62 protein-coding genes and 2 pseudogenes (1 of these 64 only partly in view) are annotated in these 56,103 nt (G+C 43.6%); 47 read left to right on the top strand and 17 right to left on the bottom strand.

The features are described 5' to 3' along the window. Together ACQCVH_RS15370 and ACQCVH_RS15365 are read left to right on the top strand one after the other, a co-directional pair. Positions 1–97: the final stretch of an STAS domain-containing protein gene (locus ACQCVH_RS15370; RefSeq protein WP_426836534.1), read on the top strand. Its footprint begins 737 nt before the window's first position; the window shows 97 of its 834 coding nt (coding positions 738–834); its start codon lies off the left edge, out of view; the stop codon is at positions 95–97. A gap of 227 nt (positions 98–324) precedes the next feature. Then, positions 325–1,173, top strand: coding sequence for an STAS domain-containing protein (locus ACQCVH_RS15365; protein WP_426836533.1), 849 nt, complete (start codon positions 325–327; stop codon positions 1,171–1,173). Between the two features lie 58 nt (positions 1,174–1,231). On the opposite strand, the gene ACQCVH_RS15360 is transcribed toward ACQCVH_RS15365, so the two are convergent. Beyond that, positions 1,232–2,029, bottom strand: a complete 798-nt coding sequence (locus tag ACQCVH_RS15360) for a cytochrome c oxidase assembly protein (RefSeq protein ID WP_426836532.1) — start codon at positions 2,027–2,029, stop codon at positions 1,232–1,234. After that, on the bottom strand, positions 2,016–2,519 hold the full coding sequence (locus ACQCVH_RS15355; protein WP_426836531.1) for a DUF2243 domain-containing protein: 504 nt from the start codon (positions 2,517–2,519) through the stop codon (positions 2,016–2,018). Before ACQCVH_RS15355 ends, ACQCVH_RS15360 begins: the two co-directional genes overlap by 14 nt. Before the next feature lie 150 nt (positions 2,520–2,669). On the opposite strand from ACQCVH_RS15355, the gene ACQCVH_RS15350 reads away from it, so the two are divergent. Continuing rightward, positions 2,670–3,239, top strand: a complete 570-nt coding sequence (locus ACQCVH_RS15350) for a DUF6434 domain-containing protein (protein ID WP_426836530.1) — start codon at positions 2,670–2,672, stop codon at positions 3,237–3,239. A 35-nt stretch (positions 3,240–3,274) separates the two neighbouring features. Here the strand turns inward: ACQCVH_RS15350 and ACQCVH_RS15345 are convergent, their stop codons facing one another. After that, positions 3,275–3,448 carry a DUF4083 domain-containing protein gene (locus ACQCVH_RS15345; RefSeq protein WP_426836529.1) on the bottom strand — a complete coding sequence of 58 codons (174 nt, stop codon included), beginning with the start codon at positions 3,446–3,448 and terminating at the stop codon, positions 3,275–3,277. A gap of 278 nt (positions 3,449–3,726) precedes the next feature. Between ACQCVH_RS15345 and ACQCVH_RS15340 the strand changes: the two genes are divergently transcribed. Then, positions 3,727–4,248 (top strand): mycothiol transferase, encoded by a 522-nt coding sequence (locus tag ACQCVH_RS15340; RefSeq protein WP_426836528.1) that lies wholly within the window; start codon positions 3,727–3,729, stop codon positions 4,246–4,248. A gap of 30 nt (positions 4,249–4,278) precedes the next feature. Here ACQCVH_RS15340 and ACQCVH_RS15335 read toward each other — a convergent pair whose 3' ends face one another. Continuing rightward, positions 4,279–5,265 carry a TIGR03943 family putative permease subunit gene (locus tag ACQCVH_RS15335; protein WP_426836527.1) on the bottom strand — a complete coding sequence of 329 codons (987 nt, stop codon included), beginning with the start codon at positions 5,263–5,265 and terminating at the stop codon, positions 4,279–4,281. Between the two features lie 14 nt (positions 5,266–5,279). Continuing rightward, entirely contained in the window at positions 5,280–6,275 is a 996-nt protein-coding gene (locus tag ACQCVH_RS15330) for a permease (RefSeq protein WP_426836526.1), read from the bottom strand. 472 nt (positions 6,276–6,747) lie between these two features. On the opposite strand from ACQCVH_RS15330, the gene ACQCVH_RS15325 reads away from it, so the two are divergent. The 10 genes from ACQCVH_RS15325 to ACQCVH_RS15280 all read left to right on the top strand — a co-directional run bounded on the left by ACQCVH_RS15325 (position 6,748) and on the right by ACQCVH_RS15280 (position 15,546). Next, positions 6,748–7,719 carry a SidA/IucD/PvdA family monooxygenase gene (locus tag ACQCVH_RS15325; protein ID WP_426836525.1) on the top strand — a complete coding sequence of 324 codons (972 nt, stop codon included), beginning with the start codon at positions 6,748–6,750 and terminating at the stop codon, positions 7,717–7,719. A 242-nt stretch (positions 7,720–7,961) separates the two neighbouring features. After that, positions 7,962–9,140 carry a GTP-binding protein gene (locus ACQCVH_RS15320; protein ID WP_426836524.1) on the top strand — a complete coding sequence of 393 codons (1,179 nt, stop codon included), beginning with the start codon at positions 7,962–7,964 and terminating at the stop codon, positions 9,138–9,140. A 137-nt stretch (positions 9,141–9,277) separates the two neighbouring features. Then, the gene (locus ACQCVH_RS15315) at positions 9,278–9,577 is read left to right on the top strand and encodes a DUF5316 domain-containing protein (RefSeq protein WP_426836523.1); all 300 of its coding nucleotides are present in this window, start codon (positions 9,278–9,280) and stop codon (positions 9,575–9,577) included. A 4-nt stretch (positions 9,578–9,581) separates the two neighbouring features. Continuing rightward, positions 9,582–10,064: a tetratricopeptide repeat protein gene (locus ACQCVH_RS15310; RefSeq protein ID WP_426836522.1), complete on the top strand. Its 483-nt coding sequence runs from the start codon at positions 9,582–9,584 to the stop codon at positions 10,062–10,064. A gap of 468 nt (positions 10,065–10,532) precedes the next feature. Then, positions 10,533–10,823, top strand: coding sequence for a hypothetical protein (locus tag ACQCVH_RS15305; RefSeq protein ID WP_426836521.1), 291 nt, complete (start codon positions 10,533–10,535; stop codon positions 10,821–10,823). A gap of 19 nt (positions 10,824–10,842) precedes the next feature. Continuing rightward, entirely contained in the window at positions 10,843–11,289 is a 447-nt protein-coding gene (locus ACQCVH_RS15300; protein ID WP_426836520.1) for an SRPBCC family protein, read from the top strand. Positions 11,290–11,343: 54 nt separating this feature from the next. Next, positions 11,344–12,555, top strand: a complete 1,212-nt coding sequence (locus tag ACQCVH_RS15295; protein WP_426836519.1) for a TolB-like translocation protein — start codon at positions 11,344–11,346, stop codon at positions 12,553–12,555. Between the two features lie 828 nt (positions 12,556–13,383). Continuing rightward, the gene (locus tag ACQCVH_RS15290; protein ID WP_101548104.1) at positions 13,384–13,587 is read left to right on the top strand and encodes a helix-turn-helix transcriptional regulator; all 204 of its coding nucleotides are present in this window, start codon (positions 13,384–13,386) and stop codon (positions 13,585–13,587) included. Continuing rightward, positions 13,584–14,015 (top strand): hypothetical protein, encoded by a 432-nt coding sequence (locus ACQCVH_RS15285; RefSeq protein WP_426836518.1) that lies wholly within the window; start codon positions 13,584–13,586, stop codon positions 14,013–14,015. Before ACQCVH_RS15290 ends, ACQCVH_RS15285 begins: the two co-directional genes overlap by 4 nt. Positions 14,016–14,028: 13 nt before the next feature. Further along, positions 14,029–15,546: a CPBP family intramembrane glutamic endopeptidase gene (locus tag ACQCVH_RS15280; RefSeq protein WP_426836517.1), complete on the top strand. Its 1,518-nt coding sequence runs from the start codon at positions 14,029–14,031 to the stop codon at positions 15,544–15,546. Between the two features lie 30 nt (positions 15,547–15,576). On the opposite strand, the gene ACQCVH_RS15275 is transcribed toward ACQCVH_RS15280, so the two are convergent. Both ACQCVH_RS15275 and ACQCVH_RS15270 read right to left on the bottom strand, forming a co-directional pair. After that, a complete protein-coding gene (locus ACQCVH_RS15275) occupies positions 15,577–16,167 on the bottom strand; it encodes a protein kinase (RefSeq protein ID WP_426836516.1) in 591 nt (196 codons plus the stop codon). A 31-nt stretch (positions 16,168–16,198) separates the two neighbouring features. Beyond that, complete coding sequence (locus tag ACQCVH_RS15270) at positions 16,199–16,636, bottom strand: hypothetical protein (protein WP_426836515.1); 438 nt, start codon at positions 16,634–16,636, stop codon at positions 16,199–16,201. Between the two features lie 408 nt (positions 16,637–17,044). On the opposite strand from ACQCVH_RS15270, the gene ltaS reads away from it, so the two are divergent. Next, positions 17,045–19,063, top strand: a complete 2,019-nt coding sequence (gene ltaS / locus ACQCVH_RS15265; RefSeq protein WP_426836767.1) for a lipoteichoic acid synthase — start codon at positions 17,045–17,047, stop codon at positions 19,061–19,063. Positions 19,064–19,882: 819 nt separating this feature from the next. Here ltaS and ACQCVH_RS15260 read toward each other — a convergent pair. Continuing rightward, complete coding sequence (locus ACQCVH_RS15260) at positions 19,883–20,347, bottom strand: BsuPI-related putative proteinase inhibitor (RefSeq protein ID WP_426836514.1); 465 nt, start codon at positions 20,345–20,347, stop codon at positions 19,883–19,885. Positions 20,348–20,499: 152 nt separating this feature from the next. Between ACQCVH_RS15260 and ACQCVH_RS15255 the strand changes: the two genes are divergently transcribed. The 7 genes from ACQCVH_RS15255 to ACQCVH_RS15225 all read left to right on the top strand — a co-directional run bounded on the left by ACQCVH_RS15255 (position 20,500) and on the right by ACQCVH_RS15225 (position 25,791). Continuing rightward, positions 20,500–20,688 carry a hypothetical protein gene (locus ACQCVH_RS15255; protein WP_426836513.1) on the top strand — a complete coding sequence of 63 codons (189 nt, stop codon included), beginning with the start codon at positions 20,500–20,502 and terminating at the stop codon, positions 20,686–20,688. A 58-nt stretch (positions 20,689–20,746) separates the two neighbouring features. After that, a complete protein-coding gene (pepF, locus tag ACQCVH_RS15250; protein ID WP_426836512.1) occupies positions 20,747–22,537 on the top strand; it encodes an oligoendopeptidase F in 1,791 nt (596 codons plus the stop codon). 101 nt (positions 22,538–22,638) lie between these two features. After that, positions 22,639–23,637, top strand: coding sequence for a DUF3231 family protein (locus ACQCVH_RS15245; RefSeq protein ID WP_426836511.1), 999 nt, complete (start codon positions 22,639–22,641; stop codon positions 23,635–23,637). Between the two features lie 94 nt (positions 23,638–23,731). Further along, positions 23,732–24,106 carry a hypothetical protein gene (locus ACQCVH_RS15240; protein WP_426836510.1) on the top strand — a complete coding sequence of 125 codons (375 nt, stop codon included), beginning with the start codon at positions 23,732–23,734 and terminating at the stop codon, positions 24,104–24,106. 3 nt (positions 24,107–24,109) lie between these two features. Next, on the top strand, positions 24,110–24,610 hold the full coding sequence (locus ACQCVH_RS15235) for a DUF2268 domain-containing putative Zn-dependent protease (RefSeq protein ID WP_426836766.1): 501 nt from the start codon (positions 24,110–24,112) through the stop codon (positions 24,608–24,610). A gap of 23 nt (positions 24,611–24,633) precedes the next feature. After that, entirely contained in the window at positions 24,634–24,807 is a 174-nt protein-coding gene (locus ACQCVH_RS15230; protein ID WP_426836509.1) for a hypothetical protein, read from the top strand. A gap of 114 nt (positions 24,808–24,921) precedes the next feature. Then, positions 24,922–25,791, top strand: a complete 870-nt coding sequence (locus tag ACQCVH_RS15225) for a GNAT family N-acetyltransferase (RefSeq protein ID WP_426836508.1) — start codon at positions 24,922–24,924, stop codon at positions 25,789–25,791. Between the two features lie 191 nt (positions 25,792–25,982). Here the strand turns inward: ACQCVH_RS15225 and ACQCVH_RS15220 are convergent, their stop codons facing one another. Continuing rightward, complete coding sequence (locus ACQCVH_RS15220; RefSeq protein WP_426836507.1) at positions 25,983–26,180, bottom strand: hypothetical protein; 198 nt, start codon at positions 26,178–26,180, stop codon at positions 25,983–25,985. 176 nt (positions 26,181–26,356) lie between these two features. Between ACQCVH_RS15220 and ACQCVH_RS15215 the strand changes: the two genes are divergently transcribed. Beyond that, a complete protein-coding gene (locus tag ACQCVH_RS15215; protein ID WP_426836505.1) occupies positions 26,357–26,911 on the top strand; it encodes a GNAT family N-acetyltransferase in 555 nt (184 codons plus the stop codon). A gap of 149 nt (positions 26,912–27,060) precedes the next feature. Further along, on the top strand, positions 27,061–27,447 hold the full coding sequence (locus tag ACQCVH_RS15210) for a hypothetical protein (RefSeq protein WP_426836504.1): 387 nt from the start codon (positions 27,061–27,063) through the stop codon (positions 27,445–27,447). A gap of 179 nt (positions 27,448–27,626) precedes the next feature. Here ACQCVH_RS15210 and ACQCVH_RS15205 read toward each other — a convergent pair whose 3' ends face one another. After that, the gene (locus ACQCVH_RS15205) at positions 27,627–28,139 is read right to left on the bottom strand and encodes a CBO0543 family protein (protein ID WP_426836503.1); all 513 of its coding nucleotides are present in this window, start codon (positions 28,137–28,139) and stop codon (positions 27,627–27,629) included. 330 nt (positions 28,140–28,469) lie between these two features. Here ACQCVH_RS15205 and ACQCVH_RS15200 point away from each other — a divergent pair, with 330 nt between their 5' ends. From ACQCVH_RS15200 to ACQCVH_RS15175, 6 genes and pseudogenes are all read left to right on the top strand, one after another. Then, a complete protein-coding gene (locus tag ACQCVH_RS15200) occupies positions 28,470–29,123 on the top strand; it encodes a hypothetical protein (RefSeq protein ID WP_426836502.1) in 654 nt (217 codons plus the stop codon). Between the two features lie 540 nt (positions 29,124–29,663). Next, positions 29,664–30,107 carry a hypothetical protein gene (locus ACQCVH_RS15195; RefSeq protein WP_426836501.1) on the top strand — a complete coding sequence of 148 codons (444 nt, stop codon included), beginning with the start codon at positions 29,664–29,666 and terminating at the stop codon, positions 30,105–30,107. Between the two features lie 218 nt (positions 30,108–30,325). Continuing rightward, positions 30,326–30,508, top strand: coding sequence for a hypothetical protein (locus ACQCVH_RS15190; RefSeq protein WP_022543964.1), 183 nt, complete (start codon positions 30,326–30,328; stop codon positions 30,506–30,508). 26 nt (positions 30,509–30,534) lie between these two features. Beyond that, positions 30,535–32,202: a ribonuclease J gene (locus tag ACQCVH_RS15185; protein ID WP_426836500.1), complete on the top strand. Its 1,668-nt coding sequence runs from the start codon at positions 30,535–30,537 to the stop codon at positions 32,200–32,202. 69 nt (positions 32,203–32,271) lie between these two features. Continuing rightward, positions 32,272–32,430, top strand: coding sequence for a hypothetical protein (locus ACQCVH_RS15180; RefSeq protein ID WP_009793403.1), 159 nt, complete (start codon positions 32,272–32,274; stop codon positions 32,428–32,430). Between the two features lie 54 nt (positions 32,431–32,484). Then, positions 32,485–32,839 (top strand): annotated as a pseudogene (locus tag ACQCVH_RS15175) (hypothetical protein). A gap of 98 nt (positions 32,840–32,937) precedes the next feature. Here the strand turns inward: ACQCVH_RS15175 and ACQCVH_RS15170 are convergent. Continuing rightward, positions 32,938–33,789: a pentapeptide repeat-containing protein gene (locus tag ACQCVH_RS15170; protein WP_426836499.1), complete on the bottom strand. Its 852-nt coding sequence runs from the start codon at positions 33,787–33,789 to the stop codon at positions 32,938–32,940. A gap of 233 nt (positions 33,790–34,022) precedes the next feature. Here ACQCVH_RS15170 and ACQCVH_RS15165 point away from each other — a divergent pair, with 233 nt between their 5' ends. The 9 genes and pseudogenes from ACQCVH_RS15165 to mgrA all read left to right on the top strand — a co-directional run bounded on the left by ACQCVH_RS15165 (position 34,023) and on the right by mgrA (position 43,646). Then, a complete protein-coding gene (locus ACQCVH_RS15165) occupies positions 34,023–34,631 on the top strand; it encodes an alpha/beta hydrolase (RefSeq protein ID WP_426836498.1) in 609 nt (202 codons plus the stop codon). A gap of 114 nt (positions 34,632–34,745) precedes the next feature. Beyond that, positions 34,746–35,330 carry a GNAT family N-acetyltransferase gene (locus ACQCVH_RS15160; protein ID WP_426836497.1) on the top strand — a complete coding sequence of 195 codons (585 nt, stop codon included), beginning with the start codon at positions 34,746–34,748 and terminating at the stop codon, positions 35,328–35,330. A gap of 128 nt (positions 35,331–35,458) precedes the next feature. Next, a complete protein-coding gene (locus tag ACQCVH_RS15155; protein WP_426836496.1) occupies positions 35,459–36,898 on the top strand; it encodes a glycoside hydrolase family 1 protein in 1,440 nt (479 codons plus the stop codon). A 330-nt stretch (positions 36,899–37,228) separates the two neighbouring features. Continuing rightward, complete coding sequence (locus tag ACQCVH_RS15150) at positions 37,229–38,575, top strand: ABC transporter substrate-binding protein (RefSeq protein ID WP_426836495.1); 1,347 nt, start codon at positions 37,229–37,231, stop codon at positions 38,573–38,575. 67 nt (positions 38,576–38,642) lie between these two features. Next, positions 38,643–39,608 carry a carbohydrate ABC transporter permease gene (locus ACQCVH_RS15145; protein WP_426836494.1) on the top strand — a complete coding sequence of 322 codons (966 nt, stop codon included), beginning with the start codon at positions 38,643–38,645 and terminating at the stop codon, positions 39,606–39,608. After that, positions 39,605–40,447, top strand: coding sequence for a carbohydrate ABC transporter permease (locus tag ACQCVH_RS15140; protein ID WP_426836493.1), 843 nt, complete (start codon positions 39,605–39,607; stop codon positions 40,445–40,447). Before ACQCVH_RS15145 ends, ACQCVH_RS15140 begins: the two co-directional genes overlap by 4 nt. A gap of 90 nt (positions 40,448–40,537) precedes the next feature. Next, the gene (locus tag ACQCVH_RS15135; protein ID WP_426836492.1) at positions 40,538–41,554 is read left to right on the top strand and encodes a LacI family DNA-binding transcriptional regulator; all 1,017 of its coding nucleotides are present in this window, start codon (positions 40,538–40,540) and stop codon (positions 41,552–41,554) included. Positions 41,555–41,602: 48 nt separating this feature from the next. Further along, entirely contained in the window at positions 41,603–42,526 is a 924-nt protein-coding gene (locus ACQCVH_RS15130; protein WP_426836491.1) for an ROK family protein, read from the top strand. A gap of 127 nt (positions 42,527–42,653) precedes the next feature. Further along, a pseudogene (mgrA, locus tag ACQCVH_RS15125) lies at positions 42,654–43,646 on the top strand (L-glyceraldehyde 3-phosphate reductase). Positions 43,647–43,678: 32 nt separating this feature from the next. On the opposite strand, the gene ACQCVH_RS15120 reads toward mgrA, so the two are convergent. The 3 genes from ACQCVH_RS15120 to ACQCVH_RS15110 form a co-directional block, all read right to left on the bottom strand. Then, positions 43,679–44,239, bottom strand: a complete 561-nt coding sequence (locus ACQCVH_RS15120; RefSeq protein WP_426836490.1) for a DUF2238 domain-containing protein — start codon at positions 44,237–44,239, stop codon at positions 43,679–43,681. Continuing rightward, complete coding sequence (locus ACQCVH_RS15115) at positions 44,240–44,857, bottom strand: DUF421 domain-containing protein (protein WP_426836489.1); 618 nt, start codon at positions 44,855–44,857, stop codon at positions 44,240–44,242. A gap of 310 nt (positions 44,858–45,167) precedes the next feature. Then, positions 45,168–46,391, bottom strand: coding sequence for a Bcr/CflA family efflux MFS transporter (locus ACQCVH_RS15110; protein ID WP_426836488.1), 1,224 nt, complete (start codon positions 46,389–46,391; stop codon positions 45,168–45,170). A gap of 341 nt (positions 46,392–46,732) precedes the next feature. Here ACQCVH_RS15110 and ACQCVH_RS15105 point away from each other — a divergent pair, with 341 nt between their 5' ends. After that, the gene (locus tag ACQCVH_RS15105; RefSeq protein WP_426836487.1) at positions 46,733–46,882 is read left to right on the top strand and encodes a hypothetical protein; all 150 of its coding nucleotides are present in this window, start codon (positions 46,733–46,735) and stop codon (positions 46,880–46,882) included. Positions 46,883–47,017: 135 nt separating this feature from the next. Here the strand turns inward: ACQCVH_RS15105 and ACQCVH_RS15100 are convergent, their stop codons facing one another. Then, a complete protein-coding gene (locus ACQCVH_RS15100) occupies positions 47,018–47,497 on the bottom strand; it encodes a DinB family protein (RefSeq protein WP_426836486.1) in 480 nt (159 codons plus the stop codon). A 141-nt stretch (positions 47,498–47,638) separates the two neighbouring features. Here ACQCVH_RS15100 and ACQCVH_RS15095 point away from each other — a divergent pair, with 141 nt between their 5' ends. From ACQCVH_RS15095 to ACQCVH_RS15070, 6 genes are all read left to right on the top strand, one after another. Then, positions 47,639–48,109: a GNAT family N-acetyltransferase gene (locus ACQCVH_RS15095; protein ID WP_426836485.1), complete on the top strand. Its 471-nt coding sequence runs from the start codon at positions 47,639–47,641 to the stop codon at positions 48,107–48,109. 42 nt (positions 48,110–48,151) lie between these two features. Next, on the top strand, positions 48,152–48,724 hold the full coding sequence (locus tag ACQCVH_RS15090; protein WP_426836484.1) for a GNAT family N-acetyltransferase: 573 nt from the start codon (positions 48,152–48,154) through the stop codon (positions 48,722–48,724). Further along, positions 48,717–49,292 carry a histidine phosphatase family protein gene (locus ACQCVH_RS15085; protein WP_426836483.1) on the top strand — a complete coding sequence of 192 codons (576 nt, stop codon included), beginning with the start codon at positions 48,717–48,719 and terminating at the stop codon, positions 49,290–49,292. The genes ACQCVH_RS15090 and ACQCVH_RS15085 overlap by 8 nt, the downstream gene beginning before the upstream one ends. A 57-nt stretch (positions 49,293–49,349) precedes the next feature. Continuing rightward, complete coding sequence (locus ACQCVH_RS15080) at positions 49,350–49,550, top strand: hypothetical protein (protein WP_101548043.1); 201 nt, start codon at positions 49,350–49,352, stop codon at positions 49,548–49,550. A 237-nt stretch (positions 49,551–49,787) separates the two neighbouring features. After that, on the top strand, positions 49,788–51,401 hold the full coding sequence (locus ACQCVH_RS15075) for an aminotransferase class V-fold PLP-dependent enzyme (RefSeq protein WP_426836482.1): 1,614 nt from the start codon (positions 49,788–49,790) through the stop codon (positions 51,399–51,401). A 4-nt stretch (positions 51,402–51,405) separates the two neighbouring features. Further along, positions 51,406–53,220, top strand: a complete 1,815-nt coding sequence (locus tag ACQCVH_RS15070) for an LTA synthase family protein (protein ID WP_426836481.1) — start codon at positions 51,406–51,408, stop codon at positions 53,218–53,220. Between the two features lie 17 nt (positions 53,221–53,237). On the opposite strand, the gene ACQCVH_RS15065 is transcribed toward ACQCVH_RS15070, so the two are convergent. Then, positions 53,238–54,095, bottom strand: a complete 858-nt coding sequence (locus ACQCVH_RS15065; RefSeq protein ID WP_426836480.1) for a hypothetical protein — start codon at positions 54,093–54,095, stop codon at positions 53,238–53,240. A 180-nt stretch (positions 54,096–54,275) separates the two neighbouring features. Here ACQCVH_RS15065 and ACQCVH_RS15060 point away from each other — a divergent pair, with 180 nt between their 5' ends. Next, complete coding sequence (locus ACQCVH_RS15060) at positions 54,276–54,470, top strand: NUDIX domain-containing protein (protein ID WP_426836479.1); 195 nt, start codon at positions 54,276–54,278, stop codon at positions 54,468–54,470. A gap of 504 nt (positions 54,471–54,974) precedes the next feature. Here the strand turns inward: ACQCVH_RS15060 and ACQCVH_RS15055 are convergent. Next, a complete protein-coding gene (locus ACQCVH_RS15055; protein WP_366163689.1) occupies positions 54,975–55,295 on the bottom strand; it encodes a hypothetical protein in 321 nt (106 codons plus the stop codon). Between the last annotated feature and the right edge of the window lie 808 nt (positions 55,296–56,103).

Raw genomic sequence — 56,103 nt, 5'->3', positions numbered from 1 at the left:
CCCTGAAATTGCCCAGACGGCAGTGCAGCTGGGAATCTCTTTCGATAGGATTAGTGTTACCTCCACCCTGGAGAGGGCCATCAATTCTCTTAAATAAATTTATCCTTTGGAAGCTGCCAGTATGCAGCTTCCTTTTCTGTATTTGCATAGGATTTCGGCAGGATATATATTTTTCAAAAGGCGTTTAACCAGCCGGAAAAACGGTTAAATGTATATTGGAAAAAAGCATAATTAGTTATCAAGAAGCTAGGAAATTTAAAATGGTGCCGGTATAATAGAAAATAAACTAAAAAGATTCTTTGTATATTTATTTTGGGGGAGCATATGACAAGAGAACTTGCAGATATAGGGGAAATAATTAACCAGGAAAAAATGCAGATTGCCAAACAGGTTCATACAGAGCGATTTGCCGAACTAACAGCTATAGAAAGAGAAGAAATCAGCAAATATGAAACAGAGATATTGAATTTAAGAGCTTCTTTTATCAGCATGTTTGGAGACAGTCTCATCAAGTCTTCCGAAGGGGAGGAAGTAACAGACGTTTTTGAAAACTGGGGAGCTGAAACGGGAAAGAATCTGTGTGTTCAAGGAGTGTCGCTGGATGAGGCGCTTATGGATACGGCTTTATACAGGAAATACATATGGAAAGTCATTAAAAGAGAAGTTCTTAAAAGCGAATTGTCAGCAGACACTGTTTTTGAAATAATAGAGACAATTGATCCATTGCTGGATTCGGCCGTCCATGCTTTCAGCCTTGCATATGTAAAATCATATACAGAAACACTGAATAATTCCAAAAAAGCGTTTCTCGAACTCTCTGTCCCGGTTGTCCCGATTACAGACTCTGTGGCAATCCTGCCGCTGATTGGAGATATTGATACCGACAGGGCGCAGCTTTTAATGGAAGAAACACTTGAGAAATCAAGGGAATTGGGCATTTCACACTTGATTCTTGATATATCAGGTGTGATGATCGTGGACACAATGGTAGCCAATGAGCTATTCAAAGTAACTGATGCACTCAAGCTTCTTGGCATCAAGGTGATCTTTACCGGCATCCGCCCTGAAATAGCACAGACGATGGTTAATCTGGGACTTGAGGTTGACGGGCTTGTCTTCCTGGGCAGCCTGAAAAAGGCACTGACACATCTGAATAAACAGAATGTTCTATAGGATGTAAAGAGCACTGCCCCAGCTGGCAGTGCTCTTCTTATTCAGCGGCTTCCCGATGCTATAATGGTGAGGTGCCAATCCCGGCTTCCCTCGGGCGCCTCGCTTTATACCATTCAAGGCAGAAAAAAATGATGATGAACAGATCTATTATATCTCCGCCATAATACATGAGGACAGCGCCGCTCTGAGCCTGTTCCAATGATACGCCTGAAGGGGGATGAACGTAGAGGTATTTTGACAATATCCCATGACCTGCCAGGGCTGTGATCAGAATGGCTGCCCTCGGCACAAAGCTCTTTTTATGCGAAGAAGGGTCAATTGAGATGAACGATGCCGTAAATAGATATCCTGCTAGAAAGACATGCAAATGGACCAGCAGGTAAAGCACAGGCTGTTCATGCATCCGTGTAAACAAATCGGTTGTGTATAGAAGCCAAAGCCCTCCTATATTTAAGGTTGCTGCTGTTGCGGGATGGGAAATAAACCGAAAAAAACGGGACTTTAGCAACATGGACCCCTTTCTTGCATATGCAGCAGGAAGCATCCTCAAAACCAATGTGACAGGCGCGGAAAGGACCATCAGCAGGGGACCGAGCATACCGAGGAGCAGATGGCCCATCATGTGCATCGAAAAATGATGGTGGGACCAGGAAGCTATTGGACCTGCGGCCGCTATACAGCAAAGGATTCCAGCAACCCAAAAAACTGTCCTGTATAATGGCCAATCACGCTTCCCGAAAAATTGGACTGCAAGGTACATGAGAAGCAGCCAAACAAAAAACACAACAAGAGTACTTTGTGCAGCGAATAAATCAGTACCAGCGGCTTCTTGGTGCTGATGGTTATTGCCGTGCATCTGCTGCAGCACCTGCCTTTCGCAGCTGTTTGTTCGTCCTCAGGAAAAGAGTTGTTCCCGAGAGAATGATAAAGAGCGCAATAGCATTCCAGACCAGATCATAAGGCAATATATTCACTTCATAGCGAATTTGATGGATTCTCATCACCTTATGCTGGATAGTCCCGTCATAAAAATTAAAGCCTCCTGAACCAAGCATTACCCCGCTCATCCATCTCTTGCCCCACCAGGCCGCCCTCCACCGAAGGTCTGCAAGCATAAATAAAGCTGCCACCGTGGCAAACCAGCTGAAGGCATGAAAAAATCCGTCAGAAACCAGTCCTGCAGCCGTGGTGGAAAGGTCGTAAAAATGATGCCAGTGCAAAAGCTGGTGAAATACAGTTTCATCCAAAAAAGCTGCCAGGCCCACTCCAAACAAAACACCAGAACCCAGGTTCCTGCCGGCAAACCTGGCCTGATTTTGGGAAAGGCTTCTGTCCAGTCTTGACATCAGCCAACCTCCTATCCTTAAAAAGTCTTTTTCTCACCAATTTACCCATAATTACGCATATTTAAGCAGAGGAATTATTTTCCTTTGTTATTGAACCGAGGGAACGAATGTTCTATAATTTAATTGATAATAAAGTTGATGGAGGAATATATGAGGCCGAAACTTACCAGCAAAATAAGCTTTTTAGAATTCAGTGATTATTATTGGCTAAAAACAGAGCTTCAGGCTTTCTGCAGGGAAGAAGGGATGAGTACATCAGGCGGAAAGGCGGAGCTTTCGGAAAGGATTAAGATCTATCTGACGACAGGGGAGAAAAAAGGTCCGATGAGAAAAAGAAGGTTAAAGCCCTGCGCAGCCAAAGCCCCATTAAGCCTTGATACGGTTATTTCCGAGAATCACACTTGTTCACAGGAAGTCCGTGCTTTTTTCAAGAGTGTCATAGGTTCACATTTTCATTTTTCTACTTATATACAGAATTATTTTAAGAACAATTCTGGAAAGACTTATGGGGATGCTGTATCAGCGTGGTACGAGGAAGAAAATCGGAAAAAGGATCCTTCCTATCAACGAGAGATTGGCCAGCAGTTCGAATACAACCGGTTTATCCGTGATTATTATGCAGACCCGAAAAACCAGGGAAAAAAGAGAGCGGAGGCAATCGCAGCTTGGAAGCATATTAAAAGCATGCCTGGGAGCAATGAATATAAATCCCAGGAATAGATTCTCCGTATTTACGGACCAGCCGGCAGAGGAGGCTAGTTTTTTTTGTCCTCCTCAAGCAGCTCGATGATTCTGTCCAGTTTTTGTTCCATTTTGGATTCAGGTTTTCCTATAACCAGCCAACGGACAAGAAAATAGACTGCAAAGACCATTCCAGCCATAATGGCAAACATGAGAATCTGGAATATAACATCTCCACTGTTAAACATATGTACCACAACCTTTCTTTTTTTTCAGTATAACATTTTATTTGTATTTTTATGGAAGGTAATTTAGTGAAATTTACGGATATTTTACTTATACCTAGATCAGCAGCGATTTTGCGGTTATAAGAGGAAACCTGAGGTATACGATTTTATGAAGCCGTGGGTTTTAGTTGAGCGTACGGTCAATACAAGTATATCATGCAAATTATTCAATATTCAGTCTATATTTTTTCTCCTTATCTGATAGGATGAGAATAGCCGATTTTGAAGGGGGAGTTTTCTTGATTGATTACCGGATAATGCCTGCCGCAGGATACAGCAGAAGAGTTGCTGATGTGGTAAGTATGCTAGAACATTCAAGATCAGTAACAATTAGTGAAATACAGGGGCTGGTTCAATCCCGGCTCGATTTTTTGCTCGACGATGCTTCTAATTCAATTGGTGCCTTGCTGATACATCTGGCTGCAATCGAATTTGTACACACCATCATAACTTTTGAGAAAAGGGACTTAAATGAGGATGAAAGAGCAAAATGGGGAACTGCGCTGGAACTTGGGAGCCTGGCCAGGGAACAGTACAGAGGCAAGGACCTGGATTTTTATGTGGCCGAACTTGATCCAGTCCGGAGAAACACATTGGATAAACTGAAGGAGGCTGATGAAGACCGGCTCCTAAAGGATCATCACTGGGAAAATGGGCTGGCATACAATCACTATTGGATGTGGTTTCACGTTATAGAGGATGAAATCAGCCATAGAGGACAGATTAAGCTGTTAAAAAGACTTGTGGACAGACAAATATGAAAAAGGGCGGATCTAAGTGTCCGTCCCTCTTTATAAGACCTTGATTGTTATTGGATAAATATATGGCTGATCAGGCTCACTGATCGATTCCCATTCTGTCACTTTAAGGAGCGGCAGCATTGTACCATTATATTCAGCCATCTCGATTGTTCCCTTTGCTTTTATCCAGCTGTCAGCTTCCAGCCCTGAGGCTTCTTGAAATTGTGATAAAAAGCCGACAATGCTTGCATCTGCCACACAATGGGAAACAAGGAAACGGGAGATGACAAGCTGGTCTTCATTAAAGCCTTCTTCTTTATAGACAAACCCCTTCAGCTCGATCTCTTTTCCCACAAAGCTGTCCAGATTTTCATGCATGCTTTCATAATAGGCGGCATACACATCGTCGTTTAAAAGGATGCTATTGCTTTTTGCCAGTCTTTTTTTGTATGCGGTGTATTCATCATTTGTCATGACAGGCTGATTTTCCAGATTTGGATCCGGTTCGTTTTCGTCTATTGAGTCTTCCTGTTTATCCTCAAGCTGCTCTTCAGTTGCTGCTTTATCCTTGTCTGTCTGCTGCTCATCTGTTTCTTCATTATCCTGTTCAGCTTTCTGCTTTCCGTGTGATAATATGGCCATTCCCCCTTTTTTATCCGCAATCGATGCGTCCAGCACCTTGGGCGGTAGAAGGAAGCCGGTAATCAAAGGAAAGATGATGATGCTGTAGGATAGCAGCTTATTTGCTGTAAACGGGGAGGTCCCGTGATCATGATGGTGCCCGCAGTCATGGCCTCCATCATCATGTTGGCAGCATTCCATTTCACCATGATGATGCTTTTTTTCCTTTTGTCCCCATATGCGTGTGATTTGGATAAAAAACAGGACAAGAAAAATAACCGATGCAATTTGGCTAAGGCTCTCATATTTAGGGTTGATATATTTACTGATCTCTCCTGTATAATGCAGTTTGAAAATTAAAGCTGAAAAGATAAGCAGTATTAATGCTCTCAATCCCTGCTGATAGTATATGACCAATTATTCTCCCTCCCTTACCATAAGCCTTGTACAATGAGCAAAGTTACAAAAACGGCTGCTGCGACAATCAGCAGCAAGGATAAGACAAATCTTTTCCGGAAGACACTCAGCATCATCAGAGTGTTTTTCAAATCAATCATAGGACCGAAAATCAGAAAGCCTAAAACAGAGGCAGGAGGGAAGATGCTGCCGAAGGACGCTCCAATGAATGCATCGGCCTCCGAGCATAAAGAGAGAATGAAAGCAAGGCCCATCATCACCAGCATAGAAGCGACAGGGCCGCTCCCTGCCTCGAGCAGTGTTCTTGCAGGCAAATATACCTGGACGAATGAGGCCAGAAAAGCCCCCAGTATTAAATATTTTGCCATATCAAAGAACTCATCAATAGAATGTGTCAGCATCGACCAGAGCCTGTCCATAAAGGGAGCCTTGCTCATCGATTGCACGGATTCTATATGAAGACCTTTTTTAAATTGATTGCCTTTAAAGAAAAGACTGACTGCAAAAGCGGATGCCAGTGCAATGACAAAACCGAGCCCCATTCTAAGACCGGCCATCTTCGCGTCATTGCCAAATGCCATATATGTAGAAGCAATAACGATCGGGTTGATAAGGGGTCCAGTGAGCATAAAGCCAATTCCCGCATAAATCGGCACCCCTTTACCTACGAGCCTTCGAATAATCGGAACAATGCCGCACTCACATGCTGGAAAAAGGGCTCCTGCCGTACAGCTCATCAGAATCGCCAGATACTTATTCTTCGGTATCCATTTTTTAATATGGTCCTCAGTTACAAAAATCTGTATAAACCCGGCTATAAGAACGCCGATCAATACAAATGGAAGCGCCTCAATTAAAATACTGATAAAGATTGTATTCAAATTGAGCAATGATGAGGGAAGATCCACTGCTTCTTGAAAACTGACAATTAAAAAGATAAACAGGCCTGCTTTAACAGCGATAACCAGAGAAGTCAAATCGCCCATATTGCTTTTTATTATTCGATTCATATAAACCTCCTTTACAACACCACCCGAGGGTATTGAAATTAAATTTAATTTAAACGTAATAATTACGCTTTACATTCTAAGCTAACTATATGTGTTTGTCCATGGGAATATACCTGTCCAATTTGTAGCAGTTTAGGAGGCTGGAATACCTGTTTGTTCAGGGGAAAAGATACTTCAGTCGTCCCGGGAGGATCCTGCTGTGGATAGGATCAGAACAGATGCAGGCATAAAGAATGTTTGGTAACTTTACCAGAAGTGGTATTGCATAAGTTTAAAGATTGTGGTTTAATCAATAAATCGTAATTATTACGTTTTAATTCCGGCTTTAGTTGGCGATGAAGTTGCTAATATTACTAAAAGGTTGCTAAAAAATTGAAAAAAAAGATAAAACTCGCTAATAAAAACAAAAAGCTGAGGCCGGACTTTACATAAACGTACATCAGCTAAGCACTTTCTTAGGAGGATTCTATAGATGAAAGAATGGGTCATTGTCGGCGGGGGAATACAGGGTGTTACGCTTGCTGCATTCTTGCTGAGAAAGAAAAAAGTATCCTTAGAAGGGCTGTCCATTATTGATCCGCATTATGAGCCGCTATCCAATTGGAAGCATTGTACCGCTGCCATTTCAATGCCTTACTTAAGATCGCCTTCTGTGCATCATATCGACGAAGGGCCTTTCAGTCTGCAGAAATTTGCAGGAGAGACCAAAAAAAGGGGGGCATTTTACGGCAGATATAAGAGACCTTCATTGAAATTATTTAATGAGCATTGCCAGCATGTTATCCAGGATACGAAAATGAAGGATTCATGGGTGCAGGGCAGGGGGAAAGAAGCAATGGAGACAGATGGTGGCTGGCGTTTGGCCCTTCAGGATGGACGAACAATTGAGACAAAAAATCTAGCCATTAGCATTGGGATTGGAGAACAGCCCTTCATTCCTGAATGGGCCCTCAGTCTTAAAGAAGAGGGCTGTCCATCCATTTATCATATCTTCGAAAAAGGCATGCCAGCCCTTGAACAGCTTCAAGGTCCCATAACGATCCTTGGCGGAGGGATATCAGCGGCACATTTGGCCATAAGCTTAAGCCCACAGTATCCTGGCCAAGTAACATTGCTGAAGCGCCATCCTTTTAGAGTGCATGATTTTGACAGTGATCCAGGGTGGCTCGGCCCAAAAAACCAATTTGGCTTTCGCAAGTTTAAATGCTTGAAGGAAAAGCGGAGGAAGATTATAACAGCAAGGAATAAGGGATCCCTTCCAGTTGAACTTCTGGCAAAGATCAAGCATTTAGTTAAAGTGGATCTGCTTCACCATATTGATGGCCATGTTGAGCGGGCTGAATGGAGTGGAGAGAGCATCTCTATGTTCAATAAAGAAGGGGAGCACATCCATCAGACTGGGACTGTTGTTTTGGCCACCGGCTTTCAGGCGGGCCTTCCATGAAAAGATTGGCTTGCCCCTTTTATTGAAAAGCATAGCCTGCCTTGTGCAAAGTGCGGTTATCCGATCGTTGGCCATTCACTTCAATGGTCTCGCGGACTTTATGTTACAGGAGCAATGGCCGAGCTGGAGATAGGGCCGATCGCCCGCAATATCTCTGGGGCACGACAGGCAGCAGAAAGAATTACAAGCAGCTTAATATAAGTTTTAAATCGTAATGAATACGTTTAGAAGGAGAGATTTTAATGAGTATAAAGAAAATACCTGTTACTGTCTTGAGCGGCTATCTTGGCTCAGGAAAAACAACTTTGCTCAATCACATCCTGGCAAATCGTAATGGCTTGAAAGTAGCTGTAATTATCAATGATATGAGTGAAGTGAATATTGATGCCGCAATGGTGAAGCAGGGCGGCTTCTCAAGGACAGAGGAAAAGCTGGTTGAATTGCAGAATGGCTGCATCTGCTGCACGCTGCGCGAGGATTTAATGATAGAGGTTGAGAAGCTTGCGTTCAAAGGCGACATTGATTATATAGTGATTGAATCAACAGGGATCAGTGAGCCGGTCCCAGTTGCACAGACCTTTTCATATGCTGACGAAGACTTAGGAATTAATCTATCCTCCATCTGCAGGCTGGATACAATGGTGACAGTTGTGGATGCTTACCGGTTTTGGCAGGACTTTTCTTCTGGAGAAAGCCTTCTGGACAGGCAGGAGGGGGCAGGGGAGTCAGATGACCGCGAAGTGGTGGACCTGCTGATTGATCAGATTGAATTTGCCAATGTGATCATACTGAACAAAATCGACTTGACCGAAAGGAAGGCTGCTGAAGAGCTTAAAGCTGTCCTAATCAAGCTCAACCCCGGAGCAGATATCATTGAAACAATACAGGGGGAGGTGCCGCTGGACCGCGTGCTGAATACAAACCTGTTTGACTTGGAACAAGCCGGACAAAATGCAGGATGGATTAAAGAGCTTAATCAAGAGCATATACCGGAAACCGAGGAATATGGAATCTCTTCTTTCGTCTATAGAAGAAGAAGGCCGTTTCATCCTGACCGGTTTATGCAATGGCTTGAACAATGGCCTGTGGAGATTATCAGATCAAAAGGCTTTTTCTGGGTTGCAGGCAGGGAAGAAACTGCCGGCCTTCTTTCTCAGGCTGGACCGTCGCTTATACTGCAAGGTGCGGGTGCATGGATCGCTTCGCTACCGGAAGCCGAACGGGTACAAATTCTGTCAGAAGATCCCGAGCTTAAGGAAAGCTGGGATGAAACAACAGGAGACCGGCAGACAGAGCTGGTCATGATCGGTATAGAAATGGACCGCCGGGCTATTGAGGAATCGCTTGATGTTTGTCTGATTAATGAAAAAGAAGCTGAAGCGGACTGGAAGACTTTTGAGGACCTTTTGCCTGCCTTCTAAAATCGTAAGATGCCGCACTATAAAGTTGCGGTGTTTTTTTATGCAAAAAGGAAGGATAAAGTTCGTTAAAAAAAGAAGAATACAAGATTAACCGCTCTTTCCCTTCATAAATATAATGAAGAAAAGGGGATGTTTTGATGAAACAAGCATTGTTGGCAGGTATAATCCTGGCAGGCCTTGCGGCGGCGGGTTCTTTTGCGGCGGATGACTGGAATCTCTTATTGATGCTGAGCGGAACTGTATCTATAGCCTCCATTTTAATTAGCGGGTTATTGTTTGGTGTTTTTACCAGCGGGGAACAGAACAGGGCTAATTTTCACACAGAGAGCAAGTATGATAGAAAGAAGCGGCAAAAAGTAGGGAGCAGTGTTATGCTGTTCGGCCTCCCGAATATGATAGCAGTATTAGTTTATTATCTTTTGTCCGGTGGAGGATAAATCTATGGAAGAACTTGAATTTGCAATCAAACTTAGAGGAATGGGAGAGCCGAAGAAGTCAAATCTCATTCTCAAGAAGCTTGCAGACCGAAAGCCCGATGACGCTCTAATCAGCTATCAAACTGCCTGGAGCTTTGATTTGCTGGGGAAAGAAGCCGAGGCAGCTCCCTATTATGAAAGAGCCATCAGCCTTGGACTGCCTGATAAGGAGCTGGAGGGGGCTCTTCTCGGATTGGGGAGCACTTACCGAACTTTAGGAGAATATCAGAAGGCAAGATTTACGCTGGAGAAGGGGATGAACCAATTCCCTGATAACCGTGCAATGAAGGTTTTTTATTCCATGGTTTTATACAATCTGGAAAAGCACAATGAAGCAATGGGCATCCTGCTGGAAAGCCTTGCGGATACATCTTCAGATGATAGCATCATGCTGTACAGTAAAGCGATTGCCTTTTATGCCGATAAGCTTGATACAGTTTGGAAGTAAGTACCCATTCACGGGTCCTTTTTTCTATATTTATGAAGCCCGGAGCAGAAACACACATCATGTAACTTACTGCTTCTACTTTCGTCTAAACTATTATAGCGGTGAGTAAGAATAGATTTTATGAAAAAAACGCTGAAGGCTGCTTGCGTGATAGGGCCATTGAGATCGCACAATGATGGAAGATTAAAGGGAATATATATAATGAAAATAGAGGGCCTATAAAAAAGGCTTCATCTGAGTCATTCATGCAACAAGGGATGGCGGGCTGTACATCCAGCTGCAATGCAGTCTTATAAGCGGAAAGCCCGCAAAAGAATTTGAAATGGAGATTCCGGCAAGACGCATGCAATACATACGGTCTATCTACAGGGGAAAAGAGAAGGGGACTGCAGTATTATTTGGTTAATACAGTGCAAATCCTATTCGACAGCAGCATGGGCAGTCAGAATTGAGAGGAAAGGTTTAATTATGAGAAGAAAACTAGGAGCACTCGCAGGTTTTTTTATCCTGGGGTCACAGCTGTATATACTATTTTTATGGATGGCAGACTGGGAAAGGCTGACGACTGTGCCCGGGTTAGTGCAATGGGGGGCAGCTATCGTTCTGGGCCTACTGGTATCACTCATTTACCACCAGCTCAGGGAGCCTGAAAAATATATTATGATAAGTAAAAACATTTTATTCAGCAGTACGATCATGACCATACTGCTGGCTGTATTGGCATTTGTCATTGAGATCATATCAAGCTCTATGCCTTAATAGATTGGGGGAATACGAGGTGCCGGAGATTGATCATAGAATATTGATCAGGAAAGATAGACATGATATTTATCGGGTTTTGACTACTGCGGAAGGCTGGAACAGCTGGTTTACCGATGAGACTATCCTTAATATGAAATCTGATGGCACAGGTGACATCAGATTGAAATGGAAAAGTTATGGTCCAGAAAAACTTGTGCTTGAGGATGGAGGGACGATTCTTCATTCCGAGCCGGGCCGGAGATTCACTTTTCAATGGACTCCCGGAGATAGTACGACTACGGTGTCGTTTACACTGGAGCCTGCTGATGAAGGTACGCTTGTCAGTGTTCACGAGACGGGATATACTTCTTCCCGCAAAGACCTCCAGGCCTGCATAAATTGTGCGGCCGGCTGGGGAGAAGCACTCGTCCTCCTCAAGTTTTATGTAGAGCATGCTCTTGTCTGCAAGCAGGATTTAGGCTGAATATTGGAATCATCATCCTTAATCGGGACACCCTAACGGCAGGAGGGATTTTCCATGAGATTAAGGATTTTTTTATGCTTTTTAGTTATTTTTGCAAGCATGCCTATTTCCAGCCAGGCTGAAGGGGGAATAAAGGCAGCTTTTATAAGAGACGGAAATTTGTGGATTGCAGAGGGAAAAAAAGAAAACCGTATAACCGAAGCGGGACAGGCATCGAAACCGAAATGGTCATATGATGGAAGGTTCATTGCTTATCTAGCTGCAGAAGGTGATCAGCGTTATCTGTATGTGTATGATTTACAGACGAACCGGAGCTATCAGCCTTATAAAACAATTGAGACCTATCACTTCGAGTGGTCCCCGGATGCCAATACGATCGCTTACACTTCCAGTGGAATTCTTAATATCACAAAAACAAAAAACGGAATACCTATGGGCTTTGAAAATGTCTCTCTTGGTGTAAGTGATTTTACATGGATGCCGGATGGCAAGGGATTTATTGCTTCGTCACAAGCGGAACTGCTGCCCACTGGATGGGGGCCGGTTAGGCTGTTCAAAATAAAGAAAGATGCCGGACTGAACCCTGAAAAAATAAAGCCATTTTATACAATAAAAACGGACCCGGACAAACTGTTTGCGATTGATGCAAATCATTTCAAGTGGAGCACAGACCGGAAGTGGATAAGCTTTCTGGGAGTCCCGACCGCATCATGGTCGGCCGACAGCAACACTCTCATGGTATTGTCTGCAGGAGGTACGCGGTTCCAAATAATTGGAAAGATGCTGAGTCAGCCGGAATGGTTTAAATGGTCCCCGAAGGAAAATAAAATCGCGTATATTTCTGGTGAAGGAAGATTCTTTGTACAGGATAAACGGACAACGGTAGCAGATATTCCAATTTCAGCCGGCCAAGAGGAATATACGCCTGAAGGCTATGTAGATATTGACCTTGCCTGGCTGACCGGAGACGAGGTGATTTCAGCCCGGGCAAAGGAAAATAAAGAATGGAAGGAAGGGCCGCTCCCTGAGCTGTATTCAAAGCTATACAGCATCAATATCAAATCAGGCTTCCAGAAGCAAATCACATTCCCTAAACCAGGCAGCATGGATATTAAGCCTCAAGTAACAGGTAGCTATGTAACATGGATGCGAAAAAAAAGCGGCGCAACGCAGGGAGATATCTGGATCAAAGAGGGAGCAGGCGGCAAAGCAAAGATATGGCTTGAAAGAGTGGACGATGCGCCGGTAATTTACAACAGCAAGTAGAGGAAAGCCCATTCGCTGAGGATGGGCTTATTTTTATATATTTTTTAAATTATTTGAATGAATTTAATCAAAGCTAGGGTTGAAAAGAAGCAATGATATTTATGAATAGCGGCTAATCCATACATGAGGTGATAAAAAAGCAGTCCGCCATGCATTGGATAGAGGCTAATCAATACATGAGATGATAAAAAGCAGTCCCTCATGCCTAGAATAGAGGCTGATCAATACATGAGGTGATAAAAAAGCAGTCCGCCATGCATTGAATAGAGGCAAATCAATACATGAGGTGATAAAAAAGCAGTCCGCCATGCATTGAATAGAGGCAAATCAATACATGAGGTGATAAAAAAGCAGTCCGCCATGCATTGAATAGAGGCAAATCAATACATGAGATGATAAAAAAGCAGTCCGCCATGCATTGAATAGAGGCAAATCAATACATGAGGTGATAAAAAAGCAGTCCGCCATGCATTAAATAGAGGCAAATCAATACATGAGGTGGTAAAAAAGCAGTCCGCCATGCATCGAATAGAGACTAATGAATACATGAGTTTATAAAAAAGCAGTCGCTTATTCATCAAATCATACATGCGTTGTAATGAAGCAGCGGTCACGCCCAGACTGAGTTCCCCACTTTGTTTATGAAAAGTCACCCTCGATAACATTCTAGTTACTCGCTTGTTGTTGCTATCCGCCCTATCTTTTTCCTTCCAAAAACCACAATTAATTATTCTAATTGTTACAAAATTATGGATAAATGACAACTATCGTTTACATTATGACAATAATCCTTTACTCTTAAGATGACATAGGGAGGGGAAATTTACCATGTTAAAAAATTCCGTTCGTGAAATGAGGGCGAGATTCCGTTTCACACAGCAGGATCTGGCAGATAAGATCGGTGTTTCACGGCAGACGATCGGGCTGATTGAAAAGGGCGATTACGCTCCGTCCATCACACTCGCACTGAAGATATCCTCTGTGTTTGGAGTCCCGGTCGAACAGATATTTCATTTAGAAGGGGAAGAATGACCATGCTAAAAGCTATTTTTCAATCTCCACTTTTTAATTGCCTGCTGATCCTGGGCCTTGGGATTGTAATGATTGGCAATTATTATACTGACAATGTTCCTGGGTGGATGAATATTGATCCGCTGTTTCTAGGCATTCCGATTCTCATCCTTGTTGCTTCCATACCTGTCTATAACAAGCTGAACCCTGGCAGCAAGGTGAAACCGCAGATTATCCCAATGGAGTTAAGAGAAGATGATGAAGGACAGCAGTGGATCACCTATAAGGCAACCAGGAAGGTATATATATTTTTTGCTTCTTTTATACCGGTTGCGATTGCCATGACCGCATTGTTGAACCATATTCCTTACTTCCCAGTCATGCTTCTTGCCGCGATGGGCATTGTACAATACTTGATTTTTTGGCTGGAGCTGAGAAGACACCGATAAAGGGGGATCTTACATGGATAAACAGATGCTGATTTCACTTTCCATACTGGCTGTATTGCTCGAGGCTTTTCTGATTTTTGTTTTTATCAAATATAAACAGGGAAGGATTGATCACAATCCATTTGGAGCGATGGTGTTGAAAGAAGGAAGGATCCTGTATTATAGTGTTTTCCAATGGGGAAAGAGGAAGCCTGTAAATCAGGCAGCTGTTTTCCCATTATTGAAAGGCTCCAATTATTTTTGGCTGTTTCTCGCTCTTTTGCATGAACAGATTCTTGAAATGATAGTATTTCATATCTATCTGAGAAACGAGGAGCCTGCCTTGGCCTACACCTTCACAGCGATTCATATTTACAGCATCATTTATATGATCGGCGATTATAACTGGCTCCGCAATACACCCATTACAGTCAAAAATAACAGGGTTGATATGAAAATCGGGGCGAGGAGGGAATTGTCCTTCCATATCAGCGAGATTGACAGCATTCAGAAAGCATCCCTTCAATATAACAAAAGCGGTGGGATCATTTACGAAAAGGGCGTCTTTCATGTAACCGCTTTCCCGAGAGTGCTGACCAGGATATTCGGAATGGGTGACGAGCTGAGGCATGAAATAATCTTTAAGCAGCCTGTTACGGCAAGAGGTTATTTTGGATTAAAGAAAGAAGTGAAGAAAGCCTTCATTTATATTGAACAATCAGACGAACTGGCTGAGCTGCTGAAGCTAAGTATGGAGGAATGTTCAGATGAAGAAGCGGAGCTCCAGGTTGAATCAGAAAAAGAGCCGCTTGTTAACTGGAGGATGTATTTCCTGCTTCTTGCCATCAATCTGGCAGGGGCATTGGCATTAGCTCCTTATGCAATTGCCAGGGAAGGGTTCCATAAGGAAATGGGGGTGTCAGAAGGAGCTTTTACGCTGATATTTGCTGGCCAGACCGTAATAGAGGCTGGCATTCTAATCCTGCTGGCTCTGCTGATGGCGAGAACGGCAGCTGTTAAATTTCCCATGCTGGAATCTCTTATTAGGCGTTCAGGTAATTGGAGGAAACATGCAAAGGATGCAGGAACGGCAGTCTTTTATGGAGTTATGACAGGTATTGTGATTTGTATCACAAGCTATTTTTTATCGAAGCCGCTTGGTATTGATAACTCCAGCATAAACGAACCGGATTGGAAGCTGGGCCTTCTTGGATCTTTCGGAGCGGGTACAACAGAAGAAACCATGTTCCGATTGTTCTTTGTCACGCTGCTTCTCTGGTTAACGGCGAAGGTCAAGAAGAAGAAGCCTGGCAGGACTGCCATATGGATCAGCATCTTCAGCGCAGCACTCTTATTTGGAGCCCTGCATTATGGAGTCGCTGCTTCAGCTTTCGACATGACTCTTGGCCTTATTTTTGGAATGCTCCTTATAAATGGAATAGGGGGTGTAGTGTTCGGAGCCATATTCGTGTATGCAGGGCTGGAATATGCAATGATCGCCCATATCTTTGCTGATATTGTAATACATGTTGGTGCCCCGCAATTTATTTGAGAGGTTAATAGTCTCTGGTGCCTCATTGCTTCATTCTTTCCCGCATTGCAGGCACCTTTTGTCTTCATCCTGTTCTCCATACATACGGAGCTCTTTTTCTGTCCCGCATGAGACGCACTGTTCAAAATATATTTGCGGCAGGACCCCGCTTTCAGCCAAAGGGACCCACTCATTTTCATAAAGCTTCTTTGTCATCCCGTAATCGATGAATACGAGCTGCTTCTTTCCATTAATACCGTAATTGCTGCTGTCTTTAACATCAAAAGAGTCAAATTCAGCATCAAGGATCCGCAATGCTTTTTCATAATCGGAAGGAAGGAAGGCTCTGTCTGAATCTTTATCAATCTCGTAAGACTGATTATTGATCAAGGGTACGGGCTGATAATATCTTTGCACAGAAACAGACTGATCAACATAGAAAGCTTCAGCAAACAGGCTGCCCAATCCTTCAGCTTTCATAAATTGATAAATTTCCATCTCTTTTAAAGATTGCTTGAACCCGAGTGGATGGAGATTCACTTTGATGGCATATTCCTTATGACGGTACACCTTTCTTGTTGAACCGATTCCGATAAAATTTTCCCCGATGCAATATTTCCGCCAATTTTCCACAATGTGCATAGGAATAAAATTCACCTCAATTTAATAATCGTTATTTGAAGATTTCTTCTAAGGACAGTTTTAAGCCTGTATGGGAGAGTTTGTAAGTATTGCTTCGGGAGTTCTTGTCCTGGAAGCTGTACACAGTTATATAATCACTTTCAAATACCGTAAGAGCCAGCCTTTTGCCGCTTTTCGAGGAGATCGTTAGCCAATAGCTATCTTCATCTGATAGTTGAGCAAAATTATTTTTATTCATTTTCAAACCGGTAAAGTTCTCCATTAAGCGTTGGATATCTTGTCTGCCAGTCAAATATTTCCGCTCATCCTTCCAGCCGCTGATAATTTCAATCGATTCAATATCGGAGATTAATATATCCTCTTTGACAAGAACCTCATCAAATTTTTCCTCGCCAAATGAAAAGCTGACTATGAAGTAAAGAAGAACAAAGGCAGCAGGGATACAACACAAAAGCAAATTCTTCCTCAATCTTTCACCTCCAGCAAATATGACTATATCTTACCATTAAATGGATTAGCAGAGTATTACCTTTGGCACTGAGATGAGTGGAACATCTACAATTTTTTTATATGATTTTAGGAATATCTTTCTATTCCTGGGTATATATATTTGAGTCTATTTCATTTTCTGTCCAAAGCATGGCTGAAACTTTTTGGGCTGTTTATACGTATAATATATGTGAGCTTTTTGTGAACAAGCCGGGTTTGGATCGGTTTCCAGTTCATTTTTGCACAGAAACATGGTACACTTACACATTATGTTGTGCTTCAATTGCAATGTAAGGGCCAAAGATGTTATACGGGAAATGGCTTCCCCTGTGCAAGATTTCGATTTTGCAATAGAAAGAGGGTATTATACTTGAAGAAAACAAACTATATGAAAGCGAATATACTAACTAAATTTGCAGGCTTTTATGCATTGGCCGTCCTGATGCTGTGGATTAAAACTTACACAGTACAGGCCCATGAATTCAGCCTTGGAATTGATAACGTTCTGCAGCAATTCCTGCTTGTGCTGAATCCGCTTGGATCAGCGATGCTGTTCCTCGGAATTGCCTTTTTCTTTAAAGGGCGGAAGAAATACTTTGCATTAATTGGAATTGACCTGCTCATGTCATTCCTCTTGTATGCAAATGTGCTGTTTTACAGGTTTTTCAATGACTTCCTGACCCTGCCGACATTGACTCAGACGCAAAACTTCGGCGATGTGAGCGGAAGTGTGACTTCCCTGCTTAAGCCCCATGATATCCTTTATTTTGCTGATCTGCTGCTCTTGGCTGTATTGCTGGCAAGCCGGTTTGTAAAAATGGATATGGCTGCTGTGCCGCGCAGGAAAGCAGCTGCATTGATGTTCCTGTCCCTGGCTATTTCCAGCTTCAATCTGGGACTGGCTGAGTCAGACCGCCCGCAGCTGCTGACTCGGGGATTTGACCGCAACTATATTGTCAAATATCTCGGAATGTACAATTATACGATCTATGATGCTGTTCAAAGTACAAAATCAACTGCACAGAGGGCCTTTGCCGACAGCAATGATGTGACAGAAGTCATCAACTTTACGAAATCAAACCATGCCAAACCGAATGAAAAGTATTTCGGAGCCGGGGAAGGGATGAATGTTATTTACCTTCACCTTGAGTCTATCCAGAACTTCCTGATTGACTATAAGCTGCATGGCGAAGAAGTAACACCATTCCTGAATTCACTCACAAGTGAACAGAATACGATGTACTTTGATAATTTCTACCACCAGACTGCACAGGGGAAAACGGCCGATGCGGAGTTCATGCTTGAAAATTCCCTTTACGGGCTGCCTCAGGGATCCGCTTTTACAACAAAGGGGACGAACACGTATCAGGCTGCACCTGCCATCCTGGGCCAGCATGGGTATACATCCGCTGCTTTCCACGGCAACTCAGGCAGCTTCTGGAACAGGGATGAAATTTACAAATCCTTTGGCTTTGATCATTTCTTTGACTCAAGCTATTATGATATGACTGCCCCTCAGGCAGAATACGGCCTGATGGATAAACCGTTCTTTGAGCAGTCGATGGACAATTTACAATCACTGAAGCAGCCTTTCTATACAAAGTTCATTACGGTAACACATCATTATCCTTATAAGATGGATCAGGCTGAAGCTTCGATTGCCCCTCATACAACCGGGGATAAATCAGTCGACAATTACTTCCAGACCGCCCGTTATGCAGATGAGGCGCTGGAGCAGTTTTTCGAGGATCTGAAGGAAGCAGGCCTTTACGATAATTCCATTATTATTATGTACGGAGACCATTACGGAATCTCCGAAAACCATAATAAGGCAATGGAAAAGGTGCTTGGACATGAAGTCGATGACTTTGTCAGCCAAGGATTGCAGCGGGTGCCTCTGTTCATCCGTGTGCCTGGCATGGAGGGAGGCGTCAATCATGAATATGGCGGCCAGATCGACCTGCTGCCGACCGTACTTCACTTGCTTGGAATAGAGAATAAAGACAATATTCAGTTTGGAACAGACCTTTTGTCAGAGGATCATGATGATATTGTTCCTTTCCGAAATGGGGATTTTGCCAGCCCTGAGATTACTTCGACAGGCGGGAAGTTCTATGATTCCAAAACGGGCGAGCTGCTGGATGAAAGCAGGCTTGAAGAGGCGGAAAAATACAAACTGAATGTAGAGCAGAAGCTTAAGCTTTCAGACAAAGTTGTTAATGGAGACCTTCTCAGATTTTACACACCTGAAGGGTTTGAGCCGGTGGACCGCTCGAAATATCAATACAAGAATGAAGATACTGTGATTAAAAAAGCAGATGAAGAAAAGTTAGAGGAAGAAGAAACAGAGACAGAAAAAATAGTTGAAGAGAAAACAGAAGAAGGTAATTCAAGCAAAGCTGAGTAGCAGGAAAGGCTGTCCTTTAAAAGGGCAGCCTTTTTATTTTGCTGGTATGAGCTGGGAACCTTTTCCCTTGAAAGATCGTATATAGGGTACGGCTTCATTTTGGAAAAGTGCTATTTTCTAATTCAGAATTTTCATTATAAGTCCAATGATGGTTTTCCTGGCAGTTAGCAGCGGGCTGTTCTAGATTCAATAAACATTGTTCATCTGGCTGCCAAAAAGGCTCAAGCTGCAGCTCATAGTTACTGCTGCACTTAGTAACTATCTATGGCTGATTCCATTAGATGCTGGATTTTTGAATTTTTTAGTATTCGGTAGAAAATGCAAAAGTAGGGGGACTCTGATTGCTGTACATAAAGCTCGTTATGGTTGTCCTTTTTTCACTTTGGATATTTGCTGCCGTAAGAAAGGAATATCGCAAGACCGCTGAGGAAGATAAAGAGAGACTTTGGAAAGATACTCTTGCCGGAGGTGCAGGATGGATGTCTGCCGGTTTGCTTTTGAACTGTATAAATTTCTTGTTTTTTGATGAACGTTTGAGAAATGTGTCTTTCTTTTTAGTCCTCGCCGGAATGGTTAACGCCAGCCTGTATATTTGGAAAAAAAGCAGGAGGCAGAGTTTAATGCTTCTAATGATGGCATCAGCATGTGCATCCATATATTACTGGTATTTTAATTAACTAAAAGGTTTACCAAGTTAAAGTTGTGGTTTTTGTAAAAAAGGAATATGCTTATTTGGATTTTCAGAAGGAAAAGATCTCATGAGCCTGCGTAAAGTTTGAATAGAAAATCCCCCTGCAAGCGAAAGGCAGGGGCCATTATCTATTGAATAGTAATTTCCTCGGTGACTCTATAGTCTTCCCCGTCCTGCTGTGTCATCCAGGCTTCAAGGGTGTACGTCCCTGGAGCGAGCTTCAGCTGGCTGAGGTTAATATCGTAATTCAGCTCTTCAGCAGGCTTCAAAACTTCTTCTCCCTCAGCCTGCAGGAAGAATGCCGCACTTGAGAACAGAAATACTTCTGCTCCGTCCTTATCTTTTATGGAATAGTCGAAACGCTGGGATGTTGGGAATTTCATTTCAACTTCCTTTTCTGTCTGGTTCTTAATGGTGTAAATATAATTCAATGAGCTTTGTTTTTGAAGTTCAGGTTCTACACTGCCTGCAATAATGCCGCTCCCTCCTCCATTTGTGTTATTTTCTGTTTCTTTACCCGGTTCATTATTTTCTGCGCTCGTGCCGCACCCTGCTAAAATAAGTGTCAGCACCAGGATCCATTTATACATCATGATCACCTTTCTTTGCTGCCAGGATTCCTTTTCCCTTTATATATACTGGCGTAAACAGGAAAGAGAAAGTTACAGGCAATAAAGGGAAAATGAAGCATAAGCTTTGGTATTTCTTTAATGTTCTGATATCTTTTTCAAAAGGAGGTTTTTTTATGAATTTCGATCATGCCCTATTAGGGGAAAAATATTTCAGCCTGGACGCTGCCCAGGTGGATAAAAGTCCGGATGAACTGGTCATTGCAGATGCTGAAGAATCGGGGTTTTATATCATCAGCAGGGAAAGCTATGAAGAAGGACCCCAGCTGGCAGGCTATAAAATACTTATTTCTGAAGGGGAATAGCAGCAGCGGGTTTTCCGTACATAATAAATAGAGGTATTTTTCAGAAGGAGTGAGGGGTATGACAGCATACACTTCCAGGCAGGATGTGCCTGTTGAAGAAACGTGGAATCTCGAGGATATCTATAGTGATGAAAAGCTGTGGGAGCAGGATTTCGAGAAAGTCGGGAAAATGGCTGAAAAGCTTAAAGAGTTTGACGGCAATATTAATGATGCAAAAGCCCTTTACCAATATTTAAAGCTAAGTGAAGAGCTTTCGTATACATTTACACATGTCTATGCTTACAGCATGTTTAAGGCGGATCAGGACACGAGGGATACGGCTGCCCAAGCCCTGCAGGACCGCGTCAAACAGCTTGGGGTAAAAGTCGGAGCAGCGACTTCATTTTTCATGCCATATCTTCTCAGCCTTGATGAAGAAACGCTTAAAGGGTATATCGCAGAAGAAGACGGGCTGAAATATTTCGAAGAAGACCTCCTTGAATCTTTCCGCTATAAAACCCATGTGCTGACCAAAGAGCAGGAAGAAATTCTATCACAGCTCGGAGAAGCTCTTTCATCTCCAAGCAATACGTATGGCATGATTAATAATGCTGATATCAAGTTCGGCATGGTTACAAAAGACGATGGCGAGAAGGTCCGCCTTACTCGGGGCATGTACAGCAAACTGATTGAAGATGAAGACCGCGAAAAGAGGAAGGAAGCTTATAAGGCTTATTACAAGCCATATGTCGAACTTAAAAATACAATTGCGTCGACCCTTTCTGCTGCGATAAAGAACAATGTATCGACATCCAAGCTTCGCCGCTATCCTTCTGCATTGGAAAAAGGGCTTTTCGGGGATAATGTCCCGAAAGAAGTTTATGAAAACCTGATCCAGTCGGCAAAGGATAATATTGCGCCAATGCACGAATACAACAGGCTTAGAAAAGAAAAACTCAAGCTAAATGAGCTTCATCAGTATGACTTGAGTGTCCCTCTTGTAAGCGGGGTGAAACAGGAAATTCCGTATGAAGAGGCTTATGAGATTATGCTGAAGGCGTTGGCACCGCTTGGCGAGGACTATGTCAAGACATTGAAGGACTTTAAAAATGCGCGCTATCTCGATGTCCGGGAAACCCCGGGGAAAAGATCGGGCGCTTATAATATGGGTGTCTATGGTGTTCACCCTTATATCCTCCTGAACCATCAGGATGATTTGAACAGCTTGTTCACGCTGGCGCATGAATGCGGCCATGGGGTGCACAGCAAGCTGAGCAGCCAGCATCAGCCGCAGATCTCAGCACGCTACAGCATTTTTGTTGCTGAAGTGGCATCAACCGTCAATGAAGTGCTCTTGATCAACTATCTGCTAGATAATGAGAAGGACGAGAATGTGCGCAAGCATTTACTCAACCACTTTATTGATAAGTTCAAGGGAACCTTCTTTACCCAGGTCATGTTTGCAGAGTTTGAGAAGATCACCCATGAATATGCAGAGCAGGGCAAACCGCTCAATGTTGAGATTTTTAACGGAATCTATGAGAACCTCTTCCGTGAGTATAATGGCGAGGAGCTTGTCTTTGATGAAGAGGTGAAATACGGATGGTCCAGGATCCCGCATTTTTACCGCCCGTTCTATGTGTACAAATATGCCACCGGATTTGCTTCAGCCATCCATCTTGCCACCAAAATACTTGAAGGCGACAAACAGACGCTTGAGTCTTATATCGAGTTCCTGAAGAGCGGAAGCAGCGATTACCCGCTTGAACTGCTAAAGAAGACGGGAGTGGATCTGACTTCACCGGAGCCTATTGAAAATTCGCTGAAAAAGTTTGGCGAGCTTGTGGAGGAATTGGAGAAGACGCTATAGGTGAGAGCCAGAATGCTCTATCAGCCTTTCTGAACATAAACATTCATATCAACTGAAGATTTTGGGAAAAATACCTCCATCAATATAGTGGGGGTATTTTTTTGGGAAATCATCGCATTCGCTTGACTGCATCAGAAACTGGAGGATTATGGGCAAATTATATAGCTGACAGTATGTTCACTTGTGTTTATAAATATTTTCTTACTTGTGTGGAGGATAGTGAAATAAAGGCAGTTTTAGCTCATGCACTGGATTTGTCTGAACAGCATATGAAGGTGACTTCCGATATTTTCAGGAAAGAAGGGCACGCAGTTCCTATAGGCTTTACCGATGAGGATGTTCATCCCAATGCACCAAGGCTGTTTTCAGATGATTTTTTCCTTTTTTATACCGAGCAAATGGCAAAAGGAGCTTTAGTGATTTATGGAGGAATCCTGCCGCATACCTATCGGAATGATGTCCGTGAGCATTTCATGTCCTGCCTATCGTCCACAATGGAATTGATGAATGAGACAAAAAAGGTACTGCTCTCGAAAGGGCTTGAAGTAAGGTCGCCTTATATTCCTCCTCTTACAGAGGCAGTAATGGTGGAGGATCAGCATTTCCTGGCCGGCTGGCTCGGCAGGCAGAGGCCACTGACAGCTGCAGAGATAACCCACCTGTTTGCGAATATCCAGACTAACTATTTTGGCAGTGCAGTCGTTTTAGGGTTTGCCCAAACAGCCAAACATAAAGATGTCAGAGAATATATGGTGCGCGGCAAGGAGATTGCCAAAAAGCATGCCAAGATTTTCAGCCGCTTCCTGCAGGAGGATGAACTGCCTGCACCTGTCACTTGGGATGCCGAGATTAATGAAAGTCAAGCAGCACCATTCTCTGACAAACTTATGATGTTCCAGGTGAATTTAATGTCTGCTTCAGGGATAGGAAATTACGGTACAGCGCTTTCTGCCAGTCCAAGGAGAGATATTGCCGGTGATTACAGCCGTCTGCTGGCTGAAGTGGGCCTGTATGCTGAGGATGGTCTGCAGATTCTTATCAAGCATGGATGGCTGGAAAGGCCTCCTCATGCAGCGGACCGGGATGAACTAGTAAAATAATTACTAATGAGCTGCATTTTGCGGATCTATTTTTTTAGAAAGGTTATTTCTGCTGTTATGCTGAATTAAATAAGGAGAAGGGAGTGCAGAGCGGATGAAGCTGGTAGATGGATTTTATGATTTAAAAGAAGCGGCAGAGAGGGAGCCTAGTATTGGCAAATATCCAGCATGGCAAGCCTACTATAATAAATACAAAGAAGCATTTGATCCTCTTTTCAGCAGTCTGTACAACCTGGATGATGAAAGAATTCAAACTATTGTCGGGCAATTGAATTTTCATGATTTGCTTTTGCAGTCTGAAAGAGGGCGGGTACAATTTCCGCTCAAAAAAATAGAGGCATTTTTAAAGAAATGCTGTACCTATTTTGACTTTCACGAAGATTTTACTGTCTACCTGCTGACAGGGGTGGGTTACAGCGACGGTGCAGCTCTCCCGTCCAGTGATCCGTTTATTTACCTTGGACTTTAGCTCCTGGAAGAAAAAGATCCCGAAATCCTCATCCCGCATGAATTCAGCCATATGGCCCGCTTTAACCATCTAAAAGGCAAAGAAGATTTTTATGAACTGACTGTAGGACAGCTGGCGGCTGCTGAAGGGCTGGCTGTGTGTACCTCTATGGAATTATCAGGAAGGGGTTCTAATGATGCATCAATTGCCGAAGCTTTGATGATGAGTCCAAATCATTATCCAACCTTGCAATTATCTTTGTCAGAATTAGAAGAAGAAATTCTTAAAGATTGGGACCGTCCTCTCGATAGGAGAATGCTTGAGAAATACTTCATAGGTACAGAGGCTGAGGGCAGAAGCGGCTATTTCGCCGGTGCTCAAATCATCAAAAGCCTGATGTCAGACGGGATGAGCCTTAAGGAATTGACTTTTATGATTACAGACCGGATCTTTGAGATTTATTATACTTCAAAAAGCATGGCTTATTATAAAGGAATGAAGGCTGAAACAGAGAATAATATGTAGAAAGAGTGAAGGGGGATGGCAAAATGGCTGGAAAAGAACCGATGAATGATGCTGTAGATCATATGAAAAAGATTGAGGGGCTTCCGGATGCAGCAGATGTGCGCAGCCTTCCGAAACCGATTAAGATCATAAAATATGTCATTATTGGTTTTTTCCTGTTTTCAACTGCTGCCGTCATCATTATGTCCTTCCTTTAACTGATGAATTGCTGAAATGGTGTGAAACAGACTTTTCACAAATGATTCAGGCATTCACATAGAAGCAATTAAAACCTATGATAAGCAGCTAAGAAAGAAGGTAGGGAAAAGGTAATGAAGCAGGTTTCAGAGGGAATATCATTAATGCGATTGAATGAAGATGATGTAGAAGGATTGATCCGGCTTTCCGCAGCGGTCGGCTGGGACTATGAACAGGAAGAAGTCTTAACAGTTCTTAAATCTGGAACTGTTTTGGGCCATAAGACTAAGGGCGGGGAGCTTGTTTCCTGTGCCGCATTGATCCCATATGATAAAAGCTTGGCATGGCTCGGGCTGGTGATTGTAGATCCCGGCTTCAGGGGAAAGGGGCTGGCCAAAAAGGTGGTGCAGGGCTGCATGGAATTGGCCGCTGATGGAACAAGCATCCTGCTTGTTGCCACTGAAGAAGGCAGGCCTTTGTACCTTAAAATGGGCTTTTCTGAAGTAGACACCATACATAAATATCTATGTCGGGATTATAATCAGCCATCAGTCTCTAAGAAAGGGAAAGTTTCGGTCATCAAGGGATTCAGCCCTGATTATATTGATAGTCTAGTAGAGTTTGACAGACCAGCCTTCGGGGACGGGAGGACGGTTTTTCTGAAAAATAGAATAGCACAGGCTAAACAATGCCTGCTTGCTTTTGATGCAGAAGGAAAACTTTTGGGTTATGGGCTTTCGATCCAGGGCCCAGTCAATCTCATTCTTGGCCCCATTGCTGCAGAAGATCCTGAAACAGCCTCCCTTTTGCTTGACCGGCTTGCCAACGGCCATAAGGGACAGCTGAGGATTGATGTGCCGTCAGGTCAGGATGACTTTATGAAAATTCTGGAGTACAGCGGGTTTACGCTTTCTGCTTCACCTCCTGTCATGAGTTTGCATACGAAAGCTATGCCTGCGAGAAATGGCCGTTTGTTTGCTTTGGCGGCGCAGGCATTTGGGTGAGAAACAGAGAAGAAGCAAATTAACAAAAGAACATGAAGCAGGATGGCCCGTACAGTAAGAGAATATCATGTTAGGCGGAGAGTATGGGGAAATAATGTTCCGTTAGTAAGGGGAACGGTAAACTCTTGTCAGTGATCCTTTACTGTATAAAGAAAGGTGGAGAGACAAATATGGCTCTCCACCTATTTTATTTATTTTTTTCCGATTAACCGGATCGATTTATGCCCGCTGTGGGGATGTGAAGAAGCAGAGAAAAGCTGGCTTAAATACAGCCCCTCAAGCTCTGTGCAAGTCATTTCCCCTAGTTCTTTATTTTCCTGGAATGGTGCAAGTGCCATCAATTTATCGAGAATAAGGTTTCTGCGAGATTCTTCCTTCGTCATCATCAAAATGCTCATCCCCCTCAATTATTCTGCTATGGCTAAAGAATGTGATTTAAGATGTTATGTACAACTATAATCCCTATATATCCGATTTGTCAAGTTGGTTTTAATTCAGTCTTGGAAAAAGAAGGAATATAACAATCTTTCATTGAAGAGGAAAGGAAGGAAAGGAGAGTAAATCAATGGACTTGCAAATAGCACCTATAGTGACTGAAAGGCTAGTCATACGCCCGTTCGAGCTTTCTGATTATGAAAATTGGTATGAGGGTTTCACTGATAGAAACCCTCCATTTTATAAGTATGATGAAGGAAGGCCGGTCAATATGGAGCATAACACCAGAGAGTGGTTTGAAAAGTGGATCAGAGGTTTTTCGGAAGCAGCTGCGAGGGATCAGATGACAAATCTCGGCATCTTCAGAAAAAAAGATAACCTTAACGTTGGTAAAGTCGAGCTGTTCACCATCCTGAGGATGGACTATCAGTGGGGAATGATGGGCTACTCCCTTCATAACCAATTTTGGAAAAAAGGCTATGGAACAGAAGCAGTGTCAGCAGCGGCGGAGGCTTTTCATGAAAAACTTGGCTTCCACCGTCTCGAGCTACATATAAACACCGATAACCGCCCATCCATCACTCTTGCCGAAAGAAGCGGCTTCCACTTTGAAGGCACAAGGAAGAAATTTGCCTTTAAGAATGGAGAATGGACGGACTTTCTCATTTATGTGAGGTATTTATAGGATGTACCAGGAATCGCATAAAGAGTTTCTATTTAATGTTTTGATTTTGTGTAAAGGAAACTTGACGTAAAGCACCCTTTACAATAAACTTTACATACAGGAGGGAAAATATAGAAAACCTTCAAATAAATGATGAAAGGGAGAAATGAATGGCAACAAGAAGGAATTATATGTGGCTTGCCGGATTATTTATATGCATTTTTCTTGTAAGGCTGCTAGTACTTATTTTGGCAGAAACCAGCTTGGGAAGTACGGAGCTGATTGAGCTTTCCAACTGGGGGGCATTGGCATTTATGGGATGCAGCATCGTTTATTTGTTTCCGCAATTCAAGAATAATGATGAACGCGTTAAGGTGATAAAACAAAAAGGGCTGTATTATGTTATTTTCTTTTCGCTTCTATGTCTGTGTATCTTGAATATCCTCATTCAAACAGAAGTTCTTGCACTCACGTCATTGGAGGTCGTACGCCTTCTTCTCTCAATTATTATTATCGCTGTCTGGGCATCATGGATTGTTCTTTCAAAAAGATTATAAACAGACAGTGCCAGGCAGCAGCAAAAGGCAAAATGGGTCAAAGTGTCCCTCTGAGGTGCCTGGCACGTTATTTTTTTCTGTTGAGATAGATGGCCATGGAGAGGTAAATGGTGATCACTGCGATTAAAAAAACTGGTGTAGATATTGGGTTTGGTTCCATAAAGTGCACCCCAAATTTTTTACTTTAAGTCTTTTAAGCCTGGGTGGAAGAAGCACAGAAGGATAATGATTAAGGGCAGGGATAAGACTAGTGCAAGCTTCGGCTTTTTACTGTGAAGCCTGACCATTGAGAAAAGGATGACATTAAATACTCCAGACCATAAGACATTCCATCCGTTTTCGTAGATAAAAAGCCCTTTTTTGTAAAAGACATATTCAATTGTCGTAAAGTAGGCGATCCAAACAGCTATATAAGGAAAACTCTTTTTGCCCTTAGGAAAAAACCGAAGGTAAATCATTAACACAACCGGCAGTACAAAAAAAGTAAAAGCCAATTCAATCAGTGTATGGTTGAGCCAGTCAACCGTTACTGCATGATAGCTCCACAGCGTATGATTATAGAAAAGGAAATTGTATAAAAGATTGCAGATGATGAAGTACTGGATGGTTGGATAAAATTCATTCCAGCGCTCCCAGTCGACCAGATAAACAGCAAATAAAATATAGACAAGAATAACCAGTAAAAGGTACATATGATAAGCCTCTCCTAATAGTAGTAACCATTATATCCACTAAGGGAACCACTCAATCAGGAAAGCCAAAGTTCTCACGGTCCAGCATGATTTTTGCAGCAGCGTGCCAAATATATTTTACATGCCTTAAAAAGGGGGAAAAAATATGTGCACGATATAAGAGTCAGGGAAGGTGCCGTCATCAAATCTTTGGCAGGGCAGAACAGCTTTTACAGTGAACTATTTTTTCGATAGGCAGGAATCTCGATGTGAATACAGAAGGACGAATTGAAACATTTTCCTTATTTAAACGTATATAGACTAGATGATAAAGGCAGCGGGGTGTTTTGCATGATTAATAATAAGAGAAAGTTTACAGCAGCTCTCGTCCTTCTGGGTGCCGTCATGGTTTTGAATTTCCCTTTTCCCCATAAGTATCCGCTCGGAGAAGGCTTAATCATTATATTCAATATCCCGGTCACTTTGGAAAGCAGATTTCATTTTCCGGGAATTATTGTCCTTATATTGCTCCTTGGAGGTTTATATCTGCTGGCCAAGTCATTGGACATGTTTAAGGGACGGGCTATTCTCGCTGCTATTCTGGCTGTTTCCCTGATGCCGTCTTTCTTGGCGGATATGTATCAAAGAACTGCAGCAACCGGGATATACGCTATAAAGTACGAAAAAGAATTGAGCACATGCTCAATTGAATTGGGGGACCGGAAACACGTACATGCAACCTGTACAGTACCCTTAAAGAATTATAGCAGCCGCATGGCTGAATTCAATCTTTCCTTTAGGGATTATACCGACACTGAAATACCCTTTGCATCACTTATGAATGAGGCAGGTCCATTCAGTATACAGCTTAACCCAAAGGAAGAGCGTTTCATTGAACTAAAAGCTGATATAGATGTCTCAGGAATGGATCATTATGCAGAAAGCGGAGAAGGAAACAACATTAATATTGTGATTGAGGCTGAGGGGACTGAAAGGCGGCTTTGAACTGCCTTTTAGTTTCAGGATAAACATGAGGCCTGCAGTGGAAATTACTTTTCAGCACCCCCCTATTTATTCCGTTTCCAGCCGCAAAGGATCCATCGCCGCTTTTCGTTGTCAAACAGGACATCCAGGATAAAAAACAAAAATGAACAGATGATGACCGAACCCCTTAGCAGTGGATCCTTGTGTGAAAAAAGAAAGGCTAGAACAGTAAAGGCAGCATAAATGAACGCTGACAATAATGTCTGGAGTGCTATTTTTTCTTTAAAGAAAGAGGCTGCCGCAGAAGCAAGCAGGGAAAGGGCAGACCGTAAAATAAGGTCCCGGCAAGCGAAACACTATGGTGAGAAAAAGTCCCAGCAGAGTATCAAGCAGGGATCCCTGCCCTGATAGCATAAAGCCTATCAGATAACTGCAATGGCTGTAAGAAATTTTTGATATAACATGATGTACCTTCCCGCTATATGATTAAAAAGCCATTATATACAATTTTCCTTCCTAATTGCCCAGGCAAATTAATCCACTTCTGGAGAGATGTTGAACATGATGTTTTTTAAAATTATATTGATTCTGTTTTCATTGTCCGTATCCTTCTATAAAATCTTCTTAGCATTCACTGCTGACCAGGGTACAGCTGCTTTTGTAATTCGGCTGACAGCAGGAATATTAATGGCCATTTTAGCCTGGCTGATCTATAAAGAACGTCATATAACCAGAAAGCAGCGGCTGGTCATATGGCAGAAAAAAGAATCGCCTAGAGGTATGGCACTTTATCTGTTTAAATGGGCATTAGGATGGGGGATATTTGTCGGCTTCATTGTTTTTTCCAGCCTGGCTGAATTTAGACAAAACGAAGATTTATGGGGAGAATACTTAATTTACTTGTCTGCCAATATATTGGCTGGTTTTATTGCCGGCTGGCTTACTTGGCGGAAAAACCAAAATGAAACAAGGAATGTAAGTATTATGAATGAGGACTGCTCCTAATTGGAGCAGCCTTTTTTTATAGGAGAAATAAACAAAGGCAGGATAATAACAGCAGAAAGCAGGCGTTCCAATACACAGGGGATGCGTTCAAAACTATTTGTAATGACTGCATTATGTCCATATTCATGCTGCATATGTTTTTTACTGCTGTATGGAAATAATATCAGCATGTTCAGGTCATATTAACGAGGTAGAACGTTTTGACAAGGGGGCGCATCATGATGCATCAATCAGAGACCCGATTGGAAAAGCTGCTAGGGCAGAACATAACAGCAAGGCATCAGGGAAAGGAATACTCTTTGGACCATTATTTCCAGCAGCCAATCGTACATAAGCAGATCAATGGAGAAAAGGTGTATGTCCCACTGGACCTGGACAGAATCTGGAATCAGCCGAGTTAGGGCTGAATGAATAGGAGGGTTTGAGCATGAACGAAGGTGCAGTGTCTATTTTCGCCCTTGGCGGCGTAAATGAAATCGGCAAGAATATGTATGTACTGCAATCCGGAGATGATATCGTGGTCATTGACTGCGGCGGGAAATTCCCGGATGAAAGCCTGATGGGAATAGATTTAATCATTCCTGATATTTCTTTTCTAGAAGAAAACAGATCAAAAATAAAAGGTCTGATTATTACACATGGACATGAAGACCATATTGGCGGCATCGGGTATTTTCTTAAGAGAGTGAATGTCCCTGTCTATGGAACAAGGTTTACTCTGGGCCTGATTGAACTGAAATTGACGGAGCATGGGATTCTTGCCGATACTGAACTGATTCAGATTGACTCTGACACTGTTCTGGAACTCGGCAGCATCAGGGCAAGCTTTTTCAAGGTCAACCACAGCATTCCGGACTGCCTCGGGATTGCTTTTGAAACACCGGAAGGATTGATCGTCCATACAGGGGATTTCAAATTCGACCTGACCCCTATGAATGAGCAGTATGCTGATATCCATAAGATGGCGGAATTAGGGACAAGCGGTGTGCTGGCTCTTCTTTCTGAAAGTACAAATGCTGAGCGGACCGGTTTTTCTCCGTCCGAAAGAATTGTTGGTGACCATATTCTGGAGGCTTTCGTTAAGGCGGAGAGAAAGGTCATCATTTCCACCTTTGCTTCAAATGTGAACAGGGTCCAGCAGGTGGCAGATGCCTGCTTCAAAACGGGCCGCAAACTGGCTCTTCTAGGCAGGAGCATGATTAATGTAGTGGGCGTCGCAATGGAACGAGGCTATCTGCCTATACCTGAAGGCATGCTGATCCAGGGATCGGATATCGATTCGCTGCCTCCTGAAAAGGTTTGTATTTTGTGTACAGGAAGCCAGGGGGAGCCAATGGCCGCTCTTGCCAGGCTGTCCACGAATAATTTCAGGGATGCCGAAGTCCTGCCGGGAGATACGGTCATCCTTGCCGCAGGTCCTATACCTGGGAATGAACGTGGTGTGACTAAGATAATTGACAATCTTTATATGCTGGGTGCAAATGTCATATACGGCTCTGGCAGTTCAACCGGAATGCATGTTTCTGGCCATGGCTACCAGGAGGATCTCAAGCTGATGCTCACTCTGATGAAGCCTAAGTATTTCATTCCAATACACGGGGAATACAGAATGCTTCACCATCACAGGCTGCTGGCTGAGTCTGCAGGTGTTGAAGAGGGGCATACATTTATAGTGAAAAACGGGGATGTCGTGGATATTGAAGATGGCACAGCCCGCCAGACCAGGGAGGTGCCAGCAGGAAATACCCTCATTGACGGAATGGGAGTGGGAGATGTCGGCGAGGTTGTACTTCGCGACCGGAAGCAGCTGTCAGAGGATGGGATGCTTGTCATTGTCTTTACTTTCAGCAAAAAGGAAAGGAAGATTGTATCTGGACCTGATACGATATCAAGGGGCTTTGTCTACACCCGCGATTCCGATGATCTTCTGCGGAAGGTGAATAGTATCGTCAAAAGCACGGTGAATGATCTGAGGCAGGAGAATTATTACCAGAGAAATTCCACCAAGCAGAAAATCAAGAGAGCCGTCGGGCAATATTTATTCTCCGAAACGAAACGGAAGCCGATGATCCTGCCGATCATCATCGAGATTTAAAAAGCCCAAGCTGCATCGCCCAGCCTCCCTGCATATATTGCCCATATGCTTAAGCAGGGAGGCTGAATCATGAGGATTGAAAAGCTGAAAACTTATTACGGCTATGATCTGCTGATTGACCGGGTGCTGTATAAAAGATGCTTGAACTGTGAGTCCTGGTTTCCATATGAAGATGAAATGGGGTTTTGCCGTTCATGCATCCGCAAGGCACACAGGCATCAAAAATAATTATTTGGTTATAGAAGGAAGGAAGACTGGTTGAGCAATAATCTAATCGAGGCAATGGATGAAGAGACTAAGAAAGAAGTCAGCAGCGCAATAGCAGGACTATCATTCACTAAAAATTTCCGGTCCCCTACTGCTGAGGAGTGGTATGTGTTCCTGCCAGGATACCAGGATCCGCAGACGGGCGGAGCAGCAGGGAAGGCACTCATCCATTATAATATTTACGATACAAAGGCATTTTAACATCAATACGACGATTATTTGGGACGATCCTGAACTTTACAGGGCAGATAGGCACAAGTTTGTATACGCTGTTTGTGATGAGATAGTCAATCGTCTTGTAGGATATGCCGATACACTGCTGTCAGTCCATTCCGGCGAAAATTCATATAATGCAGAATACAGGCAATAGGGGAAATTCACAAGAATGAATTTCCCTTTCTTTGTTTTTAATAATAGTATTATGTAAACTGTATCTGTATTATTTCAGTTTGCTATTTGAGTAAAATATCACCTATTCCAATGGGCAGGTATTTTAAGGGCAGGTGGCAGCTTAGTCGAAAGGTTTCCAACAGAAGCATTTACTTGTGCCTGTGTCAAAAACAGGCATCCCCTCAGGTCTGCTCCGCAAATATTGGCATCCCTAAGATCAGCACCAAGCAAATCGCATTTACGTAAATCGGCATTCTGCAGATTTCCTGCAATCAGAAGCGCCCCTCGCAGGCTCGCCCCTCTGAGATCTGCCCCTTTTAAAGAGGCACCTATAAAATCACTGCTTCTTTTCAATTTGGATATTAACTTAGGGGACCTGTTATGAGGAACATTTCTTCTATACAGTTCACTGCTTTTGTTCAGCAATTCACTGACCATGCTTCTATGCGCATAAACATCAAGGTTAATAATGGACTTAGCTTCCAGCAGTGTCAGCGCCTCAATTGTATGAATGGCAGATTGCAGCTCACCTTTAATGGAAAGTGTTTCCTGAAGGCTGTGTGCCTCTGTCAGATACAGCAGCATTTCATGGAGCTGCTGCATGATAGGGAATACCTGGAACATCTCGTTTGCCAAGTCAGGATTATTCCGCCAGTCTTTGCCTGCATAAGTGAGCTGCGAGACTTTTTGCCCGGCTCCGAAACACTCATATACCGTGCAGCCTTTAAATCCTTTATCTCTTAGTGTTTCATGCGTCCTGCAGAGGAAGTCATCCTGAAGATTTGGACAGGGAGCACCGCTGGTTTTGTTAATGGCAAAATCCGCAGTCTTTGCAAACGGTAGAGCCACGCAGCAAAGGCCGAAGCAGCTTCCGCAATCAGAAGAAAGGCCTTTGTATGGGTTCTTTGGTTCAGTTAATTGAGCAGACAAAACGTACACTTCCTTTGAACAAATATATAGGGAATTATAACACGGTACCAGGCACCAGAGTGGATGATTTTAACAAATAAAATATCTAGAGAATACCTGGCTGTTGACATTATCAGAGAAGCATCATAAAATTACCTCGAATTAAAGATAAATAATAGAAGGTTAAATACCCTAAAAATAGGGGAAATCAGAGATAGACAATACAATTAATCAATTTTTGGAAGGTGATTGGGATGGAACATATTTTTCGAAAGGGTGCGAATCCGGATAAACCGACTCTTTTGCTCCTGCACGGTACCGGGGGAAATGAGAGGGATTTGATTCCGCTGTCAGTAATCATAGATGAAGAAGCCTCTGTTCTGAGTGTAAGGGGTAATGTACTGGAAAATGGGATGCCGCGGTTCTTCAAGAGATTGTCAGAAGGGGTTTTTGATGAAGAAGATCTTGTGTTCCGCACGAATGAACTGAATGAATTCCTGGATGAGGCAGCTGCCAAATATGAGTTTGACCGCGGCAATATCTTTGCGGTCGGGTATTCAAATGGTGCTAATATAGCTGCCAGTTTATTATTCCACTATAAAGATGCCTTAAGAGGTGCGATCCTTCACCATCCTATGGTGCCTAGAAGGGGTATCGAGCTGCCTGACCTGACAGGCACCTCCGTCTTCATTGCTGCCGGTAAAAACGATCCGATCTGCCCATCTGCAGAATCAGAAGAACTCACATCTCTTCTGGAGGATGCCAATGCTGATGTTGAGCTGCACTGGGAGAATTATGGACACCAGCTGACCTCTCAGGAGGCAGAGGCTGCGGCAGAATGGTATAAGAACAAGGTAAAATAAAGTTAATGATTACTACAGGCGCTGGCCATTTTTATGGTCAGCTTTTTTCTTGTTAAATCTATATAAGGTAAGGGGAATTATGGTAAAATAGTGAAAACTCTAGGGGGAGTGTTCATGTTTCATTTGAATTTGGATGCTGAAATTTCACTTAGGCTTTATCAGCCTGAGGATGCTCAAGAACTTTTTAATCTGACAATCGAGTCTAAGGAATATTTAAAAGAATGGCTGGGCTGGCTGGAATATACCAAGACAGCAGAAGATTCAGCCGGCTTTATCCAATCTTCTCTCAGTGCGTATGAGAAGAATGGAGCGCATCCCCAGGCTGCGGCCATCATTTACAAGGGGAAGATTGCCGGCACGATTGGTTTCAATGATATCAGCCGGATTCACAGAATCGGCGTAATTGGCTACTGGCTTGGTGAGAAGTATCAGGGAAAAGGAATCATGAACAGAGCTTTCTCAGCCCTTGTAGAATATGGATTCGCAGAAGCAGGCCTGAACCGGATTGAAGTAAGGGCTGCTGCCGGCAATATGAAAAGCCGGGCATTGCCGGAACGGCACGGTTTCACGGAAGAAGGCATAATACGGGATGCAGAATGGCTATATGATCATTATGTAGACCATATAGTATACGGTCTCTTGAAAAAAGAGTATAAATGCATAGAAACAGAGGATATTTTACATAGCACGACTATTTAGAGCCGCCCTAAGCGGTTCTTTTTTTATAAAAAAGTATGCAGTATTATATTTCTGAATATATTGTTTTATCAGAATTTGTTATACTATTTTAGGAAACCGGTTTCAATTAAAAGAAAGGGGCAGTGATCATGATACATAAAGAATTGAAGGCTTTTCCGCAGAATTTCCTTTGGGGGGCTGCTTCTGCGGCCTATCAGGTAGAAGGTGCGTGGAATGAAGATGGCAAAGGCCTTTCCAATTGGGATGAATTTGTCCGGATTCCCGGCAAGACATTTAAAGGGACGACTGGCGATGTGGCTGTTGGCCATTACCGGCACTTTAAAGAAGATGTGCAGCTGATGGCTCAAATGGGATTGAAGGCATACCGTTTTTCAGTTGCCTGGACAAGAATCTTTCCAGAAGGAAAGGGAAAAGTGAATGAAAAGGGCATCGAATTTTATGATTCACTGATCAATGAGCTGATCAAACATGATATTGAACCCATCGTTACTCTTTATCATTGGGATCTGCCGCAGGCACTGCAGGAGGCATACGGCGGCTGGGAATCCCGGCAGATCATTGAAGACTTCACGGCATACAGTACAGAGCTGTTCAAGCGTTTCGGCGACAGGGTCAAATATTGGGTCAGCCTGAATGAGCAGAATATTTTCACGATGTTTGGCTACCGTAATGCCATGCATCCGCCTGGAGTCAAGGATGACAAGCTTTTTTACCAGGTGAATCACCATGCAAACCTGGCAAATGCCAGTGTTATAAAAGCATTCCGTAATCTTGTGCCGGAAGGGAAAATTGGACCTAGCTTTGCGTACACGCCTTCGTACCCGCGCTCTCCTGAACCAAAGGATATCATTGCCAGTGAAAACGCAGAAGAACTGAACAGCCACTGGTGGATGGATGTCTACGCATGGGGCAAGTACCCGAAAGCAGCCTGGAATTATTTAGAGAATGAAGGACTCGCTCCTGGAGTGGAAGCGGGGGACTGGGAGCTGTTGCAGGCAGGGAAGCCTGACTTTATGGGGCTGAATTATTATCAGACTGCAACCTTTGAGGAGAATCCGCTGGAAGGCGGAACAGCAGAAGGCGAAATGAATACTACCGGCAAAAAAGGGACCACTAAAGCCTCAGGTATTCCTGGCTTATATAGAACGGCTGACAACCCGTCCCTGGAAAAAACGAACTGGGACTGGACAATCGACCCGCAAGGGCTGCGTGTGGCACTCCGCCGGATCACAAGCAGATACCAGCTTCCTGTATTGATCAGTGAGAATGGACTGGGAGAGTTCGACAAGCTTGAGGAAGATGGCACGGTGAATGATGAGTATCGGATTGCCTTCATCCGCTCTCATATCCAGTCCATGCAGGAAGCCATTTCCGATGGAGTGGAGCTGCTTGGCTATTGCGTCTGGTCATTTACTGACCTGCTGAGCTGGCTGAACGGATTCCAGAAACGGTATGGGTTTGTATATGTCAATCAGCATGAAGAAGGGGAGCATGACCTTAAAAGAACGAAAAAGAAGAGTTTTTATTGGTATAGCGAAGTAATAAAAAGCAATGGAGAAACATTATAGGCCAATTAATAAAAAGAGGGCATTATGCTCTCTTTTTATTTTGGAAATCGGTTTCTATATAGAGTGTAAACACCAGAAGATAGCAGAATAATAGACAAAAATTACAAAATTTGAAGGGAAAATCATTATATTAGTCTAATTTTCCGAAAAATAATTAACTAAATTTTCTAAAATATAGTTGATTTCTAAAAAACAGGCTCTTATAATAACAAATGAAAGCGGTTTCCACAGGAAACAGAAACCGGTTTCCGTACTTATTACAGTTAAACAGGTTCTGGGATTCTCTTGTAGGGGGTGGCTGAAGGCAGGATTAGGCAGGTTCTCAAAGGGATGGTTCAAATTTACTTAATAATAATGGGGGAGATTCACTTGAAATGGAATAGCCTAAAAAAAATAGCGGCATTCGGAGCATCATCAGTTCTTGCGTTATCGCTTGCAGCATGCAGCGGCGAGGAAACTTCATCCGGAGGATCGGATGGCGGAGGCGACGGCGACGGCGACGTAACCTTGAGCTTCTGGACTTTTGGAGCAACTAATTATGAGGAGCTTGCAAAGAAATATACAGAAGAAAATCCGAATGTCAAAATCAAAGTGAAATCATCAGAGACCGCAGATCATCATGATGCCTTATTTACTGCCTTATCAGCCGGCAGCGGGGCGCCAGACATCGCTATGCTGGAAATTGACCAGTTTGACCGGTTCAAGGCTGCCCAGGACCGATTTGAGAATTTATATGATTTAGGTGCCAAGGATGTCCAGGACCAGTATCTGGATTGGAAATGGAAGGGCGGAGAAAATGCTGACGGTGATTTCCTGTTCGGCATGCCGACAGATATTGGGCCGAAAGCCTTGTATTATCGTGTTGATCTTTTCGAGGAAGCCGGTCTTCCGACAGAGCCTGCCGAGGTGGAGTCACTCATCAATTCGCCTGAAGCTTTCCAGGAAGCTGGCATTCAGTTGAAGGAAAAGACCGGTAAGCCATTTGTCGACAGCATTGAAATGGCCTATCGTGCATATTTGGATGCGGCAGAAAGTACTTATCTGAATCCTGATGGAGAGCTTCTGCTTGAAGAAGATGGAAATGCAGTTAAGGAAGCTTATGATTATGCCGTTAAGCTCAATGAGTTGGGCATTGTCGGAAAGTATGACATGTGGTCTCCTGAATGGTCAAATGCAGTCAATAAAGGCGAATTTGCAGCAGAGCTTGGAGCTGGCTGGCTGAAGGGCTGGATGGAAGGCAATGCGCCGGATGCAGTAGGCAAGTGGAGAGTAGCCACATTGCCAAAGGAATTCGCTGCAAACTGGGGCGGTTCTTATATTGCTGTTCCGAAGGAAACAAAAAATGCACAGGCGGCTTATGACTTCATCGAGTGGCTTGTTGCTCCTGAACAGCAGCTTGAATCTTTCCAGAGCAAAGGCCTTTTCCCATCTGCACCATCTGTTTATGACATGGATGCCTTCAAATCAAATGAAGATGAATTCTTCGGCGGCCAGGTAACTTCGACGGTATTTGCAAACGCTGCCCAGGATATCGAGGGTGCTGTATTTAAAGGCGAGAAATACTTCCCGGTTCACCAGGAGGTTGTAAATGCCCTGAAGAATGTCCAGAACGGCAAAGATCCTGAAAAAGAATGGAAAGCTGCCATCAAACGGGCAAAAGACTTATTAGGAAGATAAGGTATGAAAAGGGGAAATGGCTTTCCTGAGCCATTTCCTGACTTTTGCATAGAAAAGAGGCGGAAACATGCAAACAGCTGCCAAAGAAAGCAAAACGAGTACAGGCCGCATGACTGGAACGAAGAAGCGTCTGTCTGAATCAAAGAAAGATATGATATCCGGCTATTTATATATAGCACCTTTTTTTATCATTTTTGCCATCATCGGCCTCTATCCGGCCTTATTCAGCTTGTACCTGGCTTTTCAGAAATGGAACGGGCTCAGCCCGATGACGTTTGCCGGCCTGAATAACTTTAAAATTGTGCTGGAAGATCCGCTTTTTTGGAAGTCGGTTTACAACACAATCGTAATGGGACTGATGGGAACAGCTCCACAGCTGATAGTCGGAATTATCCTGGCATTCCTGCTCAATCTTACATTCATCAGGTTTAAAAATTTCTTCAGGGTAACGATCTTTATGCCTTATATCACCTCCATGGTGGCAGTGGCCCTGATCTTCAGCGTCCTATTCAGCAATCATGAAACCTCGCTGGCCAACTATGTATTGAGCCTTTTCGGCTTTGATCCGGTCAACTGGGGAGCTTCCGAATGGGGAACAAAAATCGCGATTTCCATTATGGTTTTCTGGAGATGGGTCGGCTATAATACAATCATTTTCCTGGCAGGGATCCAGAGTATTCCGAACGACTTGTACGAGGCGGCAACAATCGATGGAGCAAGCAAAACGCAGCAGCTGTTTTACATTACACTTCCGCTGCTGAAGCCTTTCATTCTCCTTACTGTCTTCTTCTCTACTGTCGGTGCACTCCAGCTGTTCTCAGAGCCTACTGTATTCCTTGGTGCCGGGGCATTTTCGAGGGATGAAGCAATGACGATTGTTATGTATTTGTACCGGGATGCGTTCAAGCTTCAATCATTTGGTACAGCATCTGCAACAGCCATCATTCTGCTTGTCATCATCGCTGCTTTTGCAACCATCAATACTATGCTGACATCCGGATATGGTCGGGGCAAAAGGAGGGCAACAAAATGAGCATGAACACTGCCAAAAAGAAACCCGGAAAAGGGAATCTGCCGATCTACTTGTTTCTGGGCTTTGCTTCTTTAGTCTCCCTTTTCCCTTTTTACTGGATGTTTGTAATGGCGACAAATCCAAGCTCTGCATACAACACGATTCCCCCGACGCTGACACCTGGGAATCTGCTGGTGGACAATTTCAAGAAAGTACTGAGCAATATTGATTTTTTCAATGCGATGTGGAATTCCTTTATCATCTGTGTAGTTGTTACGCTAGTGGTTCTGGCCATCAGTTCCCTGGCCGGTTTCGCATTTGCTAAATTCAAGTTTCCCGGGAAGAATATTCTATTCATTTCAATCCTGGTAACAATGATTATTCCGCCGCAGCTCGGCCTGATTCCCCAATATTTCCTGATTTCCAAAGCTGGACTTTTGGATACGCTTCCCGGGGTGATGCTCCTGTTCTTCCTGAATCCTCTAGGGATATTCCTGATGAGGCAATATGTGAACGAAGCTGTGCCGGATGAATTAATAGAAGCGGCCAAGCTGGATGGCTGCTCAAACTTCAGAATATACAGAAGCATAGTCCTGCCGATAATCCTGCCTGCATTTGCAACTCTTGGAATCATTGTGTTTACAGCAGTATGGGGCGAGTTCCTCTGGCAGTTCACGGTGCTCAGGGATCCGGAGATGTATACCATCCAGGTAGCGCTCGCTAATCTCAGCAACACCCATAATATTGATTTTGGGATGATCATGTCAGGTGTATTCTGGGCTACGGTGCCTCTATTGGTCATATTCCTGATGTTTAACAAGCTTTTCATTTCCAGCATCACAGAAGGCTCTGTAAAATAAGCGGAGCTTTCTTGTCTGGAGATTGAAACAAAGGGGAACTGCTAGTAATCTAGTAACATAGAACATATTTTGGAAGCAGAAGGGATTCTCATGAGCCTAACGATAAAGAATATTGCGGAAATTGCGGGCGTCTCTGCCGCTACGGTTTCAAAGGTCATTAATAATTACGGAGGCATCAGCGAAAGAACAAAGAAAAAGGTAATGGATGTTATCCTTGAGATGGATTATGAACCAAATTTTTCAGCACGGTCGCTTGCCACAAAAAAATCCAATCTTATTGGCCTGATTTATGCCGGCAAGATCAATGTTGACATGACCCACCCTTATTTCAACGAAGTCATTTCTTCTTTTAAAAAGAATATCGGCATGCTGGGCTATGATATCCTCATGTTCTCCAACGAAAACTTCCGGCAGGACAATGGCAGCTATATGGCAAGATGCAGACATTTCAATGTGGATGGCTGTCTCGTTATTGCGGGAGAAGAAGTGGAGGAAGCAGTGCATGAGCTTGCTAAGGCTGATTTTCCATGCATCGGGATTGACATTGAACTGTCAGGTCCGAAATCAGCCTTTGTCATGACTGATAACGTGAATCTTTCCCGAAAGGTTATTGAACATCTTTATCTCAATTCTGTCAGGGATGTTGGTTTTATAGGAGGAATGAAGGGATCTGTCATTTCCAATTTGCGGAAGAAGGGATTCCTTGAGGCCATGAACCAGTTCGGACTGGAGATCAGGGAAGACTGGATTCAATATGGTGATTACCATGAAGACAGCGGCTATGAGTGCATGAAAAGGATCCTTGAGGGAAAAAGGAAGCCTGAGGCAGTTTTTGCCGCCTCCGATTTAATGGCGCTCGGAGCACTAAGGGCCATCAAGGAAGCAGGTCTTACCGTTCCAGAAGATATCAAGGTAATTGGCTGCGATGATATTGCCGCCTGCCGCTACAGCGATCCCAAGCTGTCGACTGTTAAACAGGATAAAGAGAAATTCGGGAAACTGTCGGCTTATATGCTGAACGATCTCATCAACGGCAAATCCCAGCCGCGGCCTGCCCTGATTGACTCTGAGCTGATCATCAGGGAATCCTGCGGAACACATTTGTAAAAGAAGGAAAATGATCCTTTGGCGGAAGGATATATGGGGGTAGGAGCATTGCGAAATTATGCAGCATTTGATGTAGGGGGCTCATCCATTAAATATGCCTTGATGGATGAATCGGGCAGCATTATAAATAAGTCATCAATTCCGACTCCAAAGGAAGGTATTGAAGCATTTATTGAGGCAATCGGAAACGCTGTCGAGGAAATGAGGTTCATCAGCCCTGTTGAAGGAATAGCGATGAGCATGCCTGGGGCCGTAGATGTAGTGAGCGGCACTATTCATGGCGCCAGCGCTGTCCCTTATGTTCATGGCCCCAATATCCGGGAGCTTGTGGAGAAAAGGACAGGGCTTCCGGCAGAGCTGGAAAATGACGCCAACTGTGCAGGGCTGGCAGAAGGCTGGATCGGTGCTGCAAAGGATGTCCGGGATTATATCTGCATCGTCATCGGGACGGGGATCGGCGGGGCCATTGTCCTGGACAAAAAAGTCAGGCATGGAGCCAGTTTCCATGGCGGAGAGTTCGGCTATATGATCATGGAGGATTATTTAGAGAGTCCTTTAGGAAGAAGCTGGAGCGATCTTGGTGCCACTGGGGCACTGGTCAATATTGCAGCAGCCAAAAAAGGATTGGATCCTGAAACACTGGACGGCCGTAAAGTGTTTGAGATGGCAGAGAGCGGAGATAAAGAGATTCAGGAAGAAATAGACCGCTTTTACAAACGCCTGGCTGTCGGCATTCTGAATCTGCATTATATCATTGACCCGGAAAAAATCCTGATCGGCGGTGCGATTTCGGCCCGGCATGATTTTTGCGAGAGAATCAATCGGGTGCTATCAAGCATGAAATCGGATATCCATTCTCTTGATGTAAAAGCCGAAGTGTGCAAGTTCGGAAACGACTCTAATCTGATTGGAGCACTGTACCACTTTCTGCAGAGCCAGAAGACAAAAGATAAAGTAATGGACTTAAGATAAAGATTAGTTTCCGGCTAATCTTTATTTTTTCATTTAAGAAGATATCATGCTATGGGCAGTTTCTTTGTACAGCGCCGTGAAAGCGTTTAATATGGAAAAGAACGCATTACTTGAAGGAGGAAGACCGATGGTATACCTTGCAGAAGAAAAACGCTATGAAACGATGAAATACAATCGAAGCGGGCGCTCTGGCCTCCGGCTCCCGGCCATCTCCCTTGGCTTATGGCATAATTTTGGGGGAACTGATACATACGGAAATGGAAGGGAGATGCTCAGGAAGGCATTTGACCTTGGCATCACTCATTTCGATCTGGCCAATAACTACGGCCCTCCGGCTGGCTCGGCTGAGGAAATGTTCGGCAGGATGATGAAGTCGGATTTTGCTCCTTACAGGGATGAAATGATTATCTCTACAAAGGCGGGCTATTATATGTGGCCAGGTCCTTATGGGGAGTGGGGAAGCAGGAAGTACCTCATCTCAAGCCTCGATCAGAGCCTAAAGCGGATGGGGCTGGATTATGTGGATATTTTCTACTCTCACCGGCCTGACCCGGATACACCTTTAGAGGAAACAATGGGTGCTCTGGACTCTATTGTAAGGCAGGGGAAAGCTTTATATGTCGGTATTAGCAGCTATTCCGCAGAACAGACAGAAGAAGCAGTGAAAATCATGAACAAGCTCGGGACGCCGCTCGTGATCCACCAGCCAAGCTACTCTATGCTGAACCGCTGGATTGAGGACGGCCTCCAGGATGTTCTGGAGGAGAATGGTGTGGGATCGATTGCCTTCTGTCCGCTCGCTCAGGGTCTTTTGACGAATAAATATATCAACGGGATTCCCGAGGACAGCAGGGCTGCCAGCAAGACCGGTGCACTTCAAGGGGACCAGGTAACAGAGCAGACAATTGAAAAAGTCAGGAAGCTGCATTAACTCGCCTCCGAACGCGGACAGAGCCTTGCACAAATGTCTCTTGCATGGATCCTTCGCGGAGGGAGAATAACATCTGCTTTGATCGGTGTAAGCAGGGTGTCACAGATTGAAGAAAATGTCGCTGCGCTGGATAATCTTGAGTTTACTGCTGAAGAGCTTAACAGAATCGAAGAAATACTAAAAAGCTGAAAATTCGGCCGGTTCCTTTTAGGAGCCGGCCGTTATAATTTCCTGAACCTCAAAATATTGTATATGCCTGCTAGTAATGCACCTGAAGTGCCGGCAATGAGATCTATCATGGTATCTTTATTGCCGCCGCGCTGCATCGTTTCCGTGACAAGCTGATCGCCGGCAAACTCATAGATTTCCCAGAGGATGCTGGCTGCAGCAGACAAGGAAAAGCTGAATAGGAATAAAAGTGAGCGGGAATTTCCTTTTCCCCCGGATAATATCTTAAAAACAAAGACGGCAGCTATGCCCGCAAAGATTCCTTTGTAAAGGTGAAGCGTGCTATCCCACCAGGCATATTTGCGATAAAAGCTTATAATCGATCCCAGATAGATGGAGCAGAATACGAACAAAAAGTAACCGAAGACAAGGGCGGCCGGGAACGGTTTTTTTAATAAGATCAGTAATAAGGGAAGTGCGCTTACGATGATTCCTCCGAGAGCTACCTGCCAGCGGGAGGAATCGTCTTTGATAAGATAAAAAATACATAACACTGCAAAAAAGACCATAAAAATAGCGGAAAAAATAACTAAAATCCTTTTTTCAGCCGCCATCTACTGAAGATGCTCTGGCGGCTCTGTAGTATGGGATTTTTTCGCCACTTCGGCAAATAGATCCTGCTTCGCTGAGTCATTGGCAGGCATAGGTGCTGCATTCCCCTTCAGGAGCATCAGTATTTGGTTCATTTGCTGCTGAAGCAGACGGATATCCTTATTCAATGCCGGCTTTGCTTCTTCCTTCAGCTCGAATCCAATTTGCCCGTTAGGCTCTAATGTTGCCCATTTTACGTCCTTCAGGCTGGACACATTGTTCTGCCTGAGTTTCATCTCCAGCTGGTCAACCGTCAATCTTACCTTTTTTAAGCCTTTCTCATCAAGATTCCCATTGTTGATCAGTACTTTTGCTCTTCCGGTAATGAATTTCTCGACTTTATCAAACTTTACCTGTAAAATCTCCATGACAACCAGGGTTACTACAAGAATGGCTCCCACAATGATTGTTGTCCAAATGTTTTTTCCGGCGAGCGGCTGTATCAATAAAGAGCCTATTCCAATCATGATTACAGTCTGGGCAAGTGTCATTTGGGATATTGATTTTCTGCCGGCGATCCTGAGCAGCAGGGTGCCTGCCAATACAATCAATATCGATTTCCATATCCAATTTAAATCCATTTACATCACCCTTCACAAAAACTTTTAACATAGTCATCTGCAGTTAAACATGAATATATTCATGCTTGCCGCACTGACAGGTTTGTGGCATTCTAAGAAGTATTGTTTTTGGAATAATATGTATTTTGTGTAGGGTAATTGCAAATTTATGTAGAATCCTCTCTTTTTTATGTAGAATCCTTTCTTTTTATTGTAGAAAAATCGAAAATTTATGTTGAATCCCACTGCAGAAGCATTTATCTTGAGTAAAAATAGAAGGGGCATCTTTAAAATGGCCCACCACCAACAGACTATAAAAAAAGGAGGGGATTCACCCCTCCGGATTAAGCTTTAAATTGGACTGTTTTTCTTTCGTCAATGTAAAGAAAAGAATGAAGCCGATGAAGGAAGTGGTGAATAAAATGCTTCCCATCGGTACGGCGGATGCTTCATTAATCCCGACAAGAGGGGAAACGAGGCTGCCCAATAGGAGCGGCATCATGCCGATGACGGCGCTTGCGCTCCCTGCGCGGTGCCCCTGATTTTTCAATGCCAGCGTAAAGGAGCTGGTAAGGATCATACCCATGGACGTCATATAAATGAAGATAGGGATGACCAGCATAAACAGCGGCCCTTTAATGATGGTCATAGTGAGCAATAATGCAGTCGCACTCACAGCGATGCAGACGGCTGTCCGGAGCAGGGTCCTTTCCTGAACAATGCCGGCGAGGCGCCCAATCAGAAAACTCCCGGTGATGATGGCAATCCCATTGATTCCGAACAGAATGCTGAATACCTGGGGAGAGACGCCGTATATTCCCTGGTAAACAAATGGTGTACCGGATACATAGGCAAAGCTTCCTCCATGTACAAAACCGACAATCAGTGCATAGCCGATGAAAGAGCGGTCCTTAAACAAGCCGCCCATGGCCTTGACTGTGCCTCCCAGGCTGCTGGGAATGCGTTTTTCAGCAGGAAGCGTCTCAGGCAGGCGAACTGAAATAATGGTAACGATAGCCAGTCCAAGCGCACATAAAAAGTAAAAAATGGTATGCCAGCTGGCGAATGGCAGAAAAAGGATTGCGCCTCCGGTCATAGGCGCAATCATCGGAGCGGTAGCATTTATCACCATTAATAAGGAGAAAAACTTCGTCAGCTCTGTACCGCTGAACACATCCCTCACGACTGCCCGCGACAGGACAATGCCTGCTGAAGCGGTTAGCCCCTGAAAAAAACGGGCAGCTACAAAAGTAGTGATATTTGGGGCAAGCGCACAGAGTAATGAGGCAATGCTAAAGAGGGAAATCCCTATCAGAAGCGGTTTTCTCCTGCCTTGTGCATCACTGATCGGCCCGACGATCATCTGGCCGGCAGCGAGCCCCATCAGACAGGCGGTCAAGCTGAGCTGTACAAGGGAAGCAGAGGCATTCAGGTCTCTGCCGATATTCGGAAAGCTTGGTAAGTACATATCGATGTTGAACGGCCCTAAGATTCCTAATGAACTAAGGAGAAAAGCCAGGGCAAGCCTTTCTCTTCCTGTTGGATTTTGAAGCATGATCTCAAACCTTTCTTTCCAGCAATCTGCTATTTCTTGCATAAATATGCCTAGTATACGCCAGCATGGCGGGTATGTCCAGCATAGATGGATAGAAAGGATATAATCATTAAAGAAACTAAATGAAGCCGGAAAACTGAAAGTGAAAATGCGGAGGCTGAATCAACCCAGGATCCCAAATATAAGAAGAATATATTCCTTTTAGAAGGTCATACATAGATTGCCTATAATAATGCTCGCAACTGCCTTTTATTTCAATGAACAAAGTGTCGCACCCTGATTTTTTTGCCGTGCATGATGGTGCTTTTTATGACACATTCTAAGGTTGGGAGGTGATATCCATGCACAAACAAGAGAAACAATCAGGCGTGCCAGCGGAAAGAGGTCAAAACACCCTTTTGGACACAGTAGACCGGACCTTCAACAGTATGATTGAGGATGTCAGAAACATGATCAGTGAAAATGACGAGCGGTCCAGCCGAGAAAGATAAACGCCTGCAGGGGCGTTTATTTGCTTTCAGACACAGAATGGCTGAGGAACAATAAATACGAAAATATTTTCATGAAAAAGAAACCCTTTCTCATTTTAAAACGTAAAAAAGAGAGGTCATGATTATTTGGCAGATTTAGTCTATGAAACTGGCAGTTTTCAGGTCCCTTCCCAAAAAATTCGCACTGACCGGCGCAAGTTCCAGTTCACGTGCCCAAACCGATAGCTGGCCAATATGATGGATCTCATGTGCAATGATATGATGGAGGATTTCGTTTTTGCTAAAATTGTCATCATCCCATGGAACGGAAACGATAAAATCAGGCGCTTCAATCAGACCCTTGGCAAAATAGCTGCTGATATTCTTCCGGAAAGAGTCGGATAGCTGCTTGGCCTCAGTCAGACTGCGATATTCTTCAAAATCAACGATGGTATCGCCCAAACCTTGGATAGCACGGAGCCAGCTGTACTCTACGTCCGTTATGTGGAGCAGTGTATAAAGTATGCTCCCGGCTCCCCCCGTCCGCTTCTTATGCAGTTCACCCTCTTCCAGCTGCTCACACCATTGGAACCACTCATCCCTGACCTTCCAGTTATAGTTGAAAAAAATGATCATTTTTTGCCTCCTTTCTATAAGAGATTGTTGAATGGATTTATTTTAGCATAAAATTGCCAATATTCACTGCATTTTCTAAAATAAAGGAAAAACACTGCGGAACACAGAAGCAATACTCAGTGAAAATATGGAGGCTAGAAAATGCAAATAAGGCTTGCAGAAAAAAAGGATGTAGATCAGCTGATTAGAATGAGATGGGACTTTACGCTCGAAGATTATGAGGAGGGCACTTTTTCGGAAAAAGATTATCCAGAATTCGAGAAAGAATGCAGAACCTTTCTGGAGGATGCTCTTGGAGGAGGCCATTGGTATATCTGGATTGCGGAAGATCAGGGAAAAGTATTATCACATATATACATAGAAAGAATCCAAAAGGTGCCAAGGCCTGGACGGATTACATATCCTTTCGCCTATATGACCAATGTCTACACTGTGCCAGGATATCGCGGAAAAGGAATCGGAAGCAGGCTGATCACGGCCATTAATGAGTGGATTGAAGAAAACCATTATGAATTCGTCATCGTCTGGCCGAGTGAGGAAGGGATCGAGTTTTATAGAAGGAACGGGTATAAACATTGCAGTGAGCCTATGGAATATTTTTCGAAGAATTAGGATGCTGACAGGATTGTCTGCTTTTATGAGGGAGGATTAGCCATGAATGTTAATAAGCAGAAATTTCATCTGAAGAAAATGGAAAACAAAGAAGAAAGCCAGCACGAAGCTGCAAACCTATATAACCTGGTCTGGAATAAAGAGGATGATTCCTTCTTTAATAGACTGAAACGGCATGGAAGCTATGGTGGCTTCCAGGGATATATGGCTTTTGAGGGTGACGCCAGATTGGCAGGGTTCGTATATGGCTATAATTCACAGGAAGGTCAATACTACAGGGGACTGATTGAAAGGGAGCTTTCGGAAAAAGAGACACTAACCTGGCTGGAGGATTGTTTTGAAGTGGTGGAGTTGGCCGTGCACCCGGACAGCAGAAAGCAGGGGATCGGCCGCCTTCTTGAACAAAACCTTCTGGAAAAAGTATCAAATAAGACAGCTATCCTCACAACACAATATGATAACTTTGCTGCCCGGCAATTGTATCGGTCACTTGGGTGGACAGCAGTAAAGGAATCCTTTTTTCCTGACCAGACAGGAACTGCCTACGTTATTATGGGGAAGAGACTCGCTCAAAATAAGTGCTCTTCAATAGCAGGAGGCGGTGAACATGACTGAAATCTGCCTTGTACGCCATGGCCAGACTGACTGGAATGCTGAAGGCAAAATCCAGGGAAGAACTGATATTGAGTTAAATGAAGTGGGTGTCCGCCAGGCAGCAGCATGCAGGGATCTTCTCGCCAATGAAAATTGGGATATTATCATTTCAAGTCCCCTTTTAAGGGCCAGACAGACTGCAGAAATCATTCAGGGAAAGATTAAGAAGCCTTTGGTGGTCATGGATGAATTCATTGAAAGAAGTTTTGGGAGAGCCGAAGGTCTTACAGCTCATGAGAGGCACGCTCTTTTTCCAGACAGGGATTATCCGGAAATGGAAAGCAGAGAGGCCCAAAACACCCGGCTTAAGGAAGGGCTTGAAAAAATCAGCAGGCATTACCACGGAAAAAGAGTGATCCTTGTTTCGCATGGAGCATCCATAAATGCCCTGCTGTCACTGCTTTCTTCAGGTGTGATCGGTTCTGGCAAAACGAAGCTTGAAAATGCCTGCTTCTGCAGCCTTAAATACAAAGAAAAAGAGTGGCTTGTAGAGTACTATAATGAATCGGGGCACTTAAAGGCACTTTAAACAGGAAGTTTAGTAGAAAATATGATATGGTATATTAAGGAAAAGGAGGGGCTGAGAATGGGAAAGGTTTTCTTGTCTATTCTGCTGGTTCTGCTTGCTGCGGCTATTGTCAGCTTTGTATCTGGATTCCATTCTGCCGGGTATATATTTGGCTTTATGTTCGGTACATTTGCAATGGGGATAAGCTTTGTGTATTCTGCCAGGGATGATGACCGGTACAGGCCGAATTATCTGAACAACGGAGGCGGGAAAAAATAGATTGCCGCCTTAAGCAAGATCGTGAACCCGGATGTACAGCGGGTTCTTTTTTTATTACGCGGTTTGCAATATTAATAGAAGGGCTAAAAGAAGAAATATGTTAGAAAATGAAACTTTTTACTCTTTTTATTCGTTAAATTATATATAGTATCACGAGGTAGTCTATAATCTAATTATCGTCACCTATCAGCTCAGCTGGTTATACCGGATCATCATGTCTTACATAGGAGGTTAACTGTGGAAAGTTTAACGTATAAGCTTGCCAGTGAACAGAGCGAGTTTGAACAAATCCATCAGCTTAATTATCAAACATTTGTAGAGGAAATTCCGCAGCACAGTAAAAATGATGAAAATGAATTGATTGATAAATTTCATCAGGAAAATACATATATGATTGCCAAAAAGGGCGAGGAAGTGGTTGGCATGATTGCCATTCGTGCCAAAAGGCCGTTTTCTCTTGATTATAAACTTGAGTCACTTGATGACTTCCTCCCCGTAAAGGGAACAGCTTGCGAGGTCCGACTGTTATCAATCAAGAAAGCCTACAGAAGCAGCCGCGTCTTTTACCATTTATGCGAAAGGCTTGTACAGTTCTGCTTAGAGAAAGGGTATACGATGGCCCTTATTTCAGGTACGGTCCGGCAGCTGAAGCTATATCGGAGGATTGGCTTTATACCTTTTGGTCCTTTGACAGGGGAAGAGGGTGCTCAATTCCAGCCAATGTATTTAACGAAGGAAAATTTTGAACGCTCGACAAAAGCTTTTATACGCCTGATGGCAAAAAAGACAGAGCCAATTAAGAGGATTTCTTTGCTGCCAGGTCCGGTTTCGATTCATCCGGAGGCTGAAAAGGCGTTCTCAGAGCCTGCTATTTCCCACCGAAGCGAAGAGTTCAAAATAGAACTTCATGAACTCCGCAGCAGTCTATGCCACATGACCGGGGCTGTCCATGCAGAAGTCGTAGTAGGTACAGGGACCCTTTCCAATGACCTTGTTGCTGCACAGCTTTCATGCTTTCCGGGAAAAGGGCTGATTCTTGCCAATGGGGAATTTGGCGTCCGGCTGATCGACCATGCAAAAAGGCAGGGGCTATCATTTCAGTCTATAGAAAAAGAATGGAATGAGCCGATCGATTTATATGAAATTGAACAGGCAATCAATGTCGATCCTGCTATCAGCTGGATTTGGACTGTCCACTGTGAAACTTCGACAGGCTATTTATATGATTTAGATTCACTCAAGGAGCTATGCAGACGCCGGGGGATTGAGCTGTGTGTGGATGCCTGCAGCTCGGCAGGTGTTGTTCCCGTTGATCTGAAAGGAGTCTATCTTGCATCATCGGTCAGCGGCAAAGGATTCGGATCCTATCCTGGCCTGGCGATTGTTTTTCACAGGGAGAATATACTTGGAGGCAGTCATATACCAAGGTATTTGGACTTGAAAATGTTTCAGGACCATGAAAGCATCCCCTATACTCATTCTTCCAATCTCGTTAAGGCGCTAAACAAAGCTTGCGGTCTCACGGATTATGAAAAAACATCAAGGATTGGAAAACAGGCAAGGGAAAGGTTGAAGGCAAACGGGTGGAAAGTTCTCGGAGATGAGAGCTACTCTCCAGGCATCATTACAATACTTGTACCGGAAACTAAATCAAGCCGAAAAATAGGTGATTACTGTAAAAGTAAAGGGGTGCTGATCAGCTATGAAAGTGAATATCTGCTGAAAAGGAATTGGATTCAGGCAGCTTTCATGGGGAGCATAGGCGAACAAGAAGCAGCAGAGGCATTGAACATCCTTGAACAGGCTTTTGAAATACAGAACGAAAAACGGTATCAGTATGGAACAGTTTAAGAACATGACGCCAGTATGGATAGCCGTCCTCTTTATGTGGCTCAAAACAGCTGTGGTATCTTTCATCGGTTTTAATCTGCATGCTGCAAGCCTTCTTGAAGTAATGCTGATTACGATTTCACCCTTGGGGCTGCTGATGCTATTGATCGGGGGCGGCCTATTTTGGAAAAAGAAAGTGAAGCCTGCTGGAATATGGCTGATAATGCTGGTCTTGACTGGCATTCTATATTCCGATCTTTTATATTACCGTTTTTATACCGATTTTGTCACGGTGCCGATTCTTTTCCAATTCAAAAACGTCGGCGGTCTCGGACCGAGCACCCTGGAACTGATCAGTCCCTGGGATCTGCTGCTGTTCATTGATTTGCTATTATATTTTCTTTTAATCAGAAAAAAGAAGCTGACAAAAATGACAGTGAGAGGAAAAACGGCAGGGCAGTATGGTGCTGCCTGCATAGCCCTTTTCCTCATCACCGGGGTGATCGGGCTTGTAAATGCGCCGCATCTATTCACAGAGTCATACAATCGCCCGCAGCTTGTCAAAAATATTGGCCTGTATCCGTATCATCTATATGATATTGGCGTAGCGGCATCATATCCCCTGCAAAAGGCATTTGCAGATGCCTCTGATGCCAAGGCTTCTGCAGAGTACGTAAACGGCAGGACAGAGGAGCCCTCCGATTTTTTCGGTGCTGCCGAAGGAATGAATGTTGTCCTTATCAGCATGGAATCGACTCAGGGTTTCGTCCTTGATCAAAAGGTTAAGGGTAAGGAAATAACCCCATTTCTTAATTCTCTGGCAGAGGATAGCTTTTATTTCAACAATCTCTATGACCAGACCGCCCAGGGAAAAACTTCTGACTCTGAATTCATGGTCGATAATGGATTGTATCCCTTGTCCAGCGGCTCGGCTTTTGTGCGGAAATTTGAGAATACGTACAAAAGTCTTCCGCATATTTTGAAAGAGGAAGAAGGCTATAAGGCAGCGGTCCTCCATGGGAACGAGCCCTCTTTTTGGAACAGGGAAGACATGTATAAGGCGCTTGGCTATGACCGGTTTTTCTCTAAAGGCGATTATGAGGTGACAGAGGAAAATTCAGTGAACTACGGTATCAAGGACATTCCGTTCTTTCAGCAGTCAATTCCTCACTTAAAGAGCCTTGAAAAGCCATATTATACCCGGTTCATCACATTGACGAACCACTTTCCATTCCTGCTTGAGGAAGAGGACCGGCTGATTCCGGAGGCTGATACAAGCGAGATGGTGGTTAATCGTTATGTCACAACAGTGAGATACCAGGATGAAGCGATCAAGACATTCTTCCAGGAAATGAAAGACAGTGGAGAATACGACAATACGATGTTTGTGCTGTACGGGGATCATTACGGTATTTCCGATAAATATGAACATGGTGTACTGGAGCTTTTAGAGCAGGAAGATTCGCTTGTCAACCGGATGAAGCTGCAAAAGATTCCGCTGATCATCCATATTCCGGGGCAGGAAGGGAAAATGATATCTACAATAGGCGGCGAAATCGATATAAGAGCAACGCTTCTTCATTTGCTCGGCATCAATCCCGAAGATCATTACAGCTTCAGCCGAAACCTTTTTGCCCGGAATCCCGATCAGCCAGTCATATTCAGGGATGGAAGCTTTATTGCAAAGGACTATCTTTATAAAAGCGGGAGCTGCTTGAAAGTAGACTCTGCGGAAGAAGCGGATATCAGCAAGTGTGAACCTTATCTGGAAACAGCCAGAAAAGAGCTTGGCATGTCTGATGATGTTGTGAACGGTGACCTGCTGAGATTCTTGAAATAGCAGCAATGAAATCACTTTCAGCTTGAAAGTGATTTTTTGCTCTCCAGCCAAATCTGCACTTGATCGAGGAAACCTTTCTTACACCAGGCAATGATCGCTCTTTCTTCTCCTAGCTGTTCAATCTGGCTTTGAAAGAATAAATCTCCAATAAAGTAGCCTAACCTGCTATACCCGAATGTTTTACCGCCCCGGATGGAAAACCATTCCCTATATAGATCTTCATGCTGATGCTTTTGGAAGTCTTCGTAAAATTCCTTTTTGATCTCATTGGCATGGGACTTGGCAAAGGATAACCAGCCATCTCCTTGATTATTGAAGCTGAAATAAACGGAAGAAGGAAGGCCGGGAGCAATTTTGCGTGAAAAATGGATGGCGGCGCCTTCCTGGTTAAGCCAGATTAGGGGACTATCCCATGTAACGGTCCGCCAGTCCATTCCAGTATGATCACTGAGGATATTTTGTGCAGCATGGCCGAATTCATGGGAAACGATGACTCTTAAATGTTCTTTATCATCTGTCAGCTGCTCCAGAGCAAAAGTAATGTTGGGGATGATCTGCCGCCAAGTATAGGCATTTGACCCGTAAAAGCCGGCAATCAGGCTTACTTCAATGGGAAACCCGACTCCATAAGCTCCTTTGAACCGAGTGGCCGTCTCGTGAATAATGGGAATAATGTTTTCCTGCACTCTTCGAAGATGGCTTTTTTTAGACTGAAGCTGGTCAATGCTTCTTGGTATGCGTTCTTCATGATTCCGGCAGTGATACTGAAAATACTGCCCAAAAATATCAGGAAACTGCTGATGGTATTCCTTGAGAAAATCCACAGAAAGATGTTCTGCTTGAAGAAAAAAAGGAATCGTATCATTTATTTTCATAAAAAAGGCCTCCTTCTCTTTTTTCCACTATATCATAGAGGGAAATACCTTTGTGGCAGTTTTTTACAAAAGCTGTGTAAAGCTAAACTTGAATGAGTTTGTGCAGAAATGGGCTATATAGAAGATTTGAGGTAGATTGTTGGCAGCAGGCCGCTTAACCTTACAGGCAGTGTTGGGATATTGGTTGATAGGAGGGGACGGCTGCTGCTTCAGCAGAGGAGGTTTCCGGCAGGAACATGGGGCCTTGCCTGGCGGGCTTATAGACTCGGGGAGTCTGCAGAAGAACCATGCAGGCGGGAGATATGGGAAGAAACAGGGCTGATAGCCGGCTCTCCTCAGCTGATTAATGTCTATTCCGGAAGAATTATTGTATGACGGCAGAAAATGGAGATCAATTTTATGCTGTCACAATTGCGTATTATAGAGAAAAGTTTGATGGTGAAATGAAGATGGACCCCCAGGAATCGATAAATATTAAATTTCCACCCAGATGATTTTCCGGTGAATATGGTGGGAAGCCATAAAATAATCATAGAGGATTTTTTATGTAATATTTATAAGAAGGAAAAATACGAGACAGAAAAATAGCTGTAACGGACAGCATATTAAGGAAACAGGATCAAAACTGGCGTAAGGATCAGCAGCCTTGCAATAAATTCAAACATAAATTCCAGCCCCCTTTAAAGGATTTTCCCTGCACCTGGCTCCTCCTTCGCCAAATGCTATGGCAGCCACGCATGCTGCCCCCGCTGATTCTATATTAATAGGGAAATATTAAGCTGGTATTTATGTTTTGTTATAAAAGTTTAAGAAGAGAGCAGAAAGCTTATGAAGTCCAGAAAAAAAGGACTCTGCCAGTCCTTTTTAGGCTTTGTTGGATTAGATGTCCTGTTCCTCCAGTTCGATTTCCATCCGCGTTTGCGGGAAACCGTTGGCTACCCATTCTGCCCTTAATGCAGAGTCATACTGGGTGAGCCCTTTTTCGGCATCCACTTTATCAGCATCCACACTTTCAATCTGGTCAATCCTCTCGCTGTTCCTCATGCTTGTGTCTTCTATGACGCCGTCTTTAATTGTGTATGAAAAGGTTCTTGTATTGGCGGATTCTTCGCTGCGCTTTTTCATTGCCGCAATGGCAAGTGCAGCTCCGCCAGCAGAAAGCAGAATGCCTGCAGCCATGTTCATTGTCGACTTTTTCATGGTTATTCCCTCCGATATTCAAATTTTATGGAATATGAATCTATTTATTTTATTCCCTTGTTTTATTACTTTAAAAAGTATTTTATTTACAATTTGATTAATTTTTTTTCACTGGAGGCTAGATCGATTGAAAAGAGTCCGGCAAAATCAGCCGCTGTAATGCAAATATTGTATTGGATTTTAGAGAGTTAGGTAAGAGCCTGAGTCCTCTTAAAAAAGTAATAGTGGAACTGGGGAGAGAGCCATACCTGCTATTTCACTGAAAAACTAAAAGAATGGCTCCGGAAGGGTACTCTAGGACCGCTATTTCATTGTGAAACCAAAATAACGGTTCCAGCAGAGTGAGCTAGAACCGTTATTTCACTGAAAACTAAAATAATGGTTCCAGCGAAGATAACTAGAACCGCTATTTCACTGAAACACTAAAATAATGATCCCAGCGGGGTGCTCTAGAACCGCTATTTCATTGAAAAACCAAAATAATGGTTCCAGCAGAGTGAGCTAGAACCGTTATTTCACTGAAAAACTAAAATAATGGTTCCAGCGGAGTGAGCTAGAACCGTTATTTCACTAAAAAACTAAAATAATGGTTCCAGCAGAGTGAGCTAGAACCGCTATTTCACTGAAACACTAAAATAATGATCCCAGCAGGGTGCTCTAGAACCGCTATTTCATTGAAACAAGTCAAGTCCTTAAAATTGTGTAAATTCATCTAAACAATGATACAACCACTGTGCTATGTTTTGATTTTTTGACAGGAAAGGGGGTACCCCCTTTCCTGTCAAAAAATTTTCGCGCTTCGCTTATA

It is taken from the genome of Bacillus infantis, assembly GCF_050107595.1.
Lineage (GTDB): Bacteria > Bacillota > Bacilli > Bacillales > Cytobacillaceae > Bacillus_AB > Bacillus_AB infantis_C.
Note: the sequence above shows the minus strand (reverse complement) of the source record. Positions and strands in the feature narration are given on the sequence as shown.

Excerpts from the sequence above, each read along its gene's own strand:
- ACQCVH_RS15365 (WP_426836533.1), top strand. The coding sequence starts at position 325 with ATGACAAGAGAACTTGCAGATATAGGGGAAATAATTAACCAGGAAAAA.
- ACQCVH_RS15360 (WP_426836532.1), bottom strand. The coding sequence starts at position 2,029 with ATGCACGGCAATAACCATCAGCACCAAGAAGCCGCTGGTACTGATTTA.
- ACQCVH_RS15355 (WP_426836531.1), bottom strand. The coding sequence starts at position 2,519 with ATGTCAAGACTGGACAGAAGCCTTTCCCAAAATCAGGCCAGGTTTGCC.
- ACQCVH_RS15350 (WP_426836530.1), top strand. The coding sequence starts at position 2,670 with ATGAGGCCGAAACTTACCAGCAAAATAAGCTTTTTAGAATTCAGTGAT.
- ACQCVH_RS15345 (WP_426836529.1), bottom strand. The coding sequence starts at position 3,448 with ATGTTTAACAGTGGAGATGTTATATTCCAGATTCTCATGTTTGCCATT.
- ACQCVH_RS15330 (WP_426836526.1), bottom strand. The coding sequence starts at position 6,275 with ATGAATCGAATAATAAAAAGCAATATGGGCGATTTGACTTCTCTGGTT.
- ACQCVH_RS15325 (WP_426836525.1), top strand. The coding sequence starts at position 6,748 with ATGAAAGAATGGGTCATTGTCGGCGGGGGAATACAGGGTGTTACGCTT.
- ACQCVH_RS15320 (WP_426836524.1), top strand. The coding sequence starts at position 7,962 with ATGAGTATAAAGAAAATACCTGTTACTGTCTTGAGCGGCTATCTTGGC.
- ACQCVH_RS15315 (WP_426836523.1), top strand. The coding sequence starts at position 9,278 with ATGAAACAAGCATTGTTGGCAGGTATAATCCTGGCAGGCCTTGCGGCG.
- ACQCVH_RS15310 (WP_426836522.1), top strand. The coding sequence starts at position 9,582 with ATGGAAGAACTTGAATTTGCAATCAAACTTAGAGGAATGGGAGAGCCG.
- ACQCVH_RS15305 (WP_426836521.1), top strand. The coding sequence starts at position 10,533 with ATGAGAAGAAAACTAGGAGCACTCGCAGGTTTTTTTATCCTGGGGTCA.
- ACQCVH_RS15295 (WP_426836519.1), top strand. The coding sequence starts at position 11,344 with ATGAGATTAAGGATTTTTTTATGCTTTTTAGTTATTTTTGCAAGCATG.
- ACQCVH_RS15290 (WP_101548104.1), top strand. The coding sequence starts at position 13,384 with ATGTTAAAAAATTCCGTTCGTGAAATGAGGGCGAGATTCCGTTTCACA.
- ACQCVH_RS15285 (WP_426836518.1), top strand. The coding sequence starts at position 13,584 with ATGACCATGCTAAAAGCTATTTTTCAATCTCCACTTTTTAATTGCCTG.
- ACQCVH_RS15280 (WP_426836517.1), top strand. The coding sequence starts at position 14,029 with ATGGATAAACAGATGCTGATTTCACTTTCCATACTGGCTGTATTGCTC.
- ACQCVH_RS15275 (WP_426836516.1), bottom strand. The coding sequence starts at position 16,167 with ATGCACATTGTGGAAAATTGGCGGAAATATTGCATCGGGGAAAATTTT.
- ltaS (WP_426836767.1), top strand. The coding sequence starts at position 17,045 with ATGAAAGCGAATATACTAACTAAATTTGCAGGCTTTTATGCATTGGCC.
- ACQCVH_RS15260 (WP_426836514.1), bottom strand. The coding sequence starts at position 20,347 with ATGATGTATAAATGGATCCTGGTGCTGACACTTATTTTAGCAGGGTGC.
- ACQCVH_RS15255 (WP_426836513.1), top strand. The coding sequence starts at position 20,500 with ATGAATTTCGATCATGCCCTATTAGGGGAAAAATATTTCAGCCTGGAC.
- pepF (WP_426836512.1), top strand. The coding sequence starts at position 20,747 with ATGACAGCATACACTTCCAGGCAGGATGTGCCTGTTGAAGAAACGTGG.
- ACQCVH_RS15240 (WP_426836510.1), top strand. The coding sequence starts at position 23,732 with ATGAAGCTGGTAGATGGATTTTATGATTTAAAAGAAGCGGCAGAGAGG.
- ACQCVH_RS15230 (WP_426836509.1), top strand. The coding sequence starts at position 24,634 with ATGGCTGGAAAAGAACCGATGAATGATGCTGTAGATCATATGAAAAAG.
- ACQCVH_RS15225 (WP_426836508.1), top strand. The coding sequence starts at position 24,922 with ATGAAGCAGGTTTCAGAGGGAATATCATTAATGCGATTGAATGAAGAT.
- ACQCVH_RS15215 (WP_426836505.1), top strand. The coding sequence starts at position 26,357 with ATGGACTTGCAAATAGCACCTATAGTGACTGAAAGGCTAGTCATACGC.
- ACQCVH_RS15210 (WP_426836504.1), top strand. The coding sequence starts at position 27,061 with ATGGCAACAAGAAGGAATTATATGTGGCTTGCCGGATTATTTATATGC.
- ACQCVH_RS15205 (WP_426836503.1), bottom strand. The coding sequence starts at position 28,139 with ATGTACCTTTTACTGGTTATTCTTGTCTATATTTTATTTGCTGTTTAT.
- ACQCVH_RS15200 (WP_426836502.1), top strand. The coding sequence starts at position 28,470 with ATGATTAATAATAAGAGAAAGTTTACAGCAGCTCTCGTCCTTCTGGGT.
- ACQCVH_RS15195 (WP_426836501.1), top strand. The coding sequence starts at position 29,664 with ATGATGTTTTTTAAAATTATATTGATTCTGTTTTCATTGTCCGTATCC.
- ACQCVH_RS15190 (WP_022543964.1), top strand. The coding sequence starts at position 30,326 with ATGATGCATCAATCAGAGACCCGATTGGAAAAGCTGCTAGGGCAGAAC.
- ACQCVH_RS15185 (WP_426836500.1), top strand. The coding sequence starts at position 30,535 with ATGAACGAAGGTGCAGTGTCTATTTTCGCCCTTGGCGGCGTAAATGAA.
- ACQCVH_RS15180 (WP_009793403.1), top strand. The coding sequence starts at position 32,272 with ATGAGGATTGAAAAGCTGAAAACTTATTACGGCTATGATCTGCTGATT.
- ACQCVH_RS15165 (WP_426836498.1), top strand. The coding sequence starts at position 34,023 with ATGGAACATATTTTTCGAAAGGGTGCGAATCCGGATAAACCGACTCTT.
- ACQCVH_RS15160 (WP_426836497.1), top strand. The coding sequence starts at position 34,746 with ATGTTTCATTTGAATTTGGATGCTGAAATTTCACTTAGGCTTTATCAG.
- ACQCVH_RS15155 (WP_426836496.1), top strand. The coding sequence starts at position 35,459 with ATGATACATAAAGAATTGAAGGCTTTTCCGCAGAATTTCCTTTGGGGG.
- ACQCVH_RS15150 (WP_426836495.1), top strand. The coding sequence starts at position 37,229 with ATGGTTCAAATTTACTTAATAATAATGGGGGAGATTCACTTGAAATGG.
- ACQCVH_RS15145 (WP_426836494.1), top strand. The coding sequence starts at position 38,643 with ATGCAAACAGCTGCCAAAGAAAGCAAAACGAGTACAGGCCGCATGACT.
- ACQCVH_RS15140 (WP_426836493.1), top strand. The coding sequence starts at position 39,605 with ATGAGCATGAACACTGCCAAAAAGAAACCCGGAAAAGGGAATCTGCCG.
- ACQCVH_RS15135 (WP_426836492.1), top strand. The coding sequence starts at position 40,538 with ATGAGCCTAACGATAAAGAATATTGCGGAAATTGCGGGCGTCTCTGCC.
- ACQCVH_RS15120 (WP_426836490.1), bottom strand. The coding sequence starts at position 44,239 with ATGGCGGCTGAAAAAAGGATTTTAGTTATTTTTTCCGCTATTTTTATG.
- ACQCVH_RS15115 (WP_426836489.1), bottom strand. The coding sequence starts at position 44,857 with ATGGATTTAAATTGGATATGGAAATCGATATTGATTGTATTGGCAGGC.
- ACQCVH_RS15110 (WP_426836488.1), bottom strand. The coding sequence starts at position 46,391 with ATGCTTCAAAATCCAACAGGAAGAGAAAGGCTTGCCCTGGCTTTTCTC.
- ACQCVH_RS15105 (WP_426836487.1), top strand. The coding sequence starts at position 46,733 with ATGCACAAACAAGAGAAACAATCAGGCGTGCCAGCGGAAAGAGGTCAA.
- ACQCVH_RS15100 (WP_426836486.1), bottom strand. The coding sequence starts at position 47,497 with ATGATCATTTTTTTCAACTATAACTGGAAGGTCAGGGATGAGTGGTTC.
- ACQCVH_RS15095 (WP_426836485.1), top strand. The coding sequence starts at position 47,639 with ATGCAAATAAGGCTTGCAGAAAAAAAGGATGTAGATCAGCTGATTAGA.
- ACQCVH_RS15090 (WP_426836484.1), top strand. The coding sequence starts at position 48,152 with ATGAATGTTAATAAGCAGAAATTTCATCTGAAGAAAATGGAAAACAAA.
- ACQCVH_RS15085 (WP_426836483.1), top strand. The coding sequence starts at position 48,717 with ATGACTGAAATCTGCCTTGTACGCCATGGCCAGACTGACTGGAATGCT.
- ACQCVH_RS15080 (WP_101548043.1), top strand. The coding sequence starts at position 49,350 with ATGGGAAAGGTTTTCTTGTCTATTCTGCTGGTTCTGCTTGCTGCGGCT.
- ACQCVH_RS15070 (WP_426836481.1), top strand. The coding sequence starts at position 51,406 with ATGACGCCAGTATGGATAGCCGTCCTCTTTATGTGGCTCAAAACAGCT.
- ACQCVH_RS15065 (WP_426836480.1), bottom strand. The coding sequence starts at position 54,095 with ATGAAAATAAATGATACGATTCCTTTTTTTCTTCAAGCAGAACATCTT.
- ACQCVH_RS15055 (WP_366163689.1), bottom strand. The coding sequence starts at position 55,295 with ATGAAAAAGTCGACAATGAACATGGCTGCAGGCATTCTGCTTTCTGCT.